61 protein-coding genes (2 of these 61 running past the window's edge) are annotated in these 54,707 nt (G+C 71.8%); 18 read left to right on the top strand and 43 right to left on the bottom strand.

Annotation, left to right across the window (positions count from 1 at the left end):
* On the bottom strand, positions 1-42 hold the start of the coding sequence (locus tag DEJ29_RS01960; protein WP_071245906.1) for an SDR family oxidoreductase. The gene continues 849 nt to the left of window position 1, outside the view; the window shows 42 of its 891 coding nt (coding positions 1-42); its start codon is at positions 40-42; the stop codon falls past the left edge of the window.
* Positions 43-177: 135 nt separating this feature from the next.
* On the opposite strand from DEJ29_RS01960, the gene ku reads away from it, so the two are divergent.
* Positions 178-1,203: a non-homologous end joining protein Ku gene (gene ku / locus DEJ29_RS01955; protein ID WP_111094326.1), complete on the top strand. Its 1,026-nt coding sequence runs from the start codon at positions 178-180 to the stop codon at positions 1,201-1,203.
* Between the two features lie 11 nt (positions 1,204-1,214).
* Here ku and DEJ29_RS01950 read toward each other — a convergent pair whose 3' ends face one another.
* Positions 1,215-2,027, bottom strand: coding sequence for a cupin domain-containing protein (locus tag DEJ29_RS01950; protein WP_111094327.1), 813 nt, complete (start codon positions 2,025-2,027; stop codon positions 1,215-1,217).
* Between the two features lie 142 nt (positions 2,028-2,169).
* Here DEJ29_RS01950 and DEJ29_RS01945 point away from each other — a divergent pair, with 142 nt between their 5' ends.
* Entirely contained in the window at positions 2,170-2,802 is a 633-nt protein-coding gene (locus DEJ29_RS01945) for an antibiotic biosynthesis monooxygenase (RefSeq protein WP_111094328.1), read from the top strand.
* 11 nt (positions 2,803-2,813) lie between these two features.
* On the opposite strand, the gene DEJ29_RS01940 is transcribed toward DEJ29_RS01945, so the two are convergent.
* Genes DEJ29_RS01940 through uriH form a run of 4 tightly spaced genes read right to left on the bottom strand, consistent with a single transcriptional unit; the run spans position 2,814 to position 7,132 of the window.
* Positions 2,814-3,755, bottom strand: a complete 942-nt coding sequence (locus DEJ29_RS01940) for a Ppx/GppA family phosphatase (RefSeq protein ID WP_111094329.1) — start codon at positions 3,753-3,755, stop codon at positions 2,814-2,816.
* A gap of 51 nt (positions 3,756-3,806) precedes the next feature.
* Complete coding sequence (locus DEJ29_RS01935) at positions 3,807-4,667, bottom strand: ribokinase (protein ID WP_111094330.1); 861 nt, start codon at positions 4,665-4,667, stop codon at positions 3,807-3,809.
* Positions 4,664-6,094 (bottom strand): uridine transporter UriT, encoded by a 1,431-nt coding sequence (uriT, locus tag DEJ29_RS01930; RefSeq protein WP_110865607.1) that lies wholly within the window; start codon positions 6,092-6,094, stop codon positions 4,664-4,666. Before uriT ends, DEJ29_RS01935 begins: the two co-directional genes overlap by 4 nt.
* A 6-nt stretch (positions 6,095-6,100) precedes the next feature.
* Positions 6,101-7,132 (bottom strand): uridine-preferring nucleoside hydrolase UriH, encoded by a 1,032-nt coding sequence (uriH, locus tag DEJ29_RS01925; protein WP_111094331.1) that lies wholly within the window; start codon positions 7,130-7,132, stop codon positions 6,101-6,103.
* Positions 7,133-7,294: 162 nt separating this feature from the next.
* Between uriH and DEJ29_RS01920 the strand changes: the two genes are divergently transcribed.
* The gene (locus tag DEJ29_RS01920; RefSeq protein WP_258375892.1) at positions 7,295-8,293 is read left to right on the top strand and encodes a LacI family DNA-binding transcriptional regulator; all 999 of its coding nucleotides are present in this window, start codon (positions 7,295-7,297) and stop codon (positions 8,291-8,293) included.
* A gap of 323 nt (positions 8,294-8,616) precedes the next feature.
* Here DEJ29_RS01920 and DEJ29_RS01915 read toward each other — a convergent pair whose 3' ends face one another.
* From DEJ29_RS01915 to DEJ29_RS01875, 9 genes are all read right to left on the bottom strand, one after another.
* Positions 8,617-10,290: an MDR family MFS transporter gene (locus tag DEJ29_RS01915; RefSeq protein WP_111092039.1), complete on the bottom strand. Its 1,674-nt coding sequence runs from the start codon at positions 10,288-10,290 to the stop codon at positions 8,617-8,619.
* Positions 10,287-10,907 (bottom strand): TetR/AcrR family transcriptional regulator, encoded by a 621-nt coding sequence (locus DEJ29_RS01910; protein WP_258366781.1) that lies wholly within the window; start codon positions 10,905-10,907, stop codon positions 10,287-10,289. The genes DEJ29_RS01915 and DEJ29_RS01910 overlap by 4 nt, the downstream gene beginning before the upstream one ends.
* 55 nt (positions 10,908-10,962) lie before the next feature.
* The gene (locus DEJ29_RS01905; RefSeq protein WP_258375893.1) at positions 10,963-11,445 is read right to left on the bottom strand and encodes a GNAT family N-acetyltransferase; all 483 of its coding nucleotides are present in this window, start codon (positions 11,443-11,445) and stop codon (positions 10,963-10,965) included.
* A gap of 120 nt (positions 11,446-11,565) precedes the next feature.
* Complete coding sequence (locus tag DEJ29_RS01900) at positions 11,566-12,255, bottom strand: HAD family hydrolase (RefSeq protein ID WP_071404856.1); 690 nt, start codon at positions 12,253-12,255, stop codon at positions 11,566-11,568.
* 54 nt (positions 12,256-12,309) lie between these two features.
* Complete coding sequence (locus DEJ29_RS01895) at positions 12,310-12,951, bottom strand: MBL fold metallo-hydrolase (RefSeq protein ID WP_111094332.1); 642 nt, start codon at positions 12,949-12,951, stop codon at positions 12,310-12,312.
* 58 nt (positions 12,952-13,009) lie between these two features.
* The gene (locus DEJ29_RS01890) at positions 13,010-13,435 is read right to left on the bottom strand and encodes a MarR family winged helix-turn-helix transcriptional regulator (protein WP_071245883.1); all 426 of its coding nucleotides are present in this window, start codon (positions 13,433-13,435) and stop codon (positions 13,010-13,012) included.
* Between the two features lie 79 nt (positions 13,436-13,514).
* Positions 13,515-14,087, bottom strand: coding sequence for a DUF3618 domain-containing protein (locus tag DEJ29_RS01885; RefSeq protein WP_027467152.1), 573 nt, complete (start codon positions 14,085-14,087; stop codon positions 13,515-13,517).
* Entirely contained in the window at positions 14,084-14,527 is a 444-nt protein-coding gene (locus tag DEJ29_RS01880) for a phage holin family protein (protein ID WP_051597109.1), read from the bottom strand. The genes DEJ29_RS01885 and DEJ29_RS01880 overlap by 4 nt, the downstream gene beginning before the upstream one ends.
* Positions 14,524-15,363 carry a hypothetical protein gene (locus DEJ29_RS01875; RefSeq protein ID WP_111094333.1) on the bottom strand — a complete coding sequence of 280 codons (840 nt, stop codon included), beginning with the start codon at positions 15,361-15,363 and terminating at the stop codon, positions 14,524-14,526. The genes DEJ29_RS01880 and DEJ29_RS01875 overlap by 4 nt, the downstream gene beginning before the upstream one ends.
* 147 nt (positions 15,364-15,510) lie before the next feature.
* On the opposite strand from DEJ29_RS01875, the gene DEJ29_RS01870 reads away from it, so the two are divergent.
* Positions 15,511-16,266 (top strand): glycosyltransferase family 2 protein, encoded by a 756-nt coding sequence (locus tag DEJ29_RS01870; protein ID WP_111094334.1) that lies wholly within the window; start codon positions 15,511-15,513, stop codon positions 16,264-16,266.
* Between the two features lie 111 nt (positions 16,267-16,377).
* Positions 16,378-17,022 (top strand): hypothetical protein, encoded by a 645-nt coding sequence (locus tag DEJ29_RS01865; protein ID WP_111094335.1) that lies wholly within the window; start codon positions 16,378-16,380, stop codon positions 17,020-17,022.
* 9 nt (positions 17,023-17,031) lie between these two features.
* Here DEJ29_RS01865 and DEJ29_RS01860 read toward each other — a convergent pair whose 3' ends face one another.
* A complete protein-coding gene (locus DEJ29_RS01860) occupies positions 17,032-17,640 on the bottom strand; it encodes a helix-turn-helix domain-containing protein (protein ID WP_111094433.1) in 609 nt (202 codons plus the stop codon).
* Between the two features lie 67 nt (positions 17,641-17,707).
* Here DEJ29_RS01860 and DEJ29_RS01855 point away from each other — a divergent pair, with 67 nt between their 5' ends.
* Positions 17,708-18,682: an NAD(P)/FAD-dependent oxidoreductase gene (locus DEJ29_RS01855; RefSeq protein WP_111094336.1), complete on the top strand. Its 975-nt coding sequence runs from the start codon at positions 17,708-17,710 to the stop codon at positions 18,680-18,682.
* A gap of 104 nt (positions 18,683-18,786) precedes the next feature.
* Here DEJ29_RS01855 and DEJ29_RS01850 read toward each other — a convergent pair whose 3' ends face one another.
* The 12 genes from DEJ29_RS01850 to DEJ29_RS01795 form a co-directional block, all read right to left on the bottom strand.
* Entirely contained in the window at positions 18,787-19,452 is a 666-nt protein-coding gene (locus tag DEJ29_RS01850) for a pentapeptide repeat-containing protein (protein WP_111094337.1), read from the bottom strand.
* 33 nt (positions 19,453-19,485) lie between these two features.
* Positions 19,486-19,917, bottom strand: coding sequence for a DUF6314 family protein (locus DEJ29_RS01845; RefSeq protein WP_111094338.1), 432 nt, complete (start codon positions 19,915-19,917; stop codon positions 19,486-19,488).
* Between the two features lie 20 nt (positions 19,918-19,937).
* Complete coding sequence (locus tag DEJ29_RS01840; protein ID WP_111094339.1) at positions 19,938-20,468, bottom strand: hypothetical protein; 531 nt, start codon at positions 20,466-20,468, stop codon at positions 19,938-19,940.
* Positions 20,465-20,716 carry a hypothetical protein gene (locus DEJ29_RS01835; RefSeq protein ID WP_111094340.1) on the bottom strand — a complete coding sequence of 84 codons (252 nt, stop codon included), beginning with the start codon at positions 20,714-20,716 and terminating at the stop codon, positions 20,465-20,467. Before DEJ29_RS01835 ends, DEJ29_RS01840 begins: the two co-directional genes overlap by 4 nt.
* Positions 20,716-21,072 (bottom strand): SHOCT domain-containing protein, encoded by a 357-nt coding sequence (locus DEJ29_RS01830; protein WP_111094341.1) that lies wholly within the window; start codon positions 21,070-21,072, stop codon positions 20,716-20,718. The genes DEJ29_RS01835 and DEJ29_RS01830 overlap by 1 nt, the downstream gene beginning before the upstream one ends.
* 300 nt (positions 21,073-21,372) lie before the next feature.
* On the bottom strand, positions 21,373-22,470 hold the full coding sequence (locus DEJ29_RS01825) for an NAD-dependent epimerase/dehydratase family protein (RefSeq protein ID WP_111094342.1): 1,098 nt from the start codon (positions 22,468-22,470) through the stop codon (positions 21,373-21,375).
* On the bottom strand, positions 22,470-23,663 hold the full coding sequence (locus DEJ29_RS01820) for a zinc-dependent alcohol dehydrogenase (RefSeq protein ID WP_111094343.1): 1,194 nt from the start codon (positions 23,661-23,663) through the stop codon (positions 22,470-22,472). Before DEJ29_RS01820 ends, DEJ29_RS01825 begins: the two co-directional genes overlap by 1 nt.
* Positions 23,664-23,902: 239 nt before the next feature.
* On the bottom strand, positions 23,903-24,538 hold the full coding sequence (locus DEJ29_RS01815) for a DNA alkylation repair protein (protein WP_181438128.1): 636 nt from the start codon (positions 24,536-24,538) through the stop codon (positions 23,903-23,905).
* On the bottom strand, positions 24,535-25,338 hold the full coding sequence (locus DEJ29_RS01810) for a sulfite exporter TauE/SafE family protein (RefSeq protein ID WP_111094345.1): 804 nt from the start codon (positions 25,336-25,338) through the stop codon (positions 24,535-24,537). The genes DEJ29_RS01815 and DEJ29_RS01810 overlap by 4 nt, the downstream gene beginning before the upstream one ends.
* 26 nt (positions 25,339-25,364) lie before the next feature.
* Positions 25,365-25,766 (bottom strand): hypothetical protein, encoded by a 402-nt coding sequence (locus tag DEJ29_RS01805; protein ID WP_146248289.1) that lies wholly within the window; start codon positions 25,764-25,766, stop codon positions 25,365-25,367.
* Positions 25,763-25,972, bottom strand: a complete 210-nt coding sequence (locus DEJ29_RS01800; protein ID WP_217499911.1) for a ribonuclease PH — start codon at positions 25,970-25,972, stop codon at positions 25,763-25,765. The genes DEJ29_RS01805 and DEJ29_RS01800 overlap by 4 nt, the downstream gene beginning before the upstream one ends.
* A gap of 191 nt (positions 25,973-26,163) precedes the next feature.
* Positions 26,164-27,360, bottom strand: a complete 1,197-nt coding sequence (locus tag DEJ29_RS01795; protein ID WP_110865535.1) for a peptidoglycan DD-metalloendopeptidase family protein — start codon at positions 27,358-27,360, stop codon at positions 26,164-26,166.
* Between the two features lie 159 nt (positions 27,361-27,519).
* Here DEJ29_RS01795 and DEJ29_RS01790 point away from each other — a divergent pair, with 159 nt between their 5' ends.
* Complete coding sequence (locus DEJ29_RS01790; protein ID WP_111094434.1) at positions 27,520-29,400, top strand: gamma-glutamyltransferase; 1,881 nt, start codon at positions 27,520-27,522, stop codon at positions 29,398-29,400.
* Between the two features lie 163 nt (positions 29,401-29,563).
* On the opposite strand, the gene DEJ29_RS01785 is transcribed toward DEJ29_RS01790, so the two are convergent.
* Both DEJ29_RS01785 and DEJ29_RS01780 read right to left on the bottom strand, forming a co-directional pair.
* Positions 29,564-30,607, bottom strand: coding sequence for an NAD(P)-dependent alcohol dehydrogenase (locus tag DEJ29_RS01785; RefSeq protein WP_111094348.1), 1,044 nt, complete (start codon positions 30,605-30,607; stop codon positions 29,564-29,566).
* 22 nt (positions 30,608-30,629) lie between these two features.
* Positions 30,630-31,244: a DUF805 domain-containing protein gene (locus DEJ29_RS01780; RefSeq protein ID WP_111094349.1), complete on the bottom strand. Its 615-nt coding sequence runs from the start codon at positions 31,242-31,244 to the stop codon at positions 30,630-30,632.
* A 123-nt stretch (positions 31,245-31,367) separates the two neighbouring features.
* On the opposite strand from DEJ29_RS01780, the gene DEJ29_RS01775 reads away from it, so the two are divergent.
* The 3 genes from DEJ29_RS01775 (at position 31,368) to DEJ29_RS01765 (ending at position 33,734) form a co-directional block, all read left to right on the top strand.
* Positions 31,368-31,808 carry an OsmC family peroxiredoxin gene (locus DEJ29_RS01775; protein ID WP_111094350.1) on the top strand — a complete coding sequence of 147 codons (441 nt, stop codon included), beginning with the start codon at positions 31,368-31,370 and terminating at the stop codon, positions 31,806-31,808.
* 95 nt (positions 31,809-31,903) lie between these two features.
* Positions 31,904-32,158, top strand: coding sequence for a hypothetical protein (locus DEJ29_RS01770; protein WP_111094351.1), 255 nt, complete (start codon positions 31,904-31,906; stop codon positions 32,156-32,158).
* Between the two features lie 58 nt (positions 32,159-32,216).
* Positions 32,217-33,734 carry a threonine/serine exporter family protein gene (locus DEJ29_RS01765; protein WP_111094352.1) on the top strand — a complete coding sequence of 506 codons (1,518 nt, stop codon included), beginning with the start codon at positions 32,217-32,219 and terminating at the stop codon, positions 33,732-33,734.
* A gap of 77 nt (positions 33,735-33,811) precedes the next feature.
* Here DEJ29_RS01765 and DEJ29_RS01760 read toward each other — a convergent pair whose 3' ends face one another.
* Both DEJ29_RS01760 and DEJ29_RS01755 read right to left on the bottom strand, forming a co-directional pair.
* Positions 33,812-34,006 (bottom strand): DUF2795 domain-containing protein, encoded by a 195-nt coding sequence (locus tag DEJ29_RS01760; protein WP_027467172.1) that lies wholly within the window; start codon positions 34,004-34,006, stop codon positions 33,812-33,814.
* A 91-nt stretch (positions 34,007-34,097) separates the two neighbouring features.
* Positions 34,098-34,781 (bottom strand): TetR/AcrR family transcriptional regulator, encoded by a 684-nt coding sequence (locus DEJ29_RS01755; RefSeq protein WP_111094353.1) that lies wholly within the window; start codon positions 34,779-34,781, stop codon positions 34,098-34,100.
* Between the two features lie 169 nt (positions 34,782-34,950).
* On the opposite strand from DEJ29_RS01755, the gene DEJ29_RS01750 reads away from it, so the two are divergent.
* On the top strand, positions 34,951-35,268 hold the full coding sequence (locus DEJ29_RS01750; RefSeq protein WP_027467174.1) for a hypothetical protein: 318 nt from the start codon (positions 34,951-34,953) through the stop codon (positions 35,266-35,268).
* Positions 35,269-35,365: 97 nt separating this feature from the next.
* On the opposite strand, the gene DEJ29_RS01745 is transcribed toward DEJ29_RS01750, so the two are convergent.
* Positions 35,366-36,292 (bottom strand): SDR family oxidoreductase, encoded by a 927-nt coding sequence (locus DEJ29_RS01745; RefSeq protein ID WP_110858602.1) that lies wholly within the window; start codon positions 36,290-36,292, stop codon positions 35,366-35,368.
* Between the two features lie 198 nt (positions 36,293-36,490).
* Here DEJ29_RS01745 and DEJ29_RS01740 point away from each other — a divergent pair, with 198 nt between their 5' ends.
* Complete coding sequence (locus DEJ29_RS01740) at positions 36,491-37,225, top strand: hypothetical protein (RefSeq protein WP_111094354.1); 735 nt, start codon at positions 36,491-36,493, stop codon at positions 37,223-37,225.
* Positions 37,226-37,231: 6 nt separating this feature from the next.
* Here the strand turns inward: DEJ29_RS01740 and DEJ29_RS01735 are convergent, their stop codons facing one another.
* The 4 genes from DEJ29_RS01735 to DEJ29_RS01720 all read right to left on the bottom strand — a co-directional run bounded on the left by DEJ29_RS01735 (position 37,232) and on the right by DEJ29_RS01720 (position 42,479).
* The gene (locus DEJ29_RS01735) at positions 37,232-38,014 is read right to left on the bottom strand and encodes an endonuclease/exonuclease/phosphatase family protein (protein WP_111094355.1); all 783 of its coding nucleotides are present in this window, start codon (positions 38,012-38,014) and stop codon (positions 37,232-37,234) included.
* A 38-nt stretch (positions 38,015-38,052) separates the two neighbouring features.
* A complete protein-coding gene (locus DEJ29_RS01730) occupies positions 38,053-39,555 on the bottom strand; it encodes an LCP family protein (RefSeq protein WP_071404828.1) in 1,503 nt (500 codons plus the stop codon).
* A 146-nt stretch (positions 39,556-39,701) separates the two neighbouring features.
* A complete protein-coding gene (locus DEJ29_RS01725) occupies positions 39,702-40,352 on the bottom strand; it encodes a GntR family transcriptional regulator (protein WP_110865543.1) in 651 nt (216 codons plus the stop codon).
* A 12-nt stretch (positions 40,353-40,364) separates the two neighbouring features.
* Entirely contained in the window at positions 40,365-42,479 is a 2,115-nt protein-coding gene (locus DEJ29_RS01720; protein ID WP_111094356.1) for an MMPL family transporter, read from the bottom strand.
* 77 nt (positions 42,480-42,556) lie between these two features.
* Here DEJ29_RS01720 and DEJ29_RS01715 point away from each other — a divergent pair, with 77 nt between their 5' ends.
* Positions 42,557-42,964 (top strand): MarR family winged helix-turn-helix transcriptional regulator, encoded by a 408-nt coding sequence (locus tag DEJ29_RS01715; RefSeq protein WP_110865545.1) that lies wholly within the window; start codon positions 42,557-42,559, stop codon positions 42,962-42,964.
* Between the two features lie 75 nt (positions 42,965-43,039).
* Entirely contained in the window at positions 43,040-44,080 is a 1,041-nt protein-coding gene (locus tag DEJ29_RS01710; RefSeq protein WP_111094357.1) for an LCP family protein, read from the top strand.
* 74 nt (positions 44,081-44,154) lie between these two features.
* On the opposite strand, the gene DEJ29_RS01705 is transcribed toward DEJ29_RS01710, so the two are convergent.
* From DEJ29_RS01705 to DEJ29_RS01680, 6 genes are all read right to left on the bottom strand, one after another.
* Entirely contained in the window at positions 44,155-44,865 is a 711-nt protein-coding gene (locus DEJ29_RS01705) for a LysM peptidoglycan-binding domain-containing protein (RefSeq protein ID WP_111094358.1), read from the bottom strand.
* A 302-nt stretch (positions 44,866-45,167) separates the two neighbouring features.
* On the bottom strand, positions 45,168-46,319 hold the full coding sequence (gene rlmC / locus DEJ29_RS01700) for a 23S rRNA (uracil(747)-C(5))-methyltransferase RlmC (protein WP_111094359.1): 1,152 nt from the start codon (positions 46,317-46,319) through the stop codon (positions 45,168-45,170).
* 7 nt (positions 46,320-46,326) lie between these two features.
* Positions 46,327-47,193, bottom strand: coding sequence for an SMP-30/gluconolactonase/LRE family protein (locus tag DEJ29_RS01695; RefSeq protein ID WP_502866896.1), 867 nt, complete (start codon positions 47,191-47,193; stop codon positions 46,327-46,329).
* Between the two features lie 40 nt (positions 47,194-47,233).
* Complete coding sequence (locus tag DEJ29_RS01690) at positions 47,234-47,854, bottom strand: DedA family protein (RefSeq protein ID WP_071404822.1); 621 nt, start codon at positions 47,852-47,854, stop codon at positions 47,234-47,236.
* Between the two features lie 67 nt (positions 47,855-47,921).
* On the bottom strand, positions 47,922-48,581 hold the full coding sequence (locus DEJ29_RS01685; RefSeq protein WP_111094360.1) for a FadR/GntR family transcriptional regulator: 660 nt from the start codon (positions 48,579-48,581) through the stop codon (positions 47,922-47,924).
* Positions 48,578-49,300: an SDR family oxidoreductase gene (locus DEJ29_RS01680; protein ID WP_181438129.1), complete on the bottom strand. Its 723-nt coding sequence runs from the start codon at positions 49,298-49,300 to the stop codon at positions 48,578-48,580. Before DEJ29_RS01680 ends, DEJ29_RS01685 begins: the two co-directional genes overlap by 4 nt.
* 45 nt (positions 49,301-49,345) lie before the next feature.
* On the opposite strand from DEJ29_RS01680, the gene DEJ29_RS01675 reads away from it, so the two are divergent.
* The 4 genes from DEJ29_RS01675 to DEJ29_RS01660 all read left to right on the top strand — a co-directional run.
* Positions 49,346-50,098 carry an SDR family NAD(P)-dependent oxidoreductase gene (locus DEJ29_RS01675; RefSeq protein WP_111094362.1) on the top strand — a complete coding sequence of 251 codons (753 nt, stop codon included), beginning with the start codon at positions 49,346-49,348 and terminating at the stop codon, positions 50,096-50,098.
* 101 nt (positions 50,099-50,199) lie between these two features.
* On the top strand, positions 50,200-53,112 hold the full coding sequence (locus tag DEJ29_RS01670; RefSeq protein ID WP_111094363.1) for a Na+/H+ antiporter subunit A: 2,913 nt from the start codon (positions 50,200-50,202) through the stop codon (positions 53,110-53,112).
* Complete coding sequence (locus DEJ29_RS01665; RefSeq protein WP_017887553.1) at positions 53,109-53,519, top strand: Na(+)/H(+) antiporter subunit C; 411 nt, start codon at positions 53,109-53,111, stop codon at positions 53,517-53,519. The genes DEJ29_RS01670 and DEJ29_RS01665 overlap by 4 nt, the downstream gene beginning before the upstream one ends.
* On the top strand, positions 53,516-54,707 hold the 5' portion of the coding sequence (locus DEJ29_RS01660; protein WP_111094364.1) for a Na+/H+ antiporter subunit D. The gene runs 560 nt beyond the window's last position; the window shows 1,192 of its 1,752 coding nt (coding positions 1-1,192); its start codon is at positions 53,516-53,518; its stop codon lies off the right edge, out of view. The genes DEJ29_RS01665 and DEJ29_RS01660 overlap by 4 nt, the downstream gene beginning before the upstream one ends.

Here is a 54,707-nt window from a genome sequence, read left to right as displayed (position 1 = left end):
GGGGAACTGGTCGCGCGGGTCCTGCTTGTCGAGCTGGCTCATGGGCCCATCGTGCTCGCGCCGGCCTCGCGGCGGTCCAGCGAACCGGACATCCGTGGAACGATCCCCCGGACGGCGGACCTGTGGAGGAACCGACGGCTCCGGGCACGCACGCGTGCGGGCGGGCATCATGTGCGCATGAGGTCGATCTGGAAGGGCTCCATCGCGTTCGGGCTCGTCAACGTGCCCATCAAGGTCTACGCGGCCACCGAGACGCACGACGTGTCCCTGCACCAGGTCCACGACGACGACAAGGGCCGCATCCGGTACAAGCGGGTGTGCGAGTTCGGCCACGAGGTCGAGTACGCGGACATCCAGCGTGCCTACGATGACGGTGACAAGACCGTGGTGCTCACCGCGGACGACTTCAAGCAGCTCCCCGAGGAGCAGTCGCACGAGGTCGAGGTGCTCGAGTTCGTGCCCGTCGACCAGGTCGACCCGATGATGTTCGAGAAGACCTACTACCTCGAGCCCGACTCGCGCTCGCCGAAGGCGTACGTGCTGCTGCGCGAGACCCTGGCGAAGACCGACCGCCTGGCGATCGTGCAGTTCACCCTGCGGCAGAAGACGCGGCTCGGGGTGCTCCGGGTGCACGACGAGGTCATCCTGCTGCAGGGGCTGCTCTGGGGCGACGAGGTCCGCGCCGCCGACTTCAAGACCCTCGACACGACGGTGAAGGTCAGCGCCAACGAGCTGAAGATGTCGTCCTCGCTCGTCGAGAGCATGTCAACCGACTTCGACCCCGACCGCTACACCGACTCCTACCAGGAGGAACTGCAGCAGCTGATCGACGCCAAGCTCGAGGCGGGCGACGACATCGACACCGAGAAGACCTTCGGCGCCCAGGACGACGAGGACGACGACGACGAGGGCGGAGACGTGCTCGACCTGATGGCCGCCCTGCGTGCGTCCGTCGACAAGAAGCGGACAGGAGGCTCGGGGTCGCGTTCGTCGTCGACCTCACGGTCGTCGTGCGGTTCCGGCTCGGGCACGTCCGGCTCGGGCACGTCCGGCTCCGGCAGGAAGGCACCGGCGAAGAAGGCGCCCGCCAAGAAGGCCGCGGAGAGCACGGCCGAGAAGGCCCCCGCGAAGTCGGCGCCGAAGAAGGCCCCGGTCAAGAAGGCGCCCGCCAAGAAGCCCGCCGCGAAGAAGCAGGCGAGCTGACCACTCCCGGGTCAGGCCGCGGTCGACCCGCCGCCCGCCAGGCGCTCGAGCGTGGTGAACACCTCGACGTACTGCTGGCGGAGCGCCGCCCACCCGGCGCCGGTGTCGATCGACTCCGGGTCCTCGACGGGCACCGCGTACCCGTACTGCGCCCGCGGGACCGGGTCGCCCGGCAACCGGAGCTCCTGGGTGAACGCACCGCTCGCGGCCTCGAAGGTCAGGGTGTGCGACGCGATGTTCCGGCCCCAGTCCGCGGACGGCCACGACATGAACGCGACGTGCCGCATCCCCTCGGCGGGATCGGTCGCCGAGACGTAGCAGCCGTGGTGGTCCTCACCCGGGGACAGGATCGTGTACGTGCCGTTGTCCCGGTAGACGAGCAGGGCCTCGGCGAAGGGCTTCGGTGCATACATCGCGGTGTAGCGCAGCGCGTGCACGAACTGCGGCCGGCCCAGCGGGACCGTCACGAGCGCGCTGCGGGCCGGCCCTTCGCTCGGTGGCGCCTCGCCCGGGGTCGACGCCGCTGCACCTGCCGGCAGGTGGGCGACGTAGAGCAGCTCGGCGTCCTCCGTGCCGGTGCTGCGGCCGTCGTGCACGATGCGCGGCTCCTCGACCAGGGCCTGCCCCGGCCCGACGACCCGAGTGGCCTCTTCGGTGACGTGCGTCAGCGCGCCGCGCACCACGAGACCCGTCTGGCGCGCGTCGTGCCGGTGCCAGCCGGTCGACGCACCCACCGGGAGCGTCAGCCGCCGCACCTCGTACGTGCCGCCGTCGGGCCCGTCGACGGTGGCGACGAGGGTGGTGGTGGGCTCGAGATCGGTCATCGGGGTCCTCTCGGTGGCGCGTTCGCCAGATGATCGTCTTGCACCCGCCTGGGACGGCGGTCGAAGGACGACGCGGATCCGTTCAGCCGACGCGCGAGGCACGTGTCACGAGCCGGAAACACGGGTCCGGGACACTGGTCGGATGACTCCACAAGAGCCTGGGAGCCTGCAGTCGTCATCCGAGACCGCAGGCCCGCCCGTCACCGTCTCCGTCACCCGCCTGGTCGAACCCGATCGCATCCCCGAGGTCACCCGCTGGGTGCAGTCCGGGGTGAACCTGGCGAACCGCTACCCCGGCTTCCTCGGCTCCGGGTGGGTGCGTTCCACCGCGCAGTCCCGCGAGTGGCACATGCTCTACCGGTTCGCCGACCACGACTCCCTGGCGACGTGGGAGAACTCCGACGACCGGCTGCGCTGGCTCGACCTGGGCCGTGACCTGGTGGTGGAGTCCCGCGTCGAGAAGCGCACCGGCATCGAGGGGTGGTTCGACGTCCCGCAGGACGCCCCGGCCTCGAGCGCTCCCCCGCGGTGGAAGCAGTCCGTGAGCATCTGGCTCGGCTTCTTCCCGGTCAACCTCGCGTTCACGTACCTGACGGCCTGGCTCGTCCCCGCGTTCGCGCACGTCGCGATCCTGCCCCGGGTGCTCATCACGACCGTCGTGCTCACGCCGATCATGACGTTCTGGGTGCTGCCGTTCGTGACGAAGCTGATCCGCCCGTGGCTGCTCGCTCCGCCGAGGCAGCGACGGCAGCAGGACCCGCAGCCGCGCGGCTAGACCGACGGGCGCTACGGGGTCCCGAGCACCGACAACTGGTCGAGCCGCTCGAGGATGACGCCCTCGCGCAGCGCCCACGGGCAGATCTCGAGGGCCGGCAGGTCGAAGATGTCCAGGCACGCCTCGGCGACGAGCGCGCCCGGCACCACCTGGTGCGCCCGGCTCGGTGAGACACCGGGCAACGCCGCGAGCTCGTCGACCGACATCGTCAGCAGCGCGGGCAGCTTCGACCGGAGCACGTCGCCGTCGAGCACCCGCGGCACGAGCGGACCGGCACCCGAGGGTGCCGCCCCGCAGATCCGCGCGATCGACCGGAAGGTCTTCGAGGTCGCCACGGCACGGTCCGGACGTCCGGCGCGGAGCAACTTGCCGGCGTCGCGGGCGATCTCGACCCGGATCTCGTGCCGGATGCGGCGGACGTCGTCCTCGGTCGGGGTGCCCGCGGCGAAGTAGGACCGAGCCAGGCGTGCGGCGCCGATCGGCATCGACCACGCGACGTCCGGCGCCTCATCGGCACCGCCGGCGATCTCGAGCGAGCCACCGCCGATGTCGAAGACCGCCAGGCGACCGGCGGACCAGCCGAACCAGCGACGCACGGCCAGGAACGTCAGCCGGGCCTCGTCGGAGCCGGACAGGACTGCCAGTTCGACCCCGGTGGAGGCCTCGACGTGGGCGAGCACGGCCTCGGAGTTGCCGGCGTCGCGCACCGCCGAGGTGGCGAACGCGAGCATGTCCTCGCAACCGCGTTCCTCGGCGACACGGACGGCGTCGGCGACGAAGGTGGTCAGGGCGTCGATCCCCTGCTGGGTCACCGCGCCCGAGTCGTCCAGGTGCTCGGCCAGCCGCAGCGGCTGCTTGAACGAGGACGCCGGCAGCGGCGCGGCGCCGCCGTGGGCGTCCACCACGAGCAGGTGGCCGGTGTTGGACCCGATGTCGAGGACTCCCACGCGCATGGGCTCAACGCTAGTGGGCCGAGCAGTCACGCCACGGCCGGGAGGCCCGTCCTACGCCCGCAGGAACGCCTCCAGCTCGGCGGTGGTCGGGTACGAGGCCTGTGCGCCCGGCTTGGTCGCGGCGTACGCCCCGACCCCCACCGCGAACCGAGCGGCGTCAACGAGGGCGTCCCCCGCCGCCAGACGCAGCGCCACCGCACCCATGAAGGCGTCGCCGCAGCCCGTGGTGTCCACCGGCTCGACCCGCACGGCGTCGATCGACACCGGCTCGGCACCGCGATCGTGCACGACGCACCCGGCACCACCACGGGTGACGATCGACCGGGTGACGCCGTGGTCACCGAGCGCCGCGGCCTCGTGCTCGTTCACCAGCAGGACGTCGGTCAACTCGAGGAGCTCGGCCGGCACGGCACCGAACGGCGACAGGTTCGTGAGCACCGTGACCCCGGCGGCGTGCGCGGCCCGGGCGGCGGCGAGGACGACGTCGATCGACACCTCGAGGCAGAGCCCCAGCACCGCGGCGTCGGCGAAGGCGTCGGTCGGCACATCGTCCGGCGTCAGCGTGCCGTTCGCCCCGGCGGAGATCACGATGGTGTTCTCGCCTGCGGCGTCGACCGTGATGACGGCGGTGCCGGTCGCGACGCCCTCACGGATCGCAACGTGCGTCGTGTCGACACCCGCAGCCGCGACGGAGTCGCGGAGCAGCGCACCGTTCCCGTCGTCGCCGACCGCACCGATCATGCGCACCGTGCCCCCGAGCCTCCCGGCAGCCACCGCCTGGTTGGCGGACTTGCCCCCTGGCAGGATCGCGAGGTCGGAGCCCTGCAGGGTCTCACCGGGCTGGGGGAAGCGCGTGGTGCGGACCACCAGGTCCGCGTTGAGCGACCCGACGACGACGATGCTCTCGGTCAACGGACGGTCTCCTTCTGCGGGGCGACGGACGTGGTCTCGGCACCCTCCGGACGGGGGATGAGGAACGAGATCGCGAGCGCGACGGTCGTGATCGCGGCCCCGAGCAGCATGCCACCGGAGTACCCGGCGGTGCCCGCGGAACCGCCGACGCCGAGCGCGATCTGCAGCGCGGGCAGGACGGCGAAGCTGACCCCGGCACCGAGGTTGAACGCGCCGGCGTTCAGCCCGGGCAGGAACCCGGGGTTCGACTCCGGCGACAGCACGATGCCCAGGCCGTTCAGGATGATGTTCGCAATACCGGCGTAGGTGATGCCGATCAGCACGGTCGCGGTGACCAGCACGGGCAGGGAGTGCACCCCGACGAGCGCCATCAGGACGGTCGAGACGATGCTGCCGATCAGGCCGAAGCGGAGCACGGCGCGGTACCCGATGGTCGGGGCGAGGCGCCCGGCGAAGGGTCCGACGATCCAGCCGACCAGCGCGTACGGGGTGAGGAACACGAGCGACGCCAGGTCGGGCTCCATCCCGAAGCCGGCGTCACCGTTCTGCGCGAGCGAGGTGACCAGGCCGTTGACGACCGCGAAGACGCCCGTCATCGTCAGGAACGTCGTCGCGAGGAGCGCCCAGGTCGCCCGGCGCTGCAGGAACCGGGTCTCGACCAGGGGCTCCCGTACGCGCGACTCGACGGCCCAGAACACCGCGAAGGCGACGAGCGCGACGACGACGCCACCGACCACGAGCACGGGGTTCGCCGCGCCGAGCTTGCCGGCCTCGTTGAACGCCGTGAGCAGCGCACCGACGCTCACCACGAGGGGCACGACGCCGATCCAGTCCATCCGGGTGCCGGCCGAGGGCTTCGACTCGACGCCCCAGACCGCGACCAGGAGCAGAGCGAGGACGGTGACGACGGCGATGACCCAGAAGATCCCGCGGAACCCGAAGTTCGTCGCGATCCAGCCGCCGGCCAGGGCGTCGACACCCGCGATGCCACCGTTCACCGCGGTGAGCAGGCCGAGCGCGGCGCCGTAGCGCTTCGGGTCGCTGATCTCGTTGCGCAGGACGAGCAGGCAGATGGGGACGACCGGACCGGTGACGCCCTGGATGATGCGGCCGGCGAACAGCATCGGCACGTTCACCGCGAGCGCGGCGACGATGCTGCCGACGAGCATCACGGCGAGCATGCCGATCAGCACGCGCTTGCGGCCGACGATGTCGGACAGCCGCGGCAGGAAGAGCGAGAACAGCGCCGCGAGCGTGAAGTACAGGGTCTGCGACAGGCCGATGGTGGCGTCGTCGGTGTTGAGCTCGCGCGCCATCGTGACGAGGGCGGGGCTGAGCATGCTCGCGTTCAGCTGGAACGCGATGCACGCGGCGAGGAGCGCGGCCGTGAGGGCGCCGATCGACTTCTTCGTCGAGGTGGTGGTCATGGGGGTTCAGCGCTCCGGGGTCGTGGTGATGCCGGCTTCGACGGCGTCGGCGGCGGCACGTGGGGTCCAGCCGGTGTCGGCCGTCTCGCCGATGCGCTCGAGGGCGTCGACGACGAGGTCCCAGAACCGGCCGTGGTCGAGCTCCATCGCGGCGCTCGTGCGGCAGTCCTCGGGTGCGGGGGCGCGGAAGTCGGCGACGGTCATGCCGAGGGTCAGCGCGCCCTGGGTCTCGACGTGGATCGGGACCTTCACGGCGCGGACGATGGTGGGGTCGATCACGTAGGCGACGGCGCAGGGGTCGTGGACCGGCGGGGCGTCGAAGCCCTGGGCGTCCTTGTAGGTCTGGCCGAAGAAGTCGAGCAGCTCGCCGACGAACGCGGCGGGGGCGGTGCCGACGCCGGCGATGCGCGCGGCGACCTCGGGGGTGGCCAGGGCCTGGTGCGTCAGGTCGAGGCCGACCATCACGACGTCCCACCCGGCCTCGAACACGATGGCCGCGGCCTCGGGGTCGATGACGATGTTGAACTCGGCGACCGGGCTCCAGTTGCCGACGTGCACGCCGCCGCCCATGAGCACGACCTGCTTGACGCGCTCGACGATGCGGGGCTCCTTGCGGGCCGCGAGGGCGATGTTCGTCAGACCCCCGGTCGGCACGAGGGTGACCGTGCCGGGCTCGTGGGCCATCACGGTGTCGATGATCAGGTCGACGGCGTGGCGCGCGTCGAGGTCGAACGACGGCTCGGGGAGCATCGGGCCGTCCAGGCCGCTCTCACCGTGGATGTCCGGTGCGACCTCGATCTGGCGCAGCAGCGGGCGGGCGGCTCCGGCGGCGAACGGTACCCCGGTGATGCCGGCGATGCGGGCGACGGCCAGGGCGTTGCGGGTGACCTTCGGCAGGGTCTGGTTGCCGACGACGGTGGTCACCGCGAGCAGGTCGATGGCCGGGCTGCCGTGGGCGAGCAGGAGCGCCACGGCGTCGTCGTGGCCGGGGTCGCAATCGAGGATGATCTTCGCGGCGGGCTGGGTCGCATCGGGCACGCTGGGCGCTCCACTTCTTCGGGGAATCGAGGTGAGTGCTCGACGTGGTGGGGATCCACGGGCCGGCAGAGCGCTGGCGACGCGGCGCGTCAAGCGTTTGACATCGAAACACGTCAAACGCTTGACGTCAAGTTCGACCACCACGCTCGCTAGCATCGACGGGTGCCCTCCCCCGCCGTTCCGAGCCGTCGTGTGACCGCTGCGATGGTGGCCGAGCGTGCGGGCACGAGCATCGCCACGGTCTCCCTCGTCGTGAACGGCAAGGACCGCGGGCGGGTCTCCACCCCCATCGCCGCACGGGTCCGCGACGCCGTGGACGACCTCGGCTACGTCGTCGACCACGCGGCGAGTTCCCTGGCGCGCGGCAGCGGCGACCTCGTCGTGTTCATCGCCCCCGACCTGTCGAACCCGTTCTTCGCCGAGGTCATCCGTGGCGTCCGCGACACCCTGGGCGACCGGTTCCAGCTCGTGCTCTCCGTCACCGAGCGGGGTGCACAGCCGGTCGCGGCCGACGTCCGGCGCTTCGAACGGCTCCGGCCAGCCGGCATCCTGGTCGACGCACCGGCCGCCGACGAGCCGATGTCGGCGAGCGTCCCCGTGGTGCTGCTCGACGCCCCCGGTGGGCCCGAGGCGGTCAACTACGACCTCTCCACCGGCGTGCACGACCTCGTCGCCCACCTGCACGACCAGGGGCACCGGCACGTGGGCTACCTCGACGGCACCTCGAGGGCGGCGACGTTCGGCGTGCGCCGCGAACTGTTCGAGCAGGCCTGTGCGGAGGCCGGCATCACGGTCTCCGAGGTCACCGCCCGCGCCGACCTCACCGTGGAGGCCGCGGCCTCGGCCACCGAGCACGTCATCGAGGCCTGGCAGGACGACGACGTCACCGCCGTCGTCGCGGCCGCGGACACCCTGGCCTACGGAGTCCTGCGGGTCGCTGGCGCGCTCGGCATCGCCGTCCCCGGCGCACTCGCGGTCGCGGGCTTCGACGACCTGCCGTCCTCGTCGGTCACCGCGCCGGCCCTGACGAGCGTGGCGCTTCCCGGCGCCGACCTCGGTCGGGCTGCAGCACTGCGGCTCCTCGCGACGCTCGACGGCACAGCCGCCGAGCCCGCGGCCCTGCCGACGCGGCTCGTGCCGCGCGCGAGCACCGGCGCGTAGCGCCAGCGCCAGCGCCCGAGCCGGGCCCGCGAAAGCGACACATCTCGCACGTCCGAGGCGGCAGGACCGCGAAAGCGACAGTTCGACGCGGATGTTCCGCGGAGAACTGTCGCTTTTGCGAAGGAGGCGGGCTGGCCACGCGCCGTGTGCGCGGACGCGCCGGACGGGAGGCCCGGTGCCAGCCCGCACCGCGCCTCCAGGGAGCGACGGGCGCGACCACCCCGCCATGGCGACAGATCTCGCCGCCCACCGACCGGCAGGACCGCGAAAGCGACAGATGTCCGCGGACGTTCCGCGCAGATCTGTCGCTTTCGCGAGGCAAGCTACTGCTGCGTGCGGTCCGTCGGCTCCGCCGCCGCGTGCTCCGCACGCGCCGCGCGCTGCGCCCGCTCGAGCTCGTCGGCCTCCTCGCCGCCGACGGCCTCGCCACGGGCGACCATGCCGGCCGTGTCGGAGAGCGTGATCTGCGGCAGGAAGAGCGCGAGCAGGAACGCCACCGCGATGAACGGCAGCAGGTACCAGAACACCGGTGCGAGCGAGTCGGCGTAGGCGTTCACGACACCGTCCTGCACCGCAGGCGGCAAGCCCGCGACGGTCGACGGGTCGATGCTCCCCGCCGACGACGCCGCATCGGTCGCCGAACCACCGGCACCGCGGAACACGTCGGTCAGCGACGTCGTGAGCCGCGCGGTGAAGAGCGCGCCGAAGACGGCGGTACCGAGGGAGGCGCCGACCTCGCGGAAGTAGTTGTTCGTCGAGGTCGCGGTGCCGACCTGCTCGGCGGGGACGGCGTTCTGCGCGACGAGGACGACCACCTGCATGATCAGGCCGAGCCCGGCACCGAAGACGAACAGGTACGCGCAGATGAGCCAGATCGGGGTGTCCGCCGCCAGCTGGGTCATCGCGAGCATCGCGATGGCCACCAGGACCGTGCCGACGATCGGGAACATCCGGTAGCGCCCGGTCTTGGTGATCAGGACACCCGAGGCGATCGACGTGCCGATCAGGCCGGCCATCATCGGCAGCATCAGCAGGCCGGAGACCGCAGCCGAGGTACCCGAGGCCATCTGCAGGAACGTCGGGACGAAGCCGATCGCGGCGAACATGCCGATGCCGAGCACCAGGCCGATGCCGGTGGCCAGCAGGAAGGTGCGGTTGCGGAAGAACGACAGCGGGAGCACGGGGTCCTGCGCACGGGACTCGACGAACACCAGCAGCGCTGCCGAGACGACGAGACCGGCGAACCAGGCCCAGGTCTCGGGGGCGTCCCAGCCGTGGTCCTTGCTGCCGCCGAACTCCGAGAAGAACACCAGGCACGTGGTCGCTGCGGACATGAACAGCACGCCGAGGACGTCGATGCGCTTCGTCGCCTTCTTGTTCGGCAGGGTCAGCGCGAACCAGGCCACGAAGAACGCCGCGATGCCGACCGGGATGTTGATGTAGAACGCCCAGTTCCAGGTGAGGTGGTCCACGAAGAAGCCACCGAGCAGCGGGCCACCGATGGCGGACAGGCCGAAGATCGCACCGAGCGGGCCGAGATACTTGCCGCGCTGCGAGGCCGGGACGATGTCCGCGATGATCGCCTGCGACAGGATCATCAGGCCGCCGCCGCCGAGCCCCTGCATGGCGCGGAACGCCACGAGCTGCGTGAAGTCCGTGGCGAACGCGCACCCGGCCGACGCGATGGTGAACAGCGCGATCGCGATGAGGAACAGGTTGCGTCGGCCGAGGACGTCGCCGAACTTGCCGTAGACGGGCATCACGATGGTGGAGGCGAGCAGGTACCCGGTCGTCAGCCAGGCCTGGTGCGCGACGCCGCCGAGCTCGCCGACGATCGTCGGCATCGCGGTGGAGACGATGGTCTGGTCGAGGCTGGAGAGCAGCATCCCCGCGATCAGGGCGGAGAAGATGATCCAGATGCGACGCTGCGTCAGGAGCAGCGGGCCGTCGGAGCCTGGGCGGGCACGCTTGGTGGTGCCCGGCGCGGTGGCGCTCATGTGGTGTGTTCCCGTTCGATCGTGGTGACCGCCCTGAGCAGGCGGAGGTTCTCGGTGAGCAGCGCGTCGAACGTCGGCCCCGTGGCCTCGTCGAAGGCGTCGTCGAAGTACTCGGTCGCGGTGGCCTTCATCAAGGCTGCCGCGGCCTCGGTGACCAGTCGCGGTCGGCGGTCGGCGGGGTCGTCCCACCCGAACCGTCGCCGCAGGGCCACGGTGATCCGGGCGAGCTGCACGTCGGTCGCCGACAGGAACCGCGCGACGAGTGCCGGCTCCCGCTCGAACACCCGGCGGACCAGGGCTTCGTCGGCGCGGGCGATGCCGACCCGGTGGAACTGGTCGATCGCCAGCGCCACGATCGAGCCGAGGGGGTCGAGCTCGCCGGGGACGATCCCGCCCGCGGCGTAGGCATCGATCGCCTCGACGTCGGCGTTGAGCTCGATGCCGAGCACGGCGTCGTCCTTCGACCCGAAGTGGTTGAAGAACGTGCGGCGCGACACCCCGACGGTCTCGCAGAGCTGCTCGATCGTGAAGCCGTGCAGCCCGTGTTCGACCGTCGCCCGACGTGCCTCGACGATCATGCGTCGGCGCAGCGCGCGGGTGCGTTCAGTGGTGCTCACCGAGCAAGAATTGCACTCTCCTGCCGAAAGTGCAATATGGCACGATCGGGCCGGGCTACAGCGCCTTCTCGAAGCAGAACGACCACGGCATGGTCGCGACGTAGGGCTCGTAGACGTCGATCTGGTCCCAGCCGGTCTTGCGGTAGAGCGCCACGGCGTCGGGCTGCTTGTCGCCGGTCTGCAGGATGAGCCGCGGGGCGCCGAGTTCACGGCCGACGCGCTCGCACTCGTCGAGCAGCGCGGTGGCCGCACCCTTGCCACGCGCGGAGGCCAGCACGATGAGGCGCTTCAGTTCGACCTCGTCGCCCAGACGTCGGACGGCGATGTGCCCGACCGGGTCGCCGGACTCGTCGAGAGCCAGGATCGACGTGACGACGGTCGACGGGTCGACGCTCAGCGCACGACCCCGCTCGGCGGTGACCGCCGGGTCCTCGCCTGCGTTCGCCGACCCGTAGCGCTCGTGCATCTCGTCGTCCATGCCGGCGCGGAGCACCACGCTGCGGGGGTCGTCCCAGGACACGCGTTCGATCGTGATCACGAACGTCGATCCTGGCACGGGCGACCGACGACGCGGAAACCGAGGCGCCCGTCGGGCGCGACCGGCGACGCCCGTCAGGCGCGACCGGCACCGCCCGTCAGGCGCGACCGGCACCGCCCGTCAGTCGCGCTGGCCGAGTGCCGCGATCGGGCCCTCGCCGGCGCGGAACGCCGCGAGCACGGCCGCCGCGTCGTCGTACACCTCTGCCGCCCCGGCACCGCGGAGCTCGTCGCCGCCGATGCCGCCGGTCATCACGCCGACGCACGGTACCCCCACCTTGCCGGCGGACTCGACGTCCCACATGGCATCCCCGACCATCACGGCGTCGTCGGCGGAGACCCCGGCCTTGTCGAGCGCGACCCGGATGATGCCGGGGTCCGGCTTCGCCTGCTCGACGTCCTCGGAGCTGGTCTCGGCGGTGACCCACTCGCCCGCGTCGAGCAGGTCGCGCAGGCGGGCGAGTTCGTGCTCGGGCGCGCTGGTCGCCAGGACCACGGCGTGCCCGGCCTCGGCGACGGCCTGCAGGAGTTCGCGTGCACCCGGCAGCAGCCGGAGCCGCGGCATCTGCTCGGCGTAGTAGGCGGTGTGGAACTGCTTGGCGGTGTCGCGGGTCTCCTGGGACGCGTCCGGCAGCAGCGTCTCGAGCAGCTTCGCTGAGTCCATCCCGATCGCGCGGTGGATCCGCCAGGCGTCGACGGACTCCCCCGCCGCCAGGAACGCCCGCCACCACGCGTCGATGTGCGCGTAGTTCGAGTCGGCGAGGGTGCCGTCGATGTCGAAGAGGACTGCTGTCGTGGGTGCGTCGGCCATCACACCATGCTGCTCGGGAGGCCCGGATCGCCTCCCAGGGGCCGCCCGCGTCCGTCAGACGGTGATCGTCTCCCCCGCCGGCAGGATCAGGACGGGCACCGGCCCGAGACCGTCCGGGCCGAGGAAGCGCGCGGCGGACTGCTGGCCGAGCTCGCTCAGCATCGCCTCGTGGATCTGCACGGCCCGCTCCGGCGCCACAGCTCGCACGTAGTCGACGGCCTGGGCGGTGTTCGTCCACGGCCCGCTCGTCGGCAGCAGCAGGGTCGGCACCGGGACGCCGGGCTCGAGGTACGCGTCGCCCGGGTGGAACACCGCGTCGTCCACCAGGTAGCCGACGTTCGCGGTGGACGGGATGTCGGGGTGGATGACCGCGTGCTGCTCGCCGAAGACCCGGACGGAGAACGGTCCGACGGTGATCGCGTCGCCCGCGTGCACCGCTGCGACCCGGCCGTGGTGATCGCCGAGCTGCTCGACGACGGTCTCCGGACCGCGGACGACGAGGTCCGGGTTCGCGGCGAGTCCCGCGCGTAGGGCGTCGATGTCGAAGTGGTCGGGGTGGTCGTGCGTGACGAGGACGCCCGCTGCGCCGCGGACGAGGTCGACGGCCTCGGGCGTGAACACCCCGGGGTCGATGACGAGGGTGACGCCGTCCTGCTCGAGGACGACGGTGGCGTGGTTGTACTTCGTCAACTCCATGCGCACAACTGTACAGCCGTGTTGTACTTCTGCGGCTGCCCTGAAGGTGAGGGGTTGTTCAGTCGGCTCGGCGCGCGACCCGCTCGAACAGCTCGGGCAGACGGCGGAGCAGCGCACGCTCCTCGGCGTCGGTCTCCTCGCGGATCGCATCGGCCAGCCAGTCCGTGCGGGCGTCCATGTCGCGCTGCAGTGCGGCCCGGCCGGCGTCCGTGATCCGGATGACCGACGCTCGGCGGTCGGTGTCCGACGCCGTCCGGTCGACGTACCCGAGTTCGGCCAGTTCGCCGACCGTGCGGGACTGCCCCTGGTGCTTCACCCCGCGGCGGCGCGCGAGTTCCGCGATCGTCATCGGGCCCTCGCGGTGCAGGAACCCGAGGGTGGTGGTGTGCGTGGCCGGCAGCGCGTCCGCCTCGCGTCGTGCGGCACGCACGACCCGTCCGATGGACTGTCGGAGCTCCGCAGCGAGCTCGTCGATCGGGTCCATGCCCGGAACGCTACCGCTTCACGGACAGGAGGCGCGGTGCCAGCTGGCACCGCGCCTCCTGTCCGTCACGGGGTTCTGCTCAGCTGCTGCGGACGTCGTCCGCCGCACCCTGCGCGTTGTCCTTGACGTCGGACGCGGCCCCCTGCGCCTCGCCCTTGACCGCCTGCGCGGCGTCCTGCGCAGTCCCCTTGAGGTCCTGCGCGTGCTCCTTCGCCACGTCGCCGAGCTGCGAGCCGACGTCCTTCGCCTGCTCCTTGACCTCGTCGACGAGCGGTGCAGCCTTGTCCTTCAGCTCACCGGCGAGCTCTTCTTCCTTCTCGGTGGTCGGCAGGAGCGACGACACGAGCCAACCGGCACCGAACGCGATGAGGCCGACGGCAAGCGGGTTGCCCTTCGCCTTCTCGACGCCCTTCTGCGCGACGTCCTTCGCCTGGCCGGTCGCGCCCGAGGCGGAACCGGAGGCGCTCGAGCGGGCCGACTGGGCCGCGCCCATCACGGACTCACGGACGTCCTGGAACCGGCCCTTCACCTTCTCGCTCTGGCGGTGGGCGATGGACGACGGGCTGACCTTGTCGGCGAGGGCGTCGACGTCGGAGCCGAGTTCGCCGCGGGTGCGCTCGATGTCGGCGCGGATCTCGTCTGGGGTGCTCATGGCTTCCTCCCGGTGTTGGGCTTGAGTGTCTCGGGGACTTCCTTGGCGGTCTCGACCGTCTGCGGGGCGCCCTTGATCTCCTTGATCTCCTTGCGCCCGCGGACGGCCAGGATCGCGGCGACGATCGCGTAGACGACCGCGATGATCAGGGCGGACCAGGCGTTGCCGATCAGGTAACCGAGGCCCCACCACGCGGCGATCGACAGGAACAGCAGGGCGAACACGGCGGTGAGTCCGGCGCCGCCGAACATCCCGCCCGCCTTGCCGGCCTTCTTCGCGGAGTCGGTCAGCTCGGCCTTCGCGAGGGCGACCTCCTGCCGGAACAGACTGGAGAGGTCACGCGACACGTCGGACAGCAGCTCACCGAGCGGTGTGGTCGCGGCGCGCTCCTCGGGCGTCGGTTCACCCAGGGGTGTCGCGCCGGGGACGGACTGGCTCATACGCCACTCCCCGATCCGGTGGTGCCGTCGCCGGCCTCCTTCTCGTGCTTGACCTCGGTCGCGAGTGCCTTGGTCAGGCGTCCGGCGAGCAGGCCAGCACCGGCGGCGATCGCGATGAAGGTACCGGGGCGCTTCGCGGCGAAGGTCTTCACCTCGTCGAGCAGCGAGCCCGGGTCGCGGTTCTCGAGGAACCCGGCGGCCGAGGTCGCGCGGCCCGACAGGTCGCGGACGACCTTCGAGGCGACGCCCTGCTCGTCGTCGTTCTCGGCCATGCGACCGAGCTGCTCGCCGAGGGAGCGGAGTCCGCCGGCAGCGCGCTGCTGCTGTTCGCCGGCCTGCTGCTTGAGGTTCTCGGACGCCTGGCCGTAGAGCTGCTTGGCGTGGTCGGTCGCCTCGGAGGCGACCTTCGACGCCTGCTCCTTGGCGGTGCCCGCGACGTTCGCGGCCTTCTCCTTGGCGTCGCCGGCGACGTCCTGCGCGGCACCCTTGGCCGCGTCGGCCTTGCCGGAGCCGCTGCCCGAGTCACTGCCGGAGCCGGAGCCGCTGCCGGTGCTGCCGGAGCCACCAACGCTGCCGGCGGATGCCGCGGACGGGACGGCGGGGAGCTGCTCGTCGGCCGGGACGGCGTCGAGGGGTGCGTCGAACGGCACCTCGGCGGCGCTGTCGCCGTACGGGTCGTAGGTCTGGGGCGCACCGGGGTCGGTGGGTCGCGCGGCGGGGGTACCGCTGGCGTACGACGGCACGGTCACGCCGGGGGCGACCTCGTGGCCCTCGGAGGCTGCGGTGCGGTCGTGGATGGGCGTCCCGGAGTCGTTCCCGGGTGGGTTCGTGGTCATGGTCGGCCTTCCGGTTGTCGTCGTCCCCGGTGTGCACCGGGGGCGTTTCGCCATCGACCGTGCGCGCTGCCCTCTGGGCCAGGACCCAGGAATGCCGGGAAACGCGGTCCGGCAATCCGCACAGGTGGAAGCCGGTTGGATCGACGGATGCCCCGTGTCTCGGTCGTGATCCCCGTGCGGGACGACGCCGTGCACCTGCGGCGGTGCCTCGCCGCCCTCGCGGCCCAGACCCGGCCGGCCGACGAGGTCGTCGTGGTCGACAACGGCAGCACCGACGACAGCGCGGCGATCGCCCGGGACGCCGGCGCGGTGGTGCTCACGGAGCCGGTGCGCGGGATCGCCCGGGCCTCGGCGCGCGGCTACGACCGGGCGTCCGGCGACGTCGTCGTGCGGCTCGACGCCGACTCCGTCCCACCGCCGTCGTGGATCGCCGACGCGGTCCGGTTGCTCGCCGACCCCGAGGTCGTCGCGGTCACCGGTCCGGGCCGGCCGCGGAACGGTGGCGCCGTGGTGCGCCGGCTGTGGAACGCCGTGTACATGGGCCCGTACTTCGTCCTGATGTGGAGCGCGCTCGGGCACCCGCCGCTGTTCGGGTCCGCCATGGCGATGCGCCGGTCGACCTGGGCTGCGGTCGGTGGGCGAGCGCACCGCGACGACGCCGAGGTGCACGACGACGTCGACCTGAGCATGCAGCTCGACCCGGCCTGGCGGGTGGTTGCCGATCCCGTGCTCACCCTGCAGGTGTCCGCGCGACCGTTGGCGGGCCTCCCGTCCGTCTGGGTGCGGACGCGACGTGCCTTCCACACGTTCCGCGTGAACGGCCGGCGGGCGAACCCGGTGCGCCGGTGGGCGCGACGGCTGCGATCGCAGTCGCGGTCGCGGCGGTGGTGGCGCAGCCGCTGACCGACGGGGTCGGGGGACAACGAATCGGTGACGGTCTCAGCCACCGCGGCCCCCGGTCGGTACGTTCGTGAGTGACGGTCACGACCTGACGAGACCGGACGAAGGGGAACCATGCGCCACACGATCACGCTCGCTGCCCTGCTGGCGGCGGGCCTCGCCCTGACCGGCTGCGCCCAGGCCGGACCGGCCGGACCCGCGAGCGACACCGCGACCACCGCAGCCGACCCGACGACGGCACCGAGCCCGACCGACACCACGACCGCTCCGAGCCCCACCGACACCGGGGCCCCGAGCGACGAGACCGTCACCGTCCCGGCCAGCTGCACCGACCTGATCACCCCTGGCAAGTGGGACAAGGCGTTCGCATCGGCACCGCTCAACGACCCCTCGGTCGTCGGCGACCCGATCGCGATCCCGAAGAGCTCGTTCACCCCGGCGCTGCAGGGCGACGGCAAGCGCCTGTACTGCGTGTGGCGGGAGCCGCAGGCCGACATCTCGTACCTGTCCATCGCGGTCGACGCAGTCGATCCGGCCGCAGCCCGCGACGCGCTCGAGCAGCTCAGCGCGAAGGGCTACGACTGCGGCGACGAGTCCGACGGGTACCTGTGCCAGAAGGTCTCGAAGAACTCGCAGTACCCGGTCACGGACGGCGACACGTACTTCACCCGGGGCGACATCGGCATCCACATCCAGCAGTCGAACATCGAGACGACCGATCTGCTCGACGACGTCGTGGCGAACGTCTTCACGGACTGACGCATCGGGTCACCGGGCGGGGCGGGACCGCACGTGTGCCCGCTCGCCCTGTGGCCCGAACAGGCACAGCACCTCGGTGACGGAGTCGGTCACGTTGCCCATCCAGTGCGGGGTGTGGGTGTCGAACTCGGCGACCTCACCGGGGCCGAGGTCGAGGTCGTGCTCCCCGAGCACCAGTCGGAGCCGTCCGGACAGGACGTAGAGCCACTCGTAGCCCTCGTGCGTCTTGAGCGACGGGTCCCCACCCGGGGTGTTCGGTGGGAACAGCTGCTTGAAGGAGCGCACCCCACCGGTCCGCTTGGTCAGCGGCACGACGACACGACCGCCGTGCACCTCGGGCTTCATGTGCACGCGCGGGTCGCCGGTCTGCGGTGCGCCGACCAGGTCGTCGAGGGGCACCTGGTACGCCCGGGCGAGGGGCAGCAGCAGTTCCAGCGTCGGCTTCCGTTGACCCGACTCGAGTCGCGACAGGGTGCTCACCGAGACCCCCGTCTGTTCGGACAGTGCCGCGAGTGTGACGTCGCGGTGGGCGCGCAGCGCGCGGAGTCGGGGGCCGACCCCGTCGACCACGTCGGCCGTCGTGCGCGGGGCGGCCGGTCCCCGGGTGCTGTGTGCCATGCGGGCCATGTTGCCACATCGGCAAACTTCGTTGCCGTTCACTCGTGACCGGCCGCATGATCAACGCATGCCTGAACACTTCGACGTCATCGTCATCGGCGGCTCGGCCGCCGGCCTCTCCGCCGCCCTGATCCTCGGCCGTTCGCGGCGCTCGGTGCTCGTCGTCGACTCCGGCGAGCCCCGCAACGCTCCGGCGGCCGGCGCGCACAACTACCTCGGCCACGAGGGCGTCGCGCCCGCCGAGCTGATCCGCATCGGTCGCGACGAGGTCGCCGCCTACGGCGTCCAGGTCACGGCCGGGAGGATCATGGCCACGTCCGCCACCACCGGTGACGGTCACGACCCGGTCGGCTTCTCGGTCACGCTGGACTCCGGCGCGGTCGTCACGGCGCGCAGGCTGGTCGTCGCCTCCGGCGCCGTGGACGTTCTGCCGGAGGTCCCGGGCCTGGCCGAGCAGTGGGGGCGCGGGGTCGTGCACTGCCCGTTCTGCCACGGGTGGGAGATCCGCGACCAGCGGATCGGGGTTCTCGTCACGACACCGAACGCCGCGCACCACGCGCTCATGTTCCGGGCGCTGAGCGATCGGGTGACCGCGTTCCTGACCGATCGGGCCCTGATGGACGACACCGCCCTGGCTGGTTTGGCCGCCCGCGGCATCTCGGTCATCGAGGGCCCCGTTGCCGCCGTGGTCTCCGAGGGTGACCGGCTGACCGGGGTCCGGCTCGGCGACGGGTCCTTCGTCGAGCTCGATGCCCTGGCCACGGCGAGTCGGCCTGAGGCGCGGGTGGGCTTCCTGTCCGGGCTCGGCCTCGCCGCCACCGACCAGTTCATGGGCGACCACCGGTTCGCGACGGCGTTGACCGTGGACGCCGCCGGGCAGACCGCCGCTCGTGGGGTCTACGCGGCCGGCAACGTGACGGCCCCGATGGCGACGGTCATCGCGTCGGCGGCGGCCGGCACCCAGACGGGCGCGGCGGTGCACGGCGACCTGGTGCAGGCCGACCTGGCGGCGGCGCTGGCCGGGGTGGGCGCGGGCTTCTGACATCCGGTGCGAGGTTCCGTACTCGGTGTGAGGTCCGCGTGGTCGCACCGAGTGCGGAACCTCGCACGACTCGTGGGCGCACCTCGCACGGTGCGAGGGAGCCGTCAGTCGACGCGGTAGCCGGCCTGCGCAGCCAGGAGCGGTGCGAGCGTGTACAGCTGGTCGGCGCCGATCGTGGCCCCGCGGAACCCCTCGAGCCGCTCGACCCGATCGAGGTCCGCTCCGCGCAGGTCCACGTGGTCGATGCGGGTGTTCGACCCCTCGGCGGCGCGGATGCTGCTGCCGTCGAACGACACCCGCAGCAGCTTCGCGTCGGCGATGTCGAGCTCGTCGATGACGCAGTCGCGGAACACCACGTCGGTGATCGTCGACCCGCGCAGGTTCACGAACCCGAACTTCATGCCGACGAACTCGACGCCGTTCAGCCCGGAGTCGTACAACTCCGCCGAGCCGACCCGCCCGCCGGAGACCCGGACCTCGCGCCACGTGCTGCTCGACGCCCGCAGGATCGGGGCGTCGAGCGAGTCGATGACCGAGTCACGGACCCGGAGCCCACGGAAGTCCGCGTCGCCGCCCCGGAACGTGTCGATGACGCACTCCTCGATCTCCAGGTCGGGCAGTCGCTCGCCGGCCAGGTCGAGGACGTCGATGCGCTTGCCCTCGATGCGGTCACCCGTCAGGACGTCACCGGGAGCTGGCACCCAGTCCTCGAGGTTCGTCGGTTCGGTCAGGGTGATGCGCGGGGCGTCGGTGCCGGAGGAGCGTGCCATGCCCCCAGTCTGGCGGCGACCGCCGACCCCGGGTCACGACCGGGGTCGGGTGAGGACGCTGTCCAGCCGGTAGTCCTTCGCCGGGCCGCGCGCTTCCCACCGCACCGTCCAGCGGTCTTCGTCGCCGTCGAAGGCACCCGTGTAGTCGTCCGGAGTGCAGGCGTGGGCGACGCACGTGCCCCAGACCCAGTCGTGGAAGACCCGACCGTCGGAGAAGTGCACGGTCCAGCCGCCGGCGGCGCGGTGCGCCACGCCGGTACTCGTCCGCCGCAGGACGAGGGTCCGGGACACGGGCGTCGTCCGACCGTCGAAGGTCATCACGCCCGACTCGTCCCAGCGCACCTCGTCGTCACCGAACCGGGTCAGGGTGGTCGTCCCGGTGACGGTCCCCGTGGCACCGGCGCGGTGGTCGTGCACGGTGCGGTGCAGGTCCCACACCCCGAGCAGGTCCGTCGGCAGCAGCACCCGCCCACTCTACGTCCGGGTCAGCGAACCCCCCGGGGTGGCGGGTTCACGTCGTCCTCGGGCTGGGCACGCCTGGGGACGAGGGTCCGGAGCCCCACGACGACGGCACCGCCGGCCGACGCCACGAGGATGCCGAGCGCTATCCCGCCGGTCGAACCCCGGCCGTAGTTGGACCACGGCAGACCGACCGCCCACTGCACCGCCGGTCCGACCACGAGCAGGGCGCTCGTGGGTGCCACCACGACGACGAACTTCCGCGCACTGCTCCACTCGGGTCGCAGCAGGGTGATCGCCCCCGCCAGCGCCGCGATCGACGCCGCCCCGTAGACCCAGGACGAGCCGGACAGGCGCCAACCGTCGAACGCGAGCCAGTCCTGGACACCCTGCACGGTTCGCTCCCACGCGTGCGCCCGCTGCGTGCGCCCGGAGACGATGGGCAGCGGCCACCCGATGACGGCGAGCACCCCGGTCATCGCAGAGACGACGCCCAGGACGCGCGGCCAGAAGCGCGGTCCGACAGCAGGCTCGACGTCGAAGTCGGGAATGCTCAACCGCGCAGGGCCTCGGCCCGCGCGGCTCGGCGCTCGTCGTCGGTGATGACACCGCGCGCGTGCAGCTCGTCGAGTTCGAGCAGCCGCTGTTCGGGCGAGCTCCGACGGGCACCGTGGGGACGCCGACTGCGGACGACCGCGATGCACACGGCGACGATGACCGCGACGACGATGAGCGCCATCAGCAGGGTCCAGACGAGGTCGTAGACCGGCGGGATGAGGGGGTTCTGCACTTCTTCGGAGGCCATCATCGTCCGCGCAACGCTTCGGCTCGGGCGCTGCGGTGCTCCTCGTCGGAGATCACGCCGCGGGCGTGCAGGTCGTCGAGTTCGGCGAGCCGCTGTTCGAGTGGCTTGTCCGGTGCGAACGTGCGGCTCTGCATCGCCCGGTACGCGATGTCCTCCTGCATGGTGAGCGGGTTCTGACCACGGTCGGCCATCCGCTTGCCGCGGTAGAGCGACAGGATGACGATCGTCAGGGTCGTGAGGATCGCCAACGCGGCGACGACCCCGAACGCGATGCCGAACCAGCCGTCGAACAGGTCGGGCATCCCCGACTCCCCCGGACCCTCGAGCTCACTGAACGCGGACCAACTGAGCACCATCGCACTCCCCCTTCTCACAACGACGAGCGAAGCGTAGCGCGACACGGGGAACACGAGCGGGCGTTCCTTCCCAGAACGCCCGCGATGGAATGTGGAACCGGGCGTACCTGGTCGGAACTTTCGACCCGGTACGCCCGAAATCACCCGGTACGCCCGATTCGACCAGGCAGCGCGAGCCCCACCAGCCAGCGCGAGCCCCACCAGGCAGCGCGAGCCCCACCAGCCAGCGCGAGCCCCACCAGGCAGCGCGAGCCCCACCAGCCAGCGCGCCACGCACCACCCCGGCCTCCCCCAGCCCGCTCAGCCGCGCAGCGGCCCCGAACCCGGAACGTTCGCACCGTCCGCGAAGCCGGCCACGAGTGCACGCAACGCTTCTTCGGAGGTGTGTCGGGCCTCCCATCCGAGCACCGACCGGGCACGGTCGGTCCGCATGATCGGCACGCCGGCCGCGATGTCGATCCAGCCGGCGTCCGTCGGCTGCAACCGCAGCCGCCACGTCACCGTCACGACCCCGCGCAGCAACCGCAGCGGGATCCGCACGGCACCGAGCATGCCGAAGGCCCGAGCCAGGCGAGGCGGATTGAGCACGGGCGAGGCGGCGATGTTGAACGCCCCCGCTGCCCGTCGGTCGACCGCGCGCCAGTAGGCGTCGGCGACGTCGTCGGCGTGCACGGCCTGGAACACGAACGGGTAGGGCAGCGGCAGCACGAGCCAGCGGATCCACCGCACGATCGACATCGGCACCAGGTGGCCGAGGAAGAGGCCGCGTATCTCGGCGGCGGCGTCCCGCTGGAAGATCAGCCCCGGGCGCAGCCGGGTGACGGTCACGGAAGGGTGCTCTACCTCGAACGCGTCCATCGCCGCCTCGTTGGCGGCCTTGTGGATCGAGTACGTCGCCGTCGGGATGCCGTCGGCGGGCCAGGTCTCGTCCACGAGGGTGCGCTTGCCGTCGACGTCCACCCCGCGGTAGGCGCCGACCGAGGACGCGACGACGACCTGGGGCACCTCGGCACGCGCGACGGCTGCCAGGACGTTCGCCGTGCCGGTCACGTTCGTGCGGTGCTGCGCCGGGATGTCGTGCGTCGGCTGGAGTGCCCAGGCCAGGTGGATGACGGCGTCGGCGCCCTGGAACACGGCCGAGAGCTGGTCCACGGCGTCCGCGGCGCCGACGTCGACGGCGTGCCAGACGGCGGCGGCGTACGGCTCGGCGCGCAGGTCCGGCAGCCGCCGGGCGACGCCGACGATCTCGACGCGACCGCCACCGCCAGCGCCAGCGCCAGCGCCAGCGCCAGCATCAGCGCCAGCGGACGCCCCGTCGCCGTCGGCACGCACGGCGGCGAGCCGACGGAGCACCGCCGTCCCCACGTTGCCGGTCGCACCGACGACGACGATGCGCATCAGGCTGCGGCCATCGCGGGGTCGAGCACGACCTTGACGCAGTCGTCCTGCTTCTTCTGGAAGACCTCGTACATGTGCGGGGCCTCCTCGAGCGAGACGCGGTGGGTGGTCAGGTCGAGCGTGCCGAGCGGGTCCGACGGGTCGGAGACGAGCGGCATGATGTCGTCGATCCAGCGCTTCACGTTGCACTGGCCCTCGCGGATGGTGATCTGCTTGTCGAACAGCGTCATCATCGGCATCGGGTCGGCCATGCCGCCGTAGACACCGCTCAGCGAGACGGTGCCGCCGCGACGGACCAGGTCGATCGCCGCGTGCACGGCGGCCAGCCGGTCGACGCCGGCGGTCTCGATCGCCTTCTGCGCGAGCTTGTCGGGCAGCAGGCCGGCGGCGCGCTGGGCGAAGCCCGCCATCGGGTTGCCGTGGGCCTCCATGCCGACGGCGTCGACGACCCCGTCGGGGCCACGGCCGTCGGTCAGGTCGACGAGCTCGGGCACCAGGTCCTTCGTCAGGTCGAACACCTCGGCGCCGTGCTTCGCCCCGAGGTCACGGCGGACCTGCTCGGGGTCGACGGCGAGCACGCGGTAGCCGAGGTGCTTGCCGATGCGGGCGGCGAACTGGCCGACCGGGCCGAGGCCGAGCACGGCGAGCGTGCCGCCCTCGGGCACCTGGGCGTACTGCACCGCCTGCCACGCGGTCGGCAGGATGTCGCTCAGGAACAGCCAGCGGTCGTCGGGGGTGCCGTCGTCCGGCACGACGATGGGGCCGTAGTCGGCGTGCGGCACGCGCAGGTACTCCGCCTGGCCACCCGGGACCTGGCCGTACATCTTCGTGTAGCCGAACAGCGAGGCACCGGTGCCGTACTCGGTCACCTGGGTGGTCTCGCACTGCGACTGCAGGCCGTGCTGGCACATCCAGCAGTGGCCGCAGGAGATGTTGAAGGGGATGACGACCCGGTCGCCGACCTTCAGGTTCGTGACGCCGGATCCGATCTCTTCCACGATGCCCATCGGCTCGTGGCCGAGGACGTCGCCGCGGTCGATGTACGGGCCGAGCACGCGGTACAGGTGCAGGTCGGAGCCGCAGATCGCCGTGGAGGTGATCCGCACGATCGCGTCGGTCGGCTCCTGGATGGTCGGGTCGGGGACGGTCTCGACGGACACCTTCTCGGTGCCCTGGTAGGTCAGTGCGCGCACGTTGCGTTCCTCTCGTGGTCGCTTCGAGCCTGCCTGGAGGCACTACTCGCGTTCCCCTCCTCGGTACGCGCCCGCCCCGTGGACGCTCCCAGCCCCGCGTCCCCCTCGCGCACGTCGGCCGTGTGCGCGGTGCGTGCCGGGCGCGGGCGGCCGGGCGGACCTGCACCGGGCCTCCCGGCCGTCGCCTCAGGCGGGTTCTGCCAGGGCGAGCAACGGCTCCCGCGCGACCGCCAGCGCCGTCAGCCCCGCAGGCGGTCGCGCTCCGCCGGCGGCAGGTGCTCGGTCGCGGTCCGGCGGGCGGCCGGGCTGAGGAACCGGCCGCTCTGCTCGAGGAACTCCACGAGCGCCGCCTCGGACGCCCGCTTCCCCGTCTCGCGCAGGACCAACCCGAGCGCCGACTGCACCGTCTCGCTGCGCTCCCGCACCAGGCGACCGGCGATCCCGAGTGGCACCTCGGCGTCGCCCTGCTTCACGAACGCCAGGGTCGCGACGACCGCGATCCGGCGGACCATCGCCACGTCGGACTTCGCCAGCGCGAACAGCGGGCCGGTCGAAGCGCCCAGCAACGGTGCGCCGACGAGTTCCTCGGCCGCCAGGTCGACGAGCACCGGGTCCTCGAACCGCTCGGCCTTCGCCACCGACAGGTACTCGTCGGTGAGCTCCGGGTCGGGGTGCGCCCGCATCGCCTGCACGAGCAGCAGGACGGCGACGAGCTTCGCGCCGTCGTCCTCGCTCCAGAGCAGCGCCGAACGCTCGCCCTCGTCGAGGTCGTGGAACTGCCGCGCGACCCTCCGGGCCGCGGCGACGTCACCGGTGGTGCGGGCGAACGCCGCCAGCACGGCCTCAGCGTCGCGCCCTGCTGGGAGGCCCGTCACGCGACCTCCCCCTCGCTCGCGTCGCTCTGTGGTGCCCTCCGACGTCCGCGGCTGAGCACGATGACCGCGACGACCACCAGGAACGCCGCGAACAGCCAGGTGCCGACCTGCGGGTCGACCAGCCGCGCCAGCACGGCACCACCCGGCGAGCACACCGCGGCGGTGATGCCGACCGTCAGCCCGACCCGCAGGTCGACCGCGCGACGCCGCAGGTTCGCGACCGTCCCGGACACCGACGTCGGCACCATCGTGAGCAGCGACGTGCCCTTCGCCAGCAGGTCACCGGCACCGAGCACGACCTCGAGCCCCGGCACGATGACGACCCCGCCTCCGACCCCGACGAGCCCGGACAGCACCCCGGACAGCAGCCCGAGCAGCAGCAGGACGATCGCTTCGACGACGCCGAAGTGCACCTCGCCACCGCGGGTCGGCACCGTGGTGAACAGCGACACGAGCACGACGGCGATGAACCCGACGAAGATCCACGGCAGCGCGCGGAGCGGCAGGGCACGGAGCAGCCGGGCACCGATCGGGGCGCCGATGACGCTCCCGACCGCCAGGGTCAGGGCCGCGAGCCAGTGCACCTCGCCCTGCACGGCGTAGGTGACCGCGCCGACGACGGCCGCGGGGGCGACCGCCACGAGCGATGTGGCCGAGGCCCGACGCTGGTCCATCTGTGCGAAGGCCATGAGCGCCGGCACCACGATGACCCCACCACCGACGCCGAACAGCCCGGACAACACTCCCGCCAGGACCCCGATCGCCACCAACACGAGCACCGTTCCGCCGCGCTTCCTCATCCCGCCCAGGCTATCCGCGCCGCGGGCTACGACGCAGCGAGCGCCGCCGGCTCGCCTTCGTGCACGAGCTGGTGCACCCGCTGGTACGAGACACCGAGGACGACCGCGATGTCCCGCAAGGTGAGGCCATCGTCCTTCAGCGAAACGGCGATCGCTCGCCGCAGCGAAAGGGCTCGGGCCTCCTTCACCTCGGCCTCGGCGCGCAGCGCGGTGGCCTCTTCGAGCGAGCGCGCCAGGGCTGGTTCGAGCTCGGCACGGATGACCACGGTGACGTCGTCCTGATCGACCTCGGCGACGAAGGCGATCGCTTCACGCTGGGCATCGGCAGCGAGGTCGAGCCGACGGACCTGCGAGATCGCGCCGGGGAACTGGTCGTTCTGCACGATCCACCAGTTGCCCTCGCGATGCGCACGTGACGTGTAGGTCATCGCCACCACCCCTTCCCGAGCTCTTGCTCGAACTGCTTGAAGAACGCCCGAGCGGTGCCGTCGGCGATCTCGGAGTGCCGCCCGACGGTGCTCCGTGTCGACCCGACGACGATGCCGGTGTGGTTCGTGAGTTCCACTTCCCGGTACTCGAGGCCGGCCGCACGCGCCGCGATCCTGATGCGCTTGAGCACGGCTTGACGTTTCACAGCGTATGTCTACTGCCCTTGATATATCAAGGCAAGCGACATAGACAAGACGGGATACCGTCCCTCTCGCACCGTGCGAGGTGGCCCGCACTTGGAGTGCAGAAATGGTCGGGTGCCCGAAGACGACCCGACCATTTCTGCTCACGAAGCGAACGACGAACCGCCCCGCGACCCCGCGACCCCTCCCCGCCTCAGCGGAAGTGCATGTTCTTCAGCGGGTCGACGAGGGTGCCGTTCCGCCGCGTCTCGACGTGCACGTGCGGCCCCGTCGACTGCCCGGTGTTGCCGGACTTCGCGATCTCGGTGCCGAGCTTCACGATCTGCCCCTGCTTCACCTCGATCTTGCTGAGGTGCGCCGTCAGCACCGCCGTCATGCCGTACGTGACGACGATGTAGTTGCCGTAGGCCGCGTCGTTCGCGATGGTCTTGGTGACCGTCCCGGTCCCGGAGCCGTACACGGCCGTCCCTACCGGCACCGGGGCGTCGGTGCCCTGGTGGTAGCGCGGCACGTGCCCGGCGCCGCGGTCGTCGCCGTACCGGCCGGTGATCTTCGTGCCGTTGACGGGCCAGGCCAGGCCGGTGACCGGTCGGCTCGACCAGACGCGGGTGTCCTTCGCGCCGTAGAGCACGACGTTGCCGTCGACCTGCACGAGCAGGTTGCCCGACCCGGCGGTGCTGGTGCGCGAGCTCCAGAGCGCGACCTTCTTGCGTGAGGCGTCACGGGTCCAGATGACGAAGTTGCCCTTGGCCTGCAGCTCGGCCCAGGCGCCGGGGTGCCCGCCGGTGCGCGACTGCCAGACGACGCGGCCGCTGACCTTCTGCACCAGGTTGCCGTCGGTGCGCATGTTGAGGATGCGCGTGTTCGAGGTGTCGGATCGCAGCACAGTGCCGCCCAGGATGGTGTTCCCTGACGGGACCCGGTCCTGGTAGCCGTTCCAGCTCACGACGACGGTCTTGCCGGCGAGCAGCGCCATCGTGCCGTCGGCGCGCACCTTCAGCGCGGTCGAGTTCACGGTGCCGGCCGAGGCCCAGCGGGCCACACGCTTGCCGTTCTTCGTGATGTCGAGGGCGCGGTTCTTGCCGACCACGGCGATCGCGCCGGAGTTGCCGGCGGTGTTCGACGCCCACAGCACACGGTTGCCGATGCCGTACTCCACCAGGTTGCCGTCGCCCTGCATGATGAGCTTGAACTGGCCGTTCGGCGACGTGACCTGGTCGCCGGGCAGGATCTTGGTGCCGGCCGGGGCCGAGCCGACCCAGACCGCAGAGGCCGCTGCCGGTTCGGCTGTCGCTACGAGCGCCCCTGCCGCCAGGGCCAGTGCCGTCACGGCGCCGGCGATGCGTGGGAGTCGGCGCGCACGTGCGACGGTCGACGGAGTGGTGGTCATGGATCCCCTGCCCTGGAACCGACCGTGCGAGCGCGCGGTCGTTCGGCGCTCGCCCTGCACGAGTCGCCGAACGATGTTCGCTTTTCTGCGCGGGGTGCACAACCCCTTGGACGGGGGGTGTACAGCACGGAGCCGATCGCCGCGGGACAGGATGGGACCATGTCGACGCCGAACCCCGCCTTCGTCCCGCCCGCTGCGCAGACCACCCGTCCGGACCTGCGGGGCACGTTCGGGATGGCGGCGTCGACGCACTGGATCGCGACGGCGACCGCCCAGTCGGTGCTCGAGCGCGGAGGCAACGCGTTCGACGCGGCCGTGGCCGGGGCCTTCGTCCTGCAGGTCGTGGAGCCCCACCTGAACGGCCCCGGGGGCGACCTGACGGCGGTCTTCGCGACGGCGGTCAACCCCGTGCCGACGGTGCTGGTCGGTCAGGGTCCCGCGCCCGAGGGCGCGACCCCGGAGCACTACCGCGCCGAGGGCCTCGACCTGGTACCCGGATCCGGCGCGCTGGCCGCGACCGTCCCCGGCGCGGTCGACGCCTGGCTGCTCCTGCTCCGCGACCACGGCACGTGGGAACTGGCCGACGTCCTCGCCCCCGCGATCGGGTACGCCCGCGACGGCCACCCGGTCGCACCTGCGGTGGTCCGGACGATCACCGCCGTGCGCGGCCTGTTCGAGCAGCACTGGCCCACCTCCGCCACGCAGTGGCTGCCGGGAGGCACGGTGCCGGTCCCCGGGGACCTGGTGCGCAACGACGCACTCGCCGCAGTGCTCGACCGGCTGATCGAGGCCGGCGCCGGTGCCGGCAGCCGGACCGGCCGCATCGATGCGGCCCGGTCCGAATGGGCGGAGGGGTTCGTCGCCGAGGCGATCGACCGGTTCGTCCGCGAACCGCACCGGCACGCGTCGGGCACCGACCACGCCGGGGTCATCCGGGCGTCCGACCTGGCGGCGTTCCGCGCGTCGTACGAACCCGCGACGACCGCCGAGTTCCGTGGCTGCACGATCGCCAAGACCGGACCGTGGGGCCAGGGTCCGGCGCTCCTCCAGACGCTGCGGCTGCTCGAACCGCTCGACGACGCCCTGCTCGACCCGTCGACCGAGCTCGGCGCGCACACGATCGTCGAGGCGCAGAAGCTCGCCCTCGCCGACCGCGAGGCGTTCTACGGCGACGGCGAGGTCCCGATGGACGTCCTGCTCTCCGACGCCTACGCCGACGAACGTCGTACGTTGATCGGCGAGCGTGCTTCGGCCGAGCTCCGACCCGGCACGATCGCCGGGGTCGAGCACGCGCTGCCGCCGGTCCGGACCTCGTACGACTCCGCCGGGTCGGTCGGGGTGGGCGAGCCGACCGTGCAGGTCGCCCGCGCGGCCGAAGCCGACACCGAGGTCCCGCCCGCCGCTCCGCTCGAGGACCGCGGCGAGCCGTTCGTCACCCTCGACGGCGAGACCCGCGGCGACACGTGCCACATCGACGTCGTGGACCGCTGGGGCAACATCGTCAGCGCGACCCCGTCCGGCGGGTGGCTGCAGTCGTCGCCGACGATCCCCGAGCTCGGGTTCTGCCTCGGCACCCGCCTGCAGATGACGTGGCTCGAACCGGGCACGGCCTCGACCCTGCGGCCCGGCGAGCGCCCCCGCACGACGCTGACCCCGACCCTGGTGCTCCGCGACGGGCAGCCGGTCGCCGCGCTCGGTTCCCCCGGCGGTGACCAGCAGGACCAGTGGCAGCTGCTGTTCCTGCTGCGCTGGGTCGTCGGCGGCTACTCCCCGCAGCAGGCCATCGACGCACCGGCGCTGCACACCACGTCGTTCCCGGGGTCGTTCTGGCCGCGCACGTGGGAGCCCGCGGGCCTGGTCGTCGAGGACCGCCTGGGTGAGGAGGTCATCGCGGCGCTCGAGGCCCGCGGACACGTCGTGACTCGCGGCGGTGACTGGAGCCTGGGCCGGCTGTCGTGCGTCACCCGTGACCCGGACACCGGGATCCTCGGCGCTGCCGCGAACCCCCGCGGCGCCCAGGGCTACGCGGCGGGACGCTGACCGACGCCCGTTCCTTCCCAGAACACCCGCACTGGAAAGTGGAATCGGGCGTACCTGGTCAAAAGTTCCGACCAGGCACGCCCGATCCGACCCAGGTACGCCCGATTCGACCAGGCACGCCCGATTCGACCAGGTACGCCCGAATCGACCGGGTACGCCCGGTTCAGAGCGTCGGGACGACCACCGCGCGACCCGAGAGCTCCCCGGACTCGAGCTTCCGGTACGCCTCGAGTGCATCGGACAGGGCGTACCGCTCGACGTCGGGGACGATCTGGCCGGCGCGGTACATCGCGACGACCTCGTGCAGGTCCTCGATGGTGCCCCAGTAGGTGTTCGTGATCGTCGACTCGTACGGCGTCGCGAAGAAGTTCCACTCGGTGGTGCCGCCGGCGATCCCGACGACGGTGAACCGCCCGCCGACCGCCATCGAGGCCTGCGCGACCTTGATCGTGGGGGTGGCACCGACGAAGTCGAAGGCAGCGTCGACGCCGCGTCCGCCGGTGATCTCGCGGATGCGCTCGGCCTGGTCCGGGCCGCCGGGGACGGTGATCGCGCCACGGGCGGCAGCGCGGTCCATCGCGTCCTGCTTCATGTCGGTCGCGATGACCGTGGCACCGGTGAGCGCCGTGAGGATCTGCACGGCGATCTGCCCGAGGCCGCCCAGGCCGACGACGAGCGCGAAGCGACCGCCACCAGCCAGGTTCGGCAGGGAGTTCTTGATCGCGTGGTACGGCGTGAGCGCGGCGTCGCTCAGCGGTGCGGCGGCGATCGGGTCGGCGTCGCCGAGCGGCACGAGGTTCCGCGCCGGGACGCTCACGTACTCCGCCATGCCGCCGTCGCGCCCGAGGCCGATCCCCATGTAGGGGTTCGTCGCGGCGTTCTCGCAGTAGGTGTCCTGCCCCTTCGAGCAGTACGAGCAGTGCCCACAGCCGACCGGCCCGTAGACCAGGTAGGCGTCGCCCTCGGCGAAGCCGGTGACCCCGTCGCCGACGGCCTCGACCCAGCCGGAGTTCTCGTGGCCGAGCACGAAGGCGGGGGCCTGGGCTCCCGGCTGCCCCTGCTGGAACTCGCGGTACACGGCGACGTCCGAGTGGCAGGCACCGGCGCCGGCGACCTTGAGCAGGACCTCACCCGGCCCGGGTGCGGGCTTCGGGACCTCGGTCAGGGACGGGAAGGTCTGGTACTGCTCGAACACGACGGCGCGCATGGGGTTCTCCTTTGATCGCCCTTCACGCTACACCTGTCGTTGAGGACGACATGTGTCGTCCAGTTGCCTCGAGACCACGCCCTCCCGCGAACAGTCCGCGGTCGAACCGTGCCCCACCAGGGCGCGACGACCGCGCCACCATGACACCCAGCACGACCGCACCGAGCGGCCCGGTGAACACGAGGAGCAGGATCCACAGACCGCTGTGGTCCCGGTCGTGCAGTCGCCGCACGAGCAGCGACCACCGGGGCACGATGGTCATGATCTTTGGGACGAGGATCGCCAGGTCCCACGCGTCCGGCCAGACGTCCCGCCCACCGCTGCCCCAGCCGAACCACCCGTCCCGCCCGCGGTCGATCAGGTGGAACGAGACCCGCGGTGACGGGACGACCCCGAACGGGTCGACGTACATCTCCCACCGCCCGCCGGTCCCGTGCACGCCGACGACCCAGAGCGCGACCCCGACCAGCGCGAGCTCGAGCGCGATCACCCACCAGAACTCCGAGCGACTCGCCCGCCCGTGGAACCGCCACCCCTGCGTCCAGAACCGGAGCCAGGCGACCACCGGGTTCGTCACGACGGCCGGCCCCTGCTCGAGTACGGACTCGCGGAAGCCTCTCATGTCGCTGTCCCCCATGTGCCAGATCGTAGGGCAGACCTGCGTCTTCGCCGTGAGCCCGTTGCGAGAACGGTCGTTCTCCGATTGACTCAGGAGCGGTGGTCCCGTTCGGGGCCGCTCCCCCACACGAAAGGAGCGGGCATGCCCACTCGCACCGCACGCACCGCCTGGAACGGCGGCCTCGAGGACGGTTCCGGCCAGGTCGAACTCTCGAGCTCGAAGGTCGGCACGTACGACGTCTCGTTCCCGAAGCGCACTGCCGAGGACGCCGGGGGCACCACGAGCCCCGAGGAGCTCATCGCCGCCGCACACTCGGCCTGCTACGCCATGCAGTTCTCCGCGGTCCTCGGCGAGGCCGGCGGCACGGTCGAGGCCCTCGACGTCAAGGCCGACGTCTCGCTCGGCCCGGACCCGGCCGGCGGCTTCCGCCTCACCGGCATCGTCCTGACCGTCAGCGGCGAGGTCTCCGGCATCGACGAGACCGCCTTCCTCAAGGCCGCCGAGGACGCCAAGGCGACCTGCCCCGTCAGCAAGGCGCTGACCGGCGTCGAGATCACGCTGCACGCGACCTTCGAGCAGTAGGCGCGGGACGTAGGAGCGTCACCACCTGACGGACGGGAGGCCCGTGGCGACCCCGCCACGGGCCTCCCGTCCGTCGTCCACCTACGCTGGGTGCCGTGCCCCGCTTCCTCGCCACCCCGACCCTCGTCGCCCTCTGGCTCGGCCTGCTGGCCGTCGTCCTCGGGATCGTGTTCGTGCTGACGACTCCGACCTTCACATTCGGCTTCGCAGCCTTCGCCCCGCTGTCCGACTACGCGTTCGTCGCGGGGAGCCGCCCATGGCAAGCGACGGTGGGACCGGTCCTCGTGCTGGTGGGCGCGGTCGTCGCGGCGTTCGCCCTCGGTCGTCTGAGCACGCGCCGCCGGGGCTGATCCGAAGGCGTCCAGCGGACGTCCGGACTCGGCCGCCGTCGACTGGCACCATGGCGTGATGGCCGAGCAGCACCCCCCGGGCCCGCACAAGCCGGGCCGCCCACCCCGGCCACGACGCCGCAGCCTCGCGCAGCACGACCTGCGCGACGCACGTGCCCGCCTGCGCGGGACGATCTACGAGCACGTCGAGCCCGACGCCAAGGGGCGCGACCAGTACACGGCGACCCAGATCGTCGACTTCTGCCTCGACCTGGCCGAGGTCATGCTCGCCTCGGGTGCCGACACCCGCAGCGTCGAGACGGCCGTCGTCGCGGTCTCGACGAAGTGGAACCTCGCGCCGCTCGACCTCGACTTCTCCGGCAGCTCGGTGACCATCCAGTACGCCCCGGCCGACGTCCCGCCGCTCGTCAAGGTCCGCACCGTGCGGTCGGACGGCTCCGACCTCGACAAGCTCGCGCGTGCGAACCAGATCGTCGACGACCTGATCCACGACGACCGCGACATGACCTCGGCGGTGAGCGCCCTGGTCGCCGTCCTGCGACTCCCGCCGCGGTGGCCGATGTGGCTGTCCGACGTCGGCCTGTCGGTCCTCGGCATCTCGATCGCCGTGCAGGCCGGCGGCGGATGGCGCGCGGGACTCGGGGCGTTCGTGCTGATGCTCGGGATCATCGTCTCCGGACGCTGGCTGACCGACCGGGGGTACCCGCAGTTCTTCGTGTCCGGGGCGCAGGGCGCGGTGGCGTCGGCGATCGGCACGCTGGCCATCTGGGCCGGCGTGCTGAACGCGAACGGCGCCGCGACGATGGTCGCGGCACTCGTGGTGCTCCTGCTGCCGCACCCGTCCCTGGTGACCTGGGCGCAGGACGCCATCTCCGGGTTCCGGGCGATGGCCGTGGCCCGGGCGTTCTACATCGGGCTGGTCATCGCCGCGATCGTGGTCGGGGTGCCGGCCGGGATCGCGATGACGCACTGGCTGCGGATCGAGGTCGACCCGTCCGGCATCGTGACGCAGACCCTGCCGCTCTGGGCATCGCTGTCGCTGACCGTGGTGTCGGCGGGCGCGAACTGCTTCGTGCAGCAGGCGAGCGCCCGCGTGATCCCGGTCGCCGTGGTGTTCTCGGTCGCCGCCGGTGCCGCGCTGTGGGCACTGCGGCAGGCCGGGCTGCCGCTCCTCGGGGCGACGTTCCTGGCGGCGGTGCTGCTCGGGGTGCTCTCGACCTACGCGGCCGTCCGGATGCGCACGGCCGTGGCGGCGATCGCGGTGCCGGCGTTCTGCGGGGCGCTGCTGCCCGGTGTCGCCGTGTCGAACGCCCTGCTGAACTTCATGTCCGGCTCGTCGAGCGCCGCACTCGACTTCGTGGCGGCGGTGTCCGTGGCACTCGGGATCGGCGCGGGCCTGGTGCTCGGCGGGCTCTTCGCGACGCCCGGTGCCCGTCGAGCGCTGCGCCGGACGCGTCGGGTCGTCGTGCACTCGGTCCACAACGACACCACGGCGCTGCGCGTCATCCGTGACACCGGGTACGACCCCGGCGACGGTTCGGAGCCGCGCGGGTCGCGCTCGAACGGCGCTTCGTAAGGCGCTTCGTGAGCAGAAGAGGTCGAGTGCGACGCACGCACCCGACCTCTTCTGCTCACCGAGTGGGCCGGCCGCGCTCAGCCGGCGTCGGACACCGCGCTCGACACCGCGGTCGGGGCGTCGTACTCGCCGTCCGGGATCGCGCGGAGCGCCTCGAGGACGTCGTCCGGGGCGCCCTCCTGCTCGGCCGTCGAGACCACGTCGTCCTTGGACGCCGGGTAGTCGATGCCGCTCAGGTACTTCTGGACCTGGATGGGGTTCGGTGCTGCCATGTCGGTTCCTTCCGTCAGGTTGCGACTCCCGGAGTACCCGCGGGGCGCTGCACGACGGCGCGGGGAACGCGCTCCGCGGACGAACCGCCGGTCAGATCTCCCAGCTGCCCGAGTCGTCCTCGTCCCACATCGCCAGACGGCGGGCGGCCTGCGGCTCGTACCGCTCCATCCAGCCGCGCTCGAGCCGGGCGACCGCGCGGTCGAACGCCGCCACCAGGTCGAGCTCGGCGCGCAGCAGGGCCTGCAGCTGCAGCCCCTCGTACAGGGCGATGAGCTGCTCGGCACCGCGGCGCGGGTCCATCGTGTGCGGGGCACGGCCGATCGCGACGTCGTGCTCCAGGCCGCGCTTGATCTGCGCGAAGAAGAGCTGGTACCGCGACCGCAGGTAGGTCGCCATCGGGTGCGCCGGGTTGCCCGCGACGGACAGCAGGGCGACGAGCAGGCGCATCAGGGCCGGGTCCTCGGCGTTCGAGGCGACGATGGCGCGGAGCAGGTCCACGGTCGAGCCGTCACCGACCTCGTGCGTGACCTCGTCCATCCGGGCACCGTTCCAGCGGTCCAGCGCGGCGAGGACCAGGCCGTCCCACGACGGGAAGTGCTGCTCCAGCTCGGCGACGCTGATGCCCATCCGCTCGGCGACCTGCACCGGCCGGGCCTCGTGGAAGGGGACGTCCCGGAGCAGGTCGACGGTGGCACCCACGATCGTGATCCGCAGGTGCAGTGTGGCCGCCGCGGCCGCTGCGGCCTGCGTGTCGGCGCTGGTGTGTTCGAGCATCGTGCCCTCCGTCGTCCCCGGACGTCCTGTCCGTGTCACCCCGGGTCCGGGGTACCTCCATCCAAACGCAGAACGGGGGACATAAGAATCCCCGGTACGGGTGTCGGCACAAGGGGGGACAGACCACGACGTCGAGCCGGTTCGCGGCCGTCCGTGCGACCATGCGGGCATGACCCCGAACGACCCCACTGCCCAGGGACTCGCGACCATGGCCTCGACCGGCTTCGAGTTCGGCGGCGACCCCGACCAGGTGGCGCACGACGTCCGGGCCATGTGGGAACAGCTCGGACGGCCCGCCGGTGCCTTCGAGGCGGCGGCTCGAGCCATCGCCGTGCTGCCCCAGCGCCCCGAGGTGCCGATCGCCGACCAGGCCCGCCGTCGCGCGTTCGAGCAGGCGATCGGCATCAACCCCGTCGAGGTCGAGCTGGCCGCCGCGATGTCGGCGCGCGAGCTCCTCGAGCGGATGGCGCGCTCCGTCAGCTGCTGACGCGACCAGGCGCCGCGGACCGGACCACACGGACGACGGGAGGCGCGGTACCCACCGGCACCGCGCCTCCCGTCAGAGTCCCGTCAGGAACAGCGCCCTACGGCGTCGGCATCCCACCGTCGACGTGCAGCGTCTCGCCCACGACGTACGACGACTCACCGCTCGCCAGGAACACGTAGGCCGGCGCGAGCTCGGCCGGCTGGCCCCAGCGGCCCAGGTAGGTCTGCTCGCCCGCGCTCGGCAGCGCCTCCGGCGGCTGACCGCCGGCCGGCTGCAGCGGCGTCCAGATCGGGCCCGGAGCGACCGCGTTGACGCGGATCCCCTTCGGCGCGAGCTGCGCGGCCAGGCCCTTCGCCATGTTGTTCACGGTCGCCTTCGTGGCCGCGTAGTGCACCAGGTGCGGCGACGGGGCGTACGCCTGGATCGACGTCGTGTTGATGATCGTGGAGCCGGGCTGCAGGTGCGGCACGGCGGCCTTCGTGATCCGGAACGTCGCGTACGCGTTGGTCTTGAAGGTCTCGTCGAACTCCTCGTCGGAGATCTTGGTGATGTCGTCGACGTTCTGCTGCTTGCCGGCGTTGTTCACCAGGATGTCGAGGCCACCGAGCTGCTCGACCGCGTCGGCGACGAGCTGCTCGCAGACCTCGAGCGAGGTGATGTCGCCCGGCAGTGCGACGGCCTTGCGTCCGGCGGCCTCGATGAGCCCGACGATGCGGTCGGCGTCCTCCTGCTCCTCGGGCAGGTACGAGATCGCGACGTCCGCACCCTCGCGGGCGTAGGCGATCGCCACGGCGGCACCGATGCCGGAGTCGCCACCGGTGACGAGTGCCTTGCGGCCGGTCAGACGACCCGAGCCGCGGTAGGTGTCCTCGCCGTGGTCGGCGGGGACGTTCTGCGCCATCTCCGCGTCGGTGCCGGCACCCTCGAGGTACTGCTCGTCGGGCTTCTTGTCGGCGTACATCTTCGTGGGGTCCTGCATCACATACTGGTCAGGCCCGGTCTGGTCGTTCTGCTGGTCCGTCATGCCGCCGACGGTACGCAGGGGGTCGCTGCGGGCCGTCCAGGAGGCTGTCCCCCGTTGCGCGGACCGGCCTGCGCCCGCCGGCCGCACCACTCCAGGGCCGCAGGTGCGTGATCCTCGTTTGTCACGGTCCGGTGACGGGCAGGCTCCGATTCGGTAACACCTGTCGTTCTGTTCCGATCGAGGCCCTACCGTCGAACGGTGACTCCTCGGACCCTGCTGGCGCTCGGCGCCGCCGTGCTGGCCTTCTCGGCCGGTGCGCTCGCGTTCGACGGCACCGCCGGGCTCGGGGCCGACGTGGCCGTGGCCGCCGAGACCTCGCACGACGCCGCTCCGGTGCACGTGACGAAGGCGGAACTCCGCCGGGTGGACTCGATCGAGCTCGACGCCGAGGCACTCGTGCTCCGGAACGGCGACGACACCGTGGTCGAGTCCTCGATGCGCGACTCCGGTCTGACCGTGAGCGTCCTGAACCGTCTGCTCGGCACACCGTCCCGCACGCAGACCGCCGAGGGCGACGGCGGGGCGTGCTTCCCCGCGGGCACCACCTACACCTGGGGCGGTGCCATCCGCGTCGCAGCCCTGACGACCGACGCGGCGGCCGGCAACGCCGTCGAGATCCGGGTGCTGCGCAACTCGGTCCGCAGCGTGCTCGGCCGGCAGATCGAGCTGACCGGCCCGGGCGGTGTCCGGGTGGGCGACGACATCGCGGACGAGATCGCCGACGCTCCCCGCTCGGAGCGGGTGTCCTACGGCTCGGACGACTCGCGCGCCTGGCAGCTCCTGCTCCGCGAGGGCTGGGCCAACCGGCACGACGACGAGTCGAGCGAGCACTCCGGCGACGCCGGCACCAACGGGGTCTCCGCCCTGACGAACGAGACGACCGTCACGGTGCTCGGTTCACCGATGCCCGTCCACGCGCAGCGCAGCTGCTGAAGCGACTCAGACCCGCAGTGTCGCGACCACCGGGAAGTGGTCGCTGGCGAACCAGGTCTCGGGACCGTCGTGGTCGATGACGATGCGGTCCACGGCGCTGACGTCGCGGGTGAGCACCCAGTCGATCCGCTCGCCCGAGTCGACCGGCGGCTGCCAGTCGTTGAACGTGGCGGTGCGGTCGGCGGGGTCCCCCGCGGCGAGCCAGGCGTCGGCGAACCCGGCCTCGGCGAACACCCGCGAGGCCGTCCCGCTCCCCGCGGGTTCGTTGCAGTCCCCCGCGAACACGACCGGGCCGGTGGTGCCCGCCAGTCGTTCGGCGATGAGCGCGGCACTCCGGCCCCGGACCTCGTCACCGTGCGCACCGGGCTCGTGGTCCAGGTGCGTGGTGAGCAGGGTGAACGCGGGCCCCTCGGCGTCGAGGAACCGGGCGTGGTTCGCGATCCGCGGGTACAGGCTGCCCCAGGTGTTCGAGACGGGCTCGTCCGGGGTGTCCGACAGCCAGAACGACCCCTCGTCGGACGGACGGAACCGGTCGCGGCGGTAGAAGACGGCCGCGTGTTCACCGGCGTCACCGCCCTCGCGCCCCTGTCCGACGTCGGCGTGGTCCGGCAGGCCGGCACGCAGGTCGTCCATCTGGTGCGCGAAGGCCTCCTGCACGCACAGCAGGTCGGGGTCGTGCCGGTGGATCAGGTCGAGCACGACCGGCAGGCGGGCCGGCCAGTCGTGCGCGGGGTCCGGGTTCTTGATGTTGTAGGTCATCAGGACGATCGGGCGTGCGGCGCTGGTCACACCGTGAACCTACCGACCGGTTGCCCGGCGGGTTCCCATCAGTTGATGCAGGTGCCCTCGGTGCCGTAGTTGTGCACGTCGGTCGACTTGGCCGTCGGCTCCTTCGCGGGCTTCTTCGTCGGCTTCGAGCCGGTGCTGGAACCGCCGGTCGACGGCGTCGACGCCCCGGCGCTCGGCTCGGTCGCGATCGGCTTCGCGGTCTTGCCGTCGGTGCCGAGCACGAGCGTGACACCGGTGACCGCACTGGTGCGGACGGCGACGGCGCCGGGCACCACGGACGCGATGGCCTTCGCCTGCGACTCCTGACCGGCGGGGTACTGCACCTGGGTGGTCTTCGTCGTCGCGGACGAGCCGGCCGGGGCGACCTGGAAGCCGCGGGCGGTCAGGACCTGCCCCGCAGCCGTCGCAGCGCCCTCGACCCCGCTGCCGTTCAGCACGGTGACCGAGGTGTTCGCCGGCTGTGCGCGGCCCGCCTTCGTGTACGCCTCGGGTTCGCCGACCAGGCCCTGCACGAACGCGGGCAGGCCGACGGTGTCGACCTCGACGATCGACAGGGCGGAGCCGTTCACGTAGATGGTCGGCGTGCCGAGCGTCGGGATCGTGGCGGACTGGATGTTGCCGGGCCGCAGGTTGCGCATCTGTGACGCCAGGTCGATGAGGTCGGTGTCGGTCTGGATCGATCCGCCGACGGCCTTGAGGATGTTCCCCATCTTCACCGGGTTGAGCAGCGTCCCCGCCGACGTGACCTTCCGGGCCTCCTGCGACAGGAAGTACTGCTGGCGGACGTTGCGGTCCAGGTCACCGTTCGGCAGGCCGTGGCGCTGTCGCACGAAGGACAGCGCCTCCTTCGCGTTGAGCGAGGACTTGCCCGCCGGCAGGTCGACGCCGGAGTACGGGTCGCTGGTCGCCTGGTTGAGGCAGACCTGCACCGGGCCGAGTTCCTTGACGACCTGGTAGAAGCCGAGCAGCGAGACACGGACGTAGTGGTCGATCTGCAGGCCGCTCAGGTTCTCGATCGTCTTGATGAGCATCTTCGCACCGCCGGTGTCGCCACCGCCGTTGAGCGTGCCGTAGTAGAAGGCGCTGTTGAGCTTGCCCTTGCCGACGTCCGGGATGTCGACGTACGAGTCACGGGGGAACGAGATCATCGTCGCCTGGCTGCCGTCGGCGTTGATGTGCAGCACGATCATCGTGTCGGTGTTCGTCGCACCACCGTCCGACGTCGTGCTGAGTTCCGCCATCTGCTCGGGGGTGGCGTTCTCCGGCCGGTGGTCGTCGCCGACGAGCAGGATGTTCTGCGCCTTGCCGTCGACGTCGTCCTTCGTGTCCTTCTTGCCGGTGATCGCGTTGACGATCGTGACGCCGTCGGACAGCTGGTTGTACGCGTACCCCGCGTACCCGACGCCCAGCAGGAGGGCCATCGTGAGCACCCCCGCGACGGCCGGGAAGACGACGCCTGCGCGTCGCTTCTGGCGCCCGTGGCGCGGCGTCGCAGCACCGCGGTGTGCGGGCTCGGTCGTCTGCTCGGGTTCGTTGCTCACCGGGAAACCATAACCGCCGCGCGGGGAACGGACATGGGATGCGCCTGGAAGGTCACCCCGTACTCGCCGTCACCCCGTGACGGACTGGAGGCCCGTGGCGGGGTCGCCACGGGCCTCCAGTCCGCCCCTTGGTCGCGCTCGGCACGCTAGTCGCGCGACGGGAGCAGGTGGATCGCTTCCATGGCGAGTTCCGCAGCGATGGGGTCCTTCGCGACGACGGCGTCCTTGAGCTTCGTCAGCTCGGGCAGGATCACGTCGGCCGGCAGGAGCTCGGCGAGCTCCGGCACGCGGAGCTTGAAGGAGAGCCCGTCCGTGGTCGAGTTGCAGAGCTGCACGAGGGACGAGTTGCCGCACGCGTCCGCCCACATCGAGTAGATGCCGGCTCCGTCGCGCGCGACCTGGTCCTGCTCGTCGGCGCTCACCCGCGCGTGCACGTCGTCGAGCATCTTCACGATCTTCTTGCGCTGCGCGTCCGTGAACCGGGGCACCGCGAGCCGCACGACGCCGCCGTAGATCACGCCGAGGGTGCGGTACGCGTCGAGGAGCTCCCCCTTCGTCGGCGCCGCGACCCGGGTGTAGCGGTTCGGCGCCATCTCGATGAGGCCGGCCCGGGCGAGTTCGGCGAGGGCTTCGCGGATCGGCGTCCGGGAGACCCCGAGCCAGGCGATCAGGTCGTCGTCGTTGAGCCGTTCCCCGGGCTCGAGCGTGCCGTCCATGATGGCGTCGCGGATCTTGTCCTGCACCGTGTCACGGAGGAGCTTGCGCTCGGCAGCGGGCTGCGTCGAGGGAACTGGCATGGGTCCAGCGTGTCACATGTCAGGGTTCGTGCGCGAGAGGCGCGACGGCCACCAGGCGCGGTGCCCGAGGTCGTAGGCCAGCGCCGGCACGAGCAGCGAACGAACCACGATCGTGTCGAGCAGGACGCCGAACGCGACGACGAACGCGATCTGCACGAGGAACAGGATCGGGATCACGCCGAGGGCGGCGAACGTGGCGGCGAGCACGACGCCCGCCGATGTGATCACTCCGCCGGTCACGCCGAGTCCGCGCAGGACGCCCTCGTGTGGACCGTGCCGCAGCGCCTCCTCGCGCACTCGTGTCATGAGGAAGATGTTGTAGTCGACGCCGAGTGCCACCAGGAACACGAACGAGTACAGCGGCACGCTCGGGTCCGCGCCCGGGAAGTGGAACACGTGGTCGAAGACGAGCGCTCCGACGCCGAGGGCCGCCGCGAAGGACACGATCACGCTGCCGATCAGCACGAGCGGCGCGACGATGCTGCGGAGCAGGAGCATCAGGATCAGCAGGATCACGACGAGCACCACGGGGATGATGAGGGTGCGGTCACGGATGCCGGTGTCGTTCGTGTCGACCGCCGTCGCGGTGACGCCACCGACGATCGCTCCCGGGTCGACCCGTTCGACGGCGGTGCGGAGGTCGCGGACGGTCTGCTCGGCGGCGTCCGAGTCGGCGGCGTCGGACAGCGTCGCCTCGAGCAGGACGTCACCACGGGAGACGGTCGGCGTGCTGCTGCCGGCGGCGGACCCGGTCACCGGGACGGTCCCGGCGGGGCTGTCCTTCGCCGCGGCGACGACACCGTCGACCCCGTCCACCGCGGTGATCGCGTCGACGAGCTGGTCGAGGTCGCGCTCCGCGCCGATGACCTGCGCGGGGCTGCCCGAGCCGCCCGGGAAGTGGTCGGCCAGCACGTCCTGACCGTCACGGGCCTGCGACGACCCGATGATCAGGTCGCTCTGCGGCACCCCGTCCGCCTTGAGTCCGAACAGGCCGGCACCCATCGCGAGCAGGCCGACCGTGCAGACGATCCACACCACCCGGGACCGACGGGCGACGAGCCGGCCGACGCGCGCCCAGATGCCGCGGGCGTCCGGACCGGTGAGCACGGGGTGGGCGCTGCCGAACGCGGGACGCAGCGGCCAGAACGCCGCGCGGCGGAACGCGAGCATCAGCGCGGGCAGGAGTGTCAGGGCGGCGAGCAGGCTGAACGCGATGCCGATGGCCGCGACGGGGCCGAGCGCCTTGTTCGAGTTGAGGTCGGAGAGCAGCAGGCAGAGCACCCCGACGATCACCGTGCCGCCCGAGGCCAGGATCGGCTCGAGGCTCCCCCGCAGGGCGGCCTTCGTCGCGTCCCAGCCGGTGCGGTGGTCGCGCAGCGCCTCCCGGAAGCGCGAGGTGTACAGGAGCGCGTAGTCCGTCGCCGCGCCGATCACCAGGATCGACAGGATGCCCTGCACCTGCCCGTTGACCGTCACGATGTCGGCTTTGGCCAGCCACCAGACCACGAGGATCGAGGCGCACAGGGCGAAGGTGGCGGTCCCGAGCACGAGCACGGGCAGCAGGGGTGATCGGTAGACGATGATCAGGATCACGAACACCGCGGCGAGCGCCACCCCGAGCAGCAGCCCGTCGATGCCGGCGAAGGCCTCGGTCAGGTCCGCGGTGAACCCGGCCGGGCCGGTGACGTAGCCGCTCACCCCGGACGGCAGTGCGTCGTCGACGTCGGCCCGGATGGCCTCGACCGCGTCCCCGGTCTCGGCGTCCTGCGTGAGCGTGGCGACGATCTCGACCGCGTCGCCGTCCTCGCTCGGGATCACCGGGCTGACGGCATCGACGTCGGCGCGGTCGGACAGCGTCGTGGTGAGTGCCTTCGCGTCGGCGAGGTCGGTCGACGTCAGGCCGCCGTCGCGCTCGAGGACGATGATCGCGGGCGCTCCGGACTCGTCGCGGAACTCGGAGGACCGCTCCTGCACCTTCGTGGCGTCGGCCGAGGCGGGCAGGAACGAGGTCTGGTCGTTGGTCGAGACCTCGGAGATCTTGCCGAAGAAGGGACCGCCGACCGAGGCGATGCCGAGCCAGACCACGATGACGAGCGCGGGGAGGACGATGCGGAGGAAGCGGGACACGTCGGTGAGCGTACACCGATCGTCAGCATGCTGATTACTTGACCGTCGAGCGCTGCTGACGACCATAGAATCACGGCATGCAGGACACGAGCGAGCAGTGGCCCCTCGGGCGCCTGCTGTCCGCGGCTGCACGGTCCGTCGAGCGGGACTGGGACGAACGACTCCGCGCCATCGGGCTCTCGCACGCCGCGGTCGTCGCGATCGACATCCTCATCCGGACCGGTCCGACCGGCGCGGACACCATCGCCCGCACCGCACGGGTCCAGCCGCAGACGATGTCCCGCACGCTCGAGCGGATGGAGCGGGACGGCCTGGTCGAGCGCACCCCACATCCCGCCGATCGCCGGCGCCGCGTGGTGAGCGTGACGTCCGCCGGCCGGTCCGCCTGGGAGACCGCGCGGCACATCGAGCGCGAGGTCCTGCCGGAGGACCCGGCGCTCCGATCGGCGCTGGGCGAACTGCTCGGCAAGCCGCAGTCCGAGTGAAACACTGTTCATGAAATACCACATGCGATAAGATCCTGTGGTCGGTGCGTGCCGACCTGACCACAGGAGCCCCGCATGTCCGAACGCCGAGCCGCCCGCGCGGCCGTTGCACACGCTCACCATGCCGCCAGCAGCAGACGGCGGCGGCGGCCGTTCCTCGTCGCGCTGATCACGACGCTCGGCTCGCTCGTCGGCGTCGCCCTGGTCGTCGCCGTCGTCGCGAGTGCGTTCGTCGGCGGTCTCGCTCGGAGCTTCGACGCCGGGCGCGAGACCATCACGAACCCGTTCCCGAGCGGCACCCGACCGACTCCGACAACCGGCGAGAACGTCCTGCTCATCGGTTCCGACTCCCGGGCGCAGGGCAACCCCGATGGTGGCCCTTCGACGTCCGGCGGGCGCTCGGACACCCTGATGCTGGCGCACGTACCCGCCGATCGTCAGCACGTCTACCTGATGTCGATCATGCGGGACTCGTGGGTCGAGGTCCCCGGGCACGGGCGCGCCAAGATGAACGCCGCGTACGCCTGGGGCGGGGTACCCCTGACCGTGCAGACCGTCGAGCAGCTCCTGGACGTCCGGGTCGACCACGTCGCCGAGATCGACTTCACCGGGTTCGAGGACATGACCGATGCCCTCGGCGGCGTGACCGTGTCCTCCCCGCAGGCCTTCTCGACCGCCCACCACGACTTCGTGGCGGGGACGAACCGCCTCGACGGCGCCGACGCACTCGCCTTCGTGCGGGAGCGTCACGCCTTCGCCGACGCCGACCACACCCGGGTCAGCAACCAGCAGGCGTTCATGCGCGGCGTCGTGGAGGGACTGCTGTCCCGCGGCACGGTCACCAACCCCGGGCGCATCCAGGACTTCGTCGCCGCGACCAGTGAGCACCTGTCGGTCGACGCGGGGTTCACGTTCGCTCGGATGGCGGAACTCGGGTGGTCGCTCCGCGCGGTCCGGGCCGACGACCTGGTGACCTTCACGGTGCCGACGGCGGGCTCCGGGACGTCACCGGACGGACAGTCGATCGTGACGCTGAACCAGCTCGAGGTCGGGTCCCTGTCCCAGGCGCTCCGGTCCGACGACGTCGCCGGCTGGCTCAGCGACAACCCGCAGTAGCCCGGCACCGCACGCACGACGACGCCCCACGACTCGAGGTCGTGGGGCGTCGTCGTGTTCGGTCTGCGGAGAGATCAGGCGGGGAGCTGGAGCTCCTGGCCGGCGTAGATCAGGTTCGCGTCGTCGATGGTCGACGTGTTCGCGGCCCAGAGCTGCTTCCAGCCGCCGTCGATCCCGAGCTTCGTCGCGATCGTGTCGAGCGTGTCACCCGAGGCGATCGTGTACGTCTTGCCGCTCGTCTTGACCGGGGCCGGCTTGCTCGGCGTCGTCGCTGCCGGGGCGGGCGTGGACTCGGTCGTGCTCGGCGAGGCCGGCTGCGGGGCGGCCTGCTCGGCGGGAGCCGGTGCCGGTGCCGGTGCAGCGGGCTGCGGGGCGGCCTGCTGTGCGGGAGCCGGAGCCGGTGCGGGGGCCGGAGCCGCCGCGGCGGGCGCTGCACCGCTGGTGCCGCTCAGCCCGAGCTGGGCGGAGCAGGCGGGCCACGCACCCCAGCCCTGCGAGGCGAGGACACGCTCGGCGACGGCGATCTGGGCTTCGCGGCTGGCGGAGGCGGGGTTGCCCGCGCCACCGTTCGCCTGCCAGGTACCGAGGTTGAACTGCAGGCCGCCGTAGTAGCCGTTGCCGGTGTTGATGGCCCAGTTGCCGCCGGACTCGCACTGCGCGAGGGCGTCCCAGGTCGAACCGGACGCTGCGTTCGCGGGGGCTGCCGCGAGGCCGACACCGGTCGCGGCGATGCCGGCGAACGCCAGGCCACCGACGATGGTGCGGGTACGGGAAAGCTTCTTCATGTGATTGCTCCACCGGGGTCACGAGCCGCATCTGTTGCGGGATCCACTGCCCACCCCGACCGATCGCGGTCAGTTGTGGGGGTGCGCCACCGGGGGCAGTGGTCATCGGGCCGGCGGCACCTCGGTCGGCAACCATAGGAAACTCTTGACCGTTATCAAACCGAGACAAACGGTTCTACCCGTGCATGCTATGTACCCCGCCCCGGAACCTGAACGGCTCGATGCCCATGGCCATGGTGATCGAGGCGTACCCGGGTACGTGTCCTTGGCAATTCCCTGGCAATGCCGATCGGCGGTCGGGATCAGGCCCGCGTGAGCAGGGTCACGGCCTCGAGGTGACCGGTCTGCGGGAACATGTCGAGCACCCTGGCCCGACGCAGCCGGAACGACGGCATGCGCGCCAGGTCCTTCGCCAGGGTCACCGGGTTGCAGCTCGAGTAGACGACGTGCTGGACGTCCGAATCCTCGAGCCAGGTCGACAACCGCTCCCCGATCCCGCGACGCGGAGGGTTCACGACGACGAGCTCGGGCACCGCGTCCGGACGGGCCCGGAGGGCGTGCTCGGTCGCGTCGTCGGCGGCGAACCGGAGGCCCTCGAGGCCGGCCTCACGAGCGGACTGCTTGGCGGAGCGGATCGCCTCGGCGCTCGTCTCGATGCCGGTCACCACGCGGCCGGGACAGGCAGCGTGCAGCGCGAACCCGCCGACGCCGCAGTACAGGTCCCACATCGACGCCGGGTCGAGCTCGTCGATCCAGGCCGTCGCCTGCGCGTACAGCTCGGTCGCGACGCCGGTGTTCGTCTGGAAGAAGCTCTGCGGCCGCAGGTGCATCGTGATCCCGCCGAGCCGCATCGGCAGGGTCTCCTGCTCGGTCAGCACGATCTCGCGGTCGCCCTCGGTGACGGCCTTGTGCTCGGGCAGCAGGTTGGCGGTCACCACGACCGCGTTCGGCAGTGCGGCACGCAGGGCGTCGAGGTGCTGGCGGAGCCGCGGGAGCTGCCCCTCGGAACGCAGCACGAACCGGATCATCAACTCGCCGTCGGGCGACTCGGTGACCAGGACGTACTTGAGCTCACCCCGGCGCGCGGCGACGTCGTACGGGATCAGCCCGGCGGTCGAGACGAACTCGGCCAGCACGGGCAACGCGTGCCGGATGCCGGGCGTGCAGATCCCGCAGTGCCGCAGGTCCACCCCGCGCTGCCGGTGGTCGAGGATGCCGACGGTCGGGTGCTGGACGGACCCGCCCACGACCATCTTCGCCTTGTTCCGGTACCCCGACTCCGGGCTCGTGATCGCGGGCGACCAGGAGACCGCTCCGGGGCCCCCGGCGGCCTCGACCGCGGCGTGCAGGAGTTCACGCGTGCGGAGTTCCTTGTCGAGGACCTGGTCGGCGTAGGGCTGGCCCATGAGCGTGCACGACCGGCACACCCCGCGGTCGAAGTAGTCGCACTGCATGGCCGAGTCAGGATACGGCAGCGTCCCGCGTCGTCGTGGCGATCCGGTACACCGACGTCGTCGCGGTCAGGAAGAGCGTCGTGCCGTCGTCGCCGCCGAAGCACAGGTTCGACGTGACCTCCGGCACGGCGACCGCACCGATCCGGGCACCCGCCGGGTCGAACACGACGACGCCGCGGTGCGAGGACGACCAGACGTTGCCGTGCACGTCGACCCGGATGCCGTCCGGCGCACCCTCTCCGGGCTCGAGCCGCGCGAACACCCGGCCGTTCTTCAGCAGGTCACCTCGGCGGTCGTAGGCGCGGATGACCGGCTCGTCGCCCGACGAACTCGCGATGTACAGCACCCGCTCGTCCGGGTCGAAGGCCAGGCCGTTCGGCTCGTCCAGGTCGGTCGCCACTGGCCGCAGGTCCTCGCCCGCCGGCCCGCACCGGAACACCCAGTGGTCGCCGTACTCACGCACGCCCGGGTGTCCCTCACGCGGCTGGGTGATGCCGTAGGCGGGGTCGGTGAACCAGACGCCGCCGTCCCGCGCGACCACCACGTCGTTCGGGGAGTTGAACCGGCCCCCGTCCCACGTGTCGACGATCGGCGTGACGACGCCGTCGCGGTCCCGCTCGACCCGACGCAGCCCGTGCGAGCACTGCACGACGCTGCCGTCCCGGTTGAGCGTGCGGCCGTTGGTGAACTCGACACCGTCCGCGTACACCGAGGTCTCCCCCGAGTCCGCGTGCCACTGCAGGATCCGGTCACCCGGGATGTCGGACCACCGCAGCGTGCGCGTCGACGGGATCCAGCAGGGCCCCTCGGCCCAGGTGCTGCCGGTGGCGATGCGCTCGATCGCGTCGGGGTCCGGTACGAGGTCGTCGAGCAGCACGGGTTCTCCTTCGAACGGGCTGCCCAGCCTACGTTCGTCAGGCCGCGGCCGCAGCCTCACTCCGTCGTCGCACGGCCTTCTCGATCGCGGAGATCGCGAGGCCGAGCAAGATCGACGCCACGACCGCGAGGGTCGTGACGAGGAAGGGCTGCTCGCGGCTCCAGCGCCCGGTGGCCGAGGCGATGCCGACGCAGTACGCGGCCCACACGACGTCGGCGAGCACGCAGCTGAGCAGGAACCGCCGGAGGTCGAGCCCGCTGTCGGCGCCGACCAGGTTCGTCGTCAACCGGCCCATCGGGATGAAGCGTCCGAGCACCGCGATGCGCCCGGGAGCGGCGCGGTAGCGGCCGTCGATGGCGTCCCGGGCCGCGCGGACCTTCGGACGCGCGAACCACGACCTCGAGCCGAGGTCGACCGACCGCGCCAGGTGGTAGAGCCCGAGGTCGCCGAGGACCATCCCGATCGACGCCGCGACGACGAGGAAGAGGACCGGCAGGAGACCGCCGTCACCGCCCACCAGGAGCGTGCCGATCGCGACGACGAGTGCCTGGCTGGGCAGGAAGACCGCGACGCTGCCCACGGCGAGCACGAGGCCGACCACGAAGAACGCCCACGGGGTGCCGACGAGCTGGACGACCAGGTCCTGTGCTGCGTCCACGACTCACCCTCCACGGGCACCGGAGGGGCGCGCCGGGGTCCATCCTCGCAGGTCCGGCGCGCTCCGCTCACGTGCGGTCGACGATCGCCCGCATGGTCGAGGCCGCGTCGTCCGGGCGGCCGTCGAGGACGGCATCGGCGAGTGCCAGGTGGAGGCCGACGTCGTGCCGGTCCGGGCGGATGCTCCCGCGTTCGCGCAGTACCTGGCCGACGACCTGGTGCAGGCGTCGGTACAGGGCGTTGCCGGACAGGTCGAGCACGAGCGCGTGGAACCGCACGTCCGCGGCCACGAAGTCGAGGCGGTCGTCGCGGGTCGCGGCGGCGGCGAGCTCGTCCGCGGTGGTGCGGAGGGCCTCCCGTCGGTCCGCGCACTCGTCGAGCGCCGCTCGCCGCGCCGCAGCGGCAGCGGCGGCGGGTTCGACCGCCGCCCGCAGCTCGCGGAGCTCGGCCGCCACGCGCTCCCCGTCGGGTCCCCGCAGACGCCACCGCACCACACGCGGGTCCAGGACTTCCCACTCCCGCACGTCGAGGACGGTCACGCCGACCCGGCGCCGCGCGGTGAGCAGGCCGAGGGCGACGAGGACGCGGACGGCCTCGCGGACGATGCTGCGACTGGCGCCCGTCCAGGTCACCAGGTCGTCGACGCTCCGGCGGCTGCCCACGGCGACCACACCGGAGACGACGGCGGCACCGACCTGGTCGAGGACCCGTTCGAAGGTGCTCGTCACCGCTGCGAGACCGGCGACAGCACGAGCTCGTCGATGCGCACGTGTGCCGGCGACCCGAGCACGAAGGCGACCGTCCGCCCGATGTCCTCCGGTTGGAGCATGCGCTGCCGGGCGGCCGCGTCGGGGACCTCGGGCCGTTGGTCGAGGAAGTCCGTCGCGACGTCACCCGGGCACAGGTGGGTGGCACGCACGCCGTGCTCGGCCTCCTGCTGGTTGAGCGTCCGGACGACCGACGCGAGCGCGGACTTGCTCGCCGAGTACGCGACACCCGCCCCCGGCTGGAAGGACCACCCGGCGTACGACGACACGACGACGACCACGCCGCCGGCCGCGCGGAGTGCCGGCAGCGCGGCGTCCACCAGCGAGACGACGGCGGTGAGGTTCGTGTCCACGATCGCGCGGAAGTCGGTCAGCGACTGGTCGTCCCACCGGCGCCTCGGGGCGTTGAGCCCGGCCGCCAGCACGAGCCCGTCGAGCCGCCCGTGCCGCTCGAGCACGGTGTCCCGCGCGGCTGCGACGGCATCGGGGTCGTTCGCGTCGAGGGGCAGGACGTCCGCGGTTCCCCCGGCGCAGCGGACGGTGCGCGCGACCTGCTCGAGCCGGTCGGCACGGCGCCCGCTGAGGACCACGGTCCAGCCGTCCCGCGCCGCTGCCTCGGCGCTCGCGGCCCCCATGCCGCTGCCCCCACCCGTGACCCAGAGCACACGCTGATCCGTCATGCTCGAATAGTATGCCTATTCAAGACACCGACGACGGGAGCAACGATGCACCTCGACCTGACCGACCGAGTGGTGGTCGTGACCGGCGCAGCGCGCGGAATCGGCCGCACGCTCGCCGACCGCTTCGTCAGCGAGGGGTGCCGCGTCGTCGCACTCGACCTCGCCTTCGAACCGGACTTCCCGCTCGACCACGTCGTGTGCAACGTCGCCGACCCGCAATCGGTGCGCGACGCCGTGGACGAGGTCGTCCGGCGGCACGGCACGATCGACGTGCTGGTGAACAACGCCGGCATCAACGTCACGGGCACGGTCGCCGAACTGGAGTGGGACGCCTGGCGCCGCTGCATGGACGTCAACCTCGGCGGCACGTTCCTGATGAGCCAGGCCGTGGCTCCGGTGATGCAGGCGGCCGGGCACGGTCGGATCATCAACGCCGCCTCGTTCGCGGCGATCGTGCCCAGCGTCGGGAGCGCGGCCTACGCGGCGTCGAAGGCCGCCGTCGTCTCGTTCACCCGGGTCCTGGCGTCGGAACTCGGCCCGTGGGGGATCACCGTGAACGCCTACGCACCGGGCATGGTGCCGACGGCGATGAACGGCTTCGCGACGATGCCGACCGAGGCGCAGGACCGCCTGCTCGACACGCTGTCGCTCCGCCGGTGGGAGACGCCGGACGACGTTGCCGACCTGCTCGTCTTCGTGGCGAGCGACGCTTCCGGGTACATCACCGGCACCCTGCTCGACGTCTCCGGGGGCAAGCTCGCGACGCAGATCCCCGCTCGCGCACACGGCCGGACCTGAGCGGACTGCTGTCTGGCCGCACAGGTTCTCCACATGGCCTCCTCCGTAGGCTGTGAAAGCCCAGTGAGCCGGACTGCAGCCCGACCCCGAGGAGGTGCCCGATGGTCCTCGTCCTCGTCGCGTTCGCGATCGTCGCCCTGATCGTCCCCGCCCTGACCCCCGTCCTCGGCCGCCGCGTGTTCTACGTCGCGGCCCTCGCCCCCGCCGCGGCGGCGGTGCTGACGATCGCCCAGACCGACGCCGCCCTGCACGGCAGCGTCGTCGAACGGCACCAGTGGGTCCCCCAGCTCGACCTCGACGTCACGCTGCGGATGGACCCCCTGTCGTGGGTGCTCGCCCTCGTGGTGTCGATCGTCGGCGCGTTGGTGCTGGTCTACTGCGCCTCGTACTTCGCGCGGGACGAACCCGGGCTCGGTCGGTTCGCCGGGGTCCTGACCGCCTTCGCCGGCTCGATGTACGGGCTCGTGATCGCCGACGACGTCATCGTGCTGTTCGTCCTGTGGGAGGCCACGACGGTCTTCTCCTACCTGCTCATCGGGCACGACGCCGCGAAGCGTGCGAGTCGCGCCGCCGCCATGCAGGCGCTCGTGGTCACCACCGCGGGTGGTCTGGCGATGCTCGCGGGCCTCGTGATGCTCTCGGTCACGGCGGGCACGACCTCGCTGTCCGCGATCGTCGCCGATCCCCCGAGCGGCACGGTCGTCTCGGTGTCGGTGGTCCTCGTGCTGCTCGGGGCGCTCACGAAGTCGGCGATCGTGCCCTTCCACTTCTGGCTCCCCGCCGCCATGGCCGCACCCACACCGGTCAGCGCGTACCTGCACGCCGCGGCGATGGTGAAGGCCGGCATCTACCTGGTGGCCCGGCTCGCCCCCGCGTTCGCGCTGCTCGACGGCTGGCGCGAGACGATCACGCTGCTCGGCGTCGCCGGGATGCTCGTCGGCGGGTACCGGGCCCTGCGGCAGACCGACCTCAAGCTCCTGCTCGCCTACGGCACCGTGGCCCAGCTCGGGTTCCTCGTGCTCGCCGCCGGCTGGGGTGCCCCCGCGGTCGCGCTGGGCGGGGTCGCGCTGCTCGTCGCACACGCCGCCTTCAAGTCGACGCTCTTCCTGGTCGTCGGCGCGATCGACCACGTCACCGGCACGCGTGACCTCGGTCGACTCAGCGGGCTCGGGCGTGCCCGCCCGTGGCTGGCGGTCGTCGCGGTGCTCGCGCTGCTGTCGATGGCCGGGATCCCGCCGACGATCGGGTTCGTCGCGAAGGAAGCCGTGCTGACCGGGTTCACCGAGTCCCTGCACGGCCCCGACGCCGGCTGGGCCTGGTTCGCCCTGATCGGCGTGACCGTCGGTTCGGTGCTCACCGTAGCCTACTCGCTGCGGTTCCTGTGGGGCGCCTTCGCCCGCAAGCCCGGCGTCGCGACCACCGAGCCGCACGCCCTGCACGGCCTCGCCGTCGTGCCCTCGGTGCTCGCGCTGGCCGGGCTCGCACTCGGCCTGCTCACCCCGTTGGTCGCGCACGGCATCGAGCCCGCTGCCACGACCGCAGCGCTCGGCGGACAGGAGGTCCCGCACCTCGCGCTCTGGCACGGCCTCGAACCCGCACTCGGCCTGTCCGCGATCACCCTGGTCGGCGGCCTCGCACTGTTCGCCCTGCGCCGTCCGGTCGAAGCGCTCCAGCACCGGCTCGCGGGGTTCCCGAGCGCTGCGGGCACGTACCGGCACGGCATGCGACTGCTCGACCGCGGAGCGACCGGACTCACCGCGAGCCTGCAGCGCGGCTCGCTCCCCTACTACCTGACGGTGATCCTGTCGGTCTTCGTCGCCGGGGCGCTCGCCAACCTGGTGCTCGGCGGGCCGTGGGAGTTCCACGTCCGGTTCGCCGACTCGTGGGGCCAGATCCCGGTGGTGATCGTGATGTCGATCGCGGGCATCGCGGTGCTCACGGCGAAGACCCGGTTCGCCGCCGCGGTCCTGGTCGGCGTCACCGGCTACGGCCTCTCGGTGCTGTTCGTCCTGCACGGCGCCGTCGACCTCGCCCTGACGCAGCTCGTGGTCGAGACGGTCACCCTGATCGCCTTCGTCCTGGTGCTCCGACGGCTGCCCCCGCGCATCGCCACGACCAACCCGTCGCGGTTCCGGGTCGTGCGGGCGCTCTTCGCCGGGCTGGCGGGGCTGACGCTGGCGATCGTCGTCGTCGTTGCTGCCTCGGCCCGCACGGCACGCCCCCTCTGGCCCGACCTGCCCGCGCTGACGAGCTCGTTCGGGCACGGTCTGAACGTCGTGAACGTCGCCCTCGTCGACCTGCGCGGCTGGGACACCCTCGGTGAGCTCACGGTCGTGGTCGCCGCGGCCACCGGCGTCGCGAGCCTGATCTTCGTGAACTCGCGCGAGGACACCCTGCCCCGGCTGCGTGACCTGCCGGAGACCCTGACCGCGAACGGCGAGCGCACCGACGGCGAGCCCCGCGCCTGGCTGCCGACGAGCGCCGCGATCCCGACCGGCCGCTCCGCCCTGCTCGACGTGGTCGTCCGCCTGCTGTTCCACGGCCTCATCGTGCTGTCGCTCTACCTGCTGTTCGCCGGGCACAACTCGGCCGGTGGCGGGTTCGCCGGTGGCCTGGTCGCCGGCATCGCGCTCGCGGCCCGCTACCTGGCCGGCGGCCCGGCCGAACTCGGTGCAGCGGCCCCGGTGCGTGCCGGTCGCCTGCTCGGCCTGGGGGTCGCGACGGCGGCCATCACCGCGATCGTGCCGCTGTTCTTCGGCCGTGAAGCCCTGTACTCCGAGTTCTTCGAGGCCACCGTCCCGATCCTCGGACACGTCGAGTTCGTCACCGCCACGTTCTTCGACATCGGCGTGTACCTGGTCGTCGTCGGCCTGGTGCTCGACGTCCTCCGCAGCCTCGGCGCCGAGGTCGACCGGCAGCGCCTCGAGGACGCCTCGACCCCGACCCGCGACACCACCGAGGGATCCGTCAGCGACGCCCTCGATGCCCCCACCCCGGAAGGGAGCGCCACGTGACCGTCACCCTCGTCCTCGTGATCGCCATGGCGGTGCTGTTCTCGTGCGGCGTCTACCTGCTGCTCGAACGCTCCCTGACCCGGATGCTCCTCGGCTTCCTGCTGCTCGGCAACTCGCTCAACCTGCTGCTGCTGGTGATGTCCGGCGCCGCGGGCGACCCGCCGATCGGCAAGAGCGCCGAGGGCATCACCGACCCGCTCCCCCAGGCGTTCGCCCTGACCGCGATCGTGATCACCTTCGCCGTCAGCGCGTTCCTGCTGGCCCTGATCCACCGGTCGTGGCAGCTGTCCCGCGCCGACGAGGTCGAGGTCGACGAGGCCGACGCCGCGATCGGACGCGACCGTGACGAGCCGGCCGACGAGGACCCGGAGACCACCACCGACGCAGAACAGGAGGCGACCCGATGACCTGGCTCGTCCCGCTCCTCGTCCTCGTCCCGCTGCTCGGTGCCGCGGTCGCGCTCGGACTCCTCCGGCACCAGAAGCTCCAGCGTGCGATCACCGTCGTGGTGCTCGTCGTGGCCCTGGCCGTCGCCGCCACGCTCATGGTCCTGGTCGACCGGCACGGCACGATCGTGGTGCAGGTCGGCGGCTGGGACGCCCCCTACGGCATCTCGCTCGTCGTCGACCGGCTCAGCGCGCTGCTGCTCACCGTCAGTGCGAGCGTCCTGCTGCTCGTCCTGCTGTTCTCGATCGGGCAGGGTCTGGCCGCCGACGACGAGGACGCCCCGGTCACGATCTTCTACCCGACGTACCTGGTGCTCGCCGCCGGTGTGCTCGACTCGTTCATCGCCGGTGACCTGTTCAACCTGTACGTCGCGTTCGAGATGCTGCTGGTGGCGAGCTACGTGCTCATCACGCTGGGCGGCAGCGAACAGCGCGTCCGGGCCGGCACGACGTACATCGTCACGAGCCTGATCGCCTCGGCGATCTTCCTCGCCGCCATCGGGCTGGTCTACGGCGCCACCGGCACGGTGAACATCGCCCAGATCAGCGAGCGCGTCGCCGACCTGCCAGAGCACGTCCAGCTGCTCCTGCACACGATGCTGCTGATCGGGTTCGGCATCAAGGCGGCCGTGTTCCCGCTGGCGTTCTGGCTGCCGGACTCGTACCCGACCGCCCCGGCGCCGGTCACCGCGGTCTTCGCGGGCCTGCTGACCAAGGTCGGCATCTACGCGATCATCCGGCTCGAGACGGTGATCTTCCCGCGACCACAACTCAACGAGGTGCTGCTCGTCGTCGCCGCACTGACGATGGTGGTCGGGGTGCTCGGCGCGGTGTCGCAGACCGACGTGAAGCGGCTGCTGTCCTTCACGCTGATCAGCCACATCGGCTTCATGGTGATGGGCGTCGGACTCGGCACCGTCGCGGGGACGGCGGCAGCGGTGTTCTACACGGTGCACCACATCGTCGTGCAGACCACGCTGTTCCTGGTGTCCGGTCTGATGGAGCGCGTCGGCGGGACGACCTCGACCCGGTCGCTCGGCGGACTGCTGAAGGCCGCACCGCTGCTGGCCGCCCTGTACCTGATCCCCGCGTTCAACCTGGGCGGGATCCCGCCGTTCTCCGGCTTCATCGGCAAGCTCGGCCTGTTCC

The sequence above is a fragment of the Curtobacterium sp. MCPF17_021 genome (assembly GCF_003234605.2).
Taxonomy (GTDB): domain Bacteria; phylum Actinomycetota; class Actinomycetes; order Actinomycetales; family Microbacteriaceae; genus Curtobacterium; species Curtobacterium flaccumfaciens.
This window is presented reverse-complemented; position numbering and strand designations above follow the sequence as displayed.

Excerpts from the sequence above, each read along its gene's own strand:
- ku (WP_111094326.1), top strand. The coding sequence starts at position 178 with ATGAGGTCGATCTGGAAGGGCTCCATCGCGTTCGGGCTCGTCAACGTG.
- DEJ29_RS01870 (WP_111094334.1), top strand. The coding sequence starts at position 15,511 with ATGCCCCGTGTCTCGGTCGTGATCCCCGTGCGGGACGACGCCGTGCAC.
- DEJ29_RS01855 (WP_111094336.1), top strand. The coding sequence starts at position 17,708 with ATGCCTGAACACTTCGACGTCATCGTCATCGGCGGCTCGGCCGCCGGC.
- DEJ29_RS01680 (WP_181438129.1), bottom strand. The coding sequence starts at position 49,300 with ATGACGGATCAGCGTGTGCTCTGGGTCACGGGTGGGGGCAGCGGCATG.
- DEJ29_RS01825 (WP_111094342.1), bottom strand. The coding sequence starts at position 22,470 with ATGCGCATCGTCGTCGTCGGTGCGACCGGCAACGTGGGGACGGCGGTG.
- DEJ29_RS01810 (WP_111094345.1), bottom strand. The coding sequence starts at position 25,338 with ATGAGGAAGCGCGGCGGAACGGTGCTCGTGTTGGTGGCGATCGGGGTC.
- DEJ29_RS01755 (WP_111094353.1), bottom strand. The coding sequence starts at position 34,781 with ATGCTCGAACACACCAGCGCCGACACGCAGGCCGCAGCGGCCGCGGCG.
- DEJ29_RS01850 (WP_111094337.1), bottom strand. The coding sequence starts at position 19,452 with ATGGCACGCTCCTCCGGCACCGACGCCCCGCGCATCACCCTGACCGAA.
- DEJ29_RS01725 (WP_110865543.1), bottom strand. The coding sequence starts at position 40,352 with ATGCCAGTTCCCTCGACGCAGCCCGCTGCCGAGCGCAAGCTCCTCCGT.
- DEJ29_RS01795 (WP_110865535.1), bottom strand. The coding sequence starts at position 27,360 with ATGACCACCACTCCGTCGACCGTCGCACGTGCGCGCCGACTCCCACGC.
- DEJ29_RS01715 (WP_110865545.1), top strand. The coding sequence starts at position 42,557 with ATGCAGGACACGAGCGAGCAGTGGCCCCTCGGGCGCCTGCTGTCCGCG.
- DEJ29_RS01750 (WP_027467174.1), top strand. The coding sequence starts at position 34,951 with ATGACCCCGAACGACCCCACTGCCCAGGGACTCGCGACCATGGCCTCG.
- DEJ29_RS01710 (WP_111094357.1), top strand. The coding sequence starts at position 43,040 with ATGTCCGAACGCCGAGCCGCCCGCGCGGCCGTTGCACACGCTCACCAT.
- DEJ29_RS01885 (WP_027467152.1), bottom strand. The coding sequence starts at position 14,087 with ATGAGCACCCCAGACGAGATCCGCGCCGACATCGAGCGCACCCGCGGC.
- DEJ29_RS01675 (WP_111094362.1), top strand. The coding sequence starts at position 49,346 with ATGCACCTCGACCTGACCGACCGAGTGGTGGTCGTGACCGGCGCAGCG.
- DEJ29_RS01765 (WP_111094352.1), top strand. The coding sequence starts at position 32,217 with ATGGCCGAGCAGCACCCCCCGGGCCCGCACAAGCCGGGCCGCCCACCC.
- DEJ29_RS01880 (WP_051597109.1), bottom strand. The coding sequence starts at position 14,527 with ATGAGCCAGTCCGTCCCCGGCGCGACACCCCTGGGTGAACCGACGCCC.
- DEJ29_RS01830 (WP_111094341.1), bottom strand. The coding sequence starts at position 21,072 with ATGGTGCTCAGTTGGTCCGCGTTCAGTGAGCTCGAGGGTCCGGGGGAG.
- rlmC (WP_111094359.1), bottom strand. The coding sequence starts at position 46,319 with ATGCAGTGCGACTACTTCGACCGCGGGGTGTGCCGGTCGTGCACGCTC.
- DEJ29_RS01670 (WP_111094363.1), top strand. The coding sequence starts at position 50,200 with ATGGTCCTCGTCCTCGTCGCGTTCGCGATCGTCGCCCTGATCGTCCCC.
- DEJ29_RS01940 (WP_111094329.1), bottom strand. The coding sequence starts at position 3,755 with ATGCGCGTGGGAGTCCTCGACATCGGGTCCAACACCGGCCACCTGCTC.
- DEJ29_RS01900 (WP_071404856.1), bottom strand. The coding sequence starts at position 12,255 with ATGGCCGACGCACCCACGACAGCAGTCCTCTTCGACATCGACGGCACC.
- DEJ29_RS01915 (WP_111092039.1), bottom strand. The coding sequence starts at position 10,290 with ATGAGCGCCACCGCGCCGGGCACCACCAAGCGTGCCCGCCCAGGCTCC.
- DEJ29_RS01760 (WP_027467172.1), bottom strand. The coding sequence starts at position 34,006 with ATGGCAGCACCGAACCCCATCCAGGTCCAGAAGTACCTGAGCGGCATC.
- DEJ29_RS01860 (WP_111094433.1), bottom strand. The coding sequence starts at position 17,640 with ATGGCACACAGCACCCGGGGACCGGCCGCCCCGCGCACGACGGCCGAC.
- DEJ29_RS01835 (WP_111094340.1), bottom strand. The coding sequence starts at position 20,716 with ATGGCCTCCGAAGAAGTGCAGAACCCCCTCATCCCGCCGGTCTACGAC.
- DEJ29_RS01945 (WP_111094328.1), top strand. The coding sequence starts at position 2,170 with ATGACTCCACAAGAGCCTGGGAGCCTGCAGTCGTCATCCGAGACCGCA.
- DEJ29_RS01790 (WP_111094434.1), top strand. The coding sequence starts at position 27,520 with ATGTCGACGCCGAACCCCGCCTTCGTCCCGCCCGCTGCGCAGACCACC.
- DEJ29_RS01745 (WP_110858602.1), bottom strand. The coding sequence starts at position 36,292 with ATGACGGACCAGCAGAACGACCAGACCGGGCCTGACCAGTATGTGATG.
- DEJ29_RS01865 (WP_111094335.1), top strand. The coding sequence starts at position 16,378 with ATGCGCCACACGATCACGCTCGCTGCCCTGCTGGCGGCGGGCCTCGCC.
- DEJ29_RS01775 (WP_111094350.1), top strand. The coding sequence starts at position 31,368 with ATGCCCACTCGCACCGCACGCACCGCCTGGAACGGCGGCCTCGAGGAC.
- DEJ29_RS01895 (WP_111094332.1), bottom strand. The coding sequence starts at position 12,951 with ATGGAGTTGACGAAGTACAACCACGCCACCGTCGTCCTCGAGCAGGAC.
- DEJ29_RS01950 (WP_111094327.1), bottom strand. The coding sequence starts at position 2,027 with ATGACCGATCTCGAGCCCACCACCACCCTCGTCGCCACCGTCGACGGG.
- DEJ29_RS01780 (WP_111094349.1), bottom strand. The coding sequence starts at position 31,244 with ATGGGGGACAGCGACATGAGAGGCTTCCGCGAGTCCGTACTCGAGCAG.
- DEJ29_RS01890 (WP_071245883.1), bottom strand. The coding sequence starts at position 13,435 with ATGGACCCGATCGACGAGCTCGCTGCGGAGCTCCGACAGTCCATCGGA.
- DEJ29_RS01785 (WP_111094348.1), bottom strand. The coding sequence starts at position 30,607 with ATGCGCGCCGTCGTGTTCGAGCAGTACCAGACCTTCCCGTCCCTGACC.
- uriT (WP_110865607.1), bottom strand. The coding sequence starts at position 6,094 with ATGACCACCACCTCGACGAAGAAGTCGATCGGCGCCCTCACGGCCGCG.
- DEJ29_RS01705 (WP_111094358.1), bottom strand. The coding sequence starts at position 44,865 with ATGAAGAAGCTTTCCCGTACCCGCACCATCGTCGGTGGCCTGGCGTTC.
- DEJ29_RS01875 (WP_111094333.1), bottom strand. The coding sequence starts at position 15,363 with ATGACCACGAACCCACCCGGGAACGACTCCGGGACGCCCATCCACGAC.
- DEJ29_RS01805 (WP_146248289.1), bottom strand. The coding sequence starts at position 25,766 with ATGACCTACACGTCACGTGCGCATCGCGAGGGCAACTGGTGGATCGTG.